The 57,671-nt window shown below is 62.3% G+C and carries 47 protein-coding genes and 2 pseudogenes (2 of these 49 only partly in view); 29 read left to right on the top strand and 20 right to left on the bottom strand.

Annotated elements, in window-relative coordinates:
* Together F6X42_RS08340 and F6X42_RS08335 are read right to left on the bottom strand one after the other, a co-directional pair.
* Positions 1-647, bottom strand: the 5' portion of a protein-coding gene (locus F6X42_RS08340) for a class II aldolase/adducin family protein (RefSeq protein ID WP_187633726.1). 169 nt of this gene lie to the left of the window's left edge; 647 of the gene's 816 nt are visible here — the first part of the coding sequence; the start codon lies at positions 645-647; its stop codon lies off the left edge, out of view.
* Positions 648-665: 18 nt separating this feature from the next.
* The gene (locus tag F6X42_RS08335; protein WP_187633725.1) at positions 666-1,742 is read right to left on the bottom strand and encodes an LLM class flavin-dependent oxidoreductase; all 1,077 of its coding nucleotides are present in this window, start codon (positions 1,740-1,742) and stop codon (positions 666-668) included.
* A 434-nt stretch (positions 1,743-2,176) separates the two neighbouring features.
* On the opposite strand from F6X42_RS08335, the gene F6X42_RS08330 reads away from it, so the two are divergent.
* From F6X42_RS08330 to pstS, 3 genes are all read left to right on the top strand, one after another.
* On the top strand, positions 2,177-3,919 hold the full coding sequence (locus F6X42_RS08330) for a methyl-accepting chemotaxis protein (protein WP_187633724.1): 1,743 nt from the start codon (positions 2,177-2,179) through the stop codon (positions 3,917-3,919).
* Positions 3,920-4,167: 248 nt separating this feature from the next.
* Positions 4,168-6,066, top strand: coding sequence for a thiamine pyrophosphate-binding protein (locus tag F6X42_RS08325; RefSeq protein WP_246530017.1), 1,899 nt, complete (start codon positions 4,168-4,170; stop codon positions 6,064-6,066).
* Between the two features lie 232 nt (positions 6,067-6,298).
* Entirely contained in the window at positions 6,299-7,333 is a 1,035-nt protein-coding gene (gene pstS / locus F6X42_RS08320) for a phosphate ABC transporter substrate-binding protein PstS (protein WP_187633723.1), read from the top strand.
* A 26-nt stretch (positions 7,334-7,359) separates the two neighbouring features.
* Here pstS and F6X42_RS08315 read toward each other — a convergent pair whose 3' ends face one another.
* A complete protein-coding gene (locus F6X42_RS08315; RefSeq protein ID WP_187633722.1) occupies positions 7,360-8,280 on the bottom strand; it encodes a LysR family transcriptional regulator in 921 nt (306 codons plus the stop codon).
* A gap of 130 nt (positions 8,281-8,410) precedes the next feature.
* Between F6X42_RS08315 and F6X42_RS08310 the strand changes: the two genes are divergently transcribed.
* Together F6X42_RS08310 and F6X42_RS08305 are read left to right on the top strand one after the other, a co-directional pair.
* Complete coding sequence (locus tag F6X42_RS08310) at positions 8,411-9,832, top strand: MFS transporter (protein ID WP_187633721.1); 1,422 nt, start codon at positions 8,411-8,413, stop codon at positions 9,830-9,832.
* 396 nt (positions 9,833-10,228) lie between these two features.
* Positions 10,229-12,373 carry a D-(-)-3-hydroxybutyrate oligomer hydrolase gene (locus tag F6X42_RS08305; protein ID WP_187633720.1) on the top strand — a complete coding sequence of 715 codons (2,145 nt, stop codon included), beginning with the start codon at positions 10,229-10,231 and terminating at the stop codon, positions 12,371-12,373.
* 26 nt (positions 12,374-12,399) lie between these two features.
* Here the strand turns inward: F6X42_RS08305 and F6X42_RS08300 are convergent, their stop codons facing one another.
* Positions 12,400-13,128: a FadR/GntR family transcriptional regulator gene (locus F6X42_RS08300; RefSeq protein ID WP_187633719.1), complete on the bottom strand. Its 729-nt coding sequence runs from the start codon at positions 13,126-13,128 to the stop codon at positions 12,400-12,402.
* Between the two features lie 390 nt (positions 13,129-13,518).
* On the opposite strand from F6X42_RS08300, the gene F6X42_RS43900 reads away from it, so the two are divergent.
* The 8 genes from F6X42_RS43900 to F6X42_RS08265 all read left to right on the top strand — a co-directional run bounded on the left by F6X42_RS43900 (position 13,519) and on the right by F6X42_RS08265 (position 23,867).
* Positions 13,519-13,959, top strand: a complete 441-nt coding sequence (locus F6X42_RS43900) for a substrate-binding domain-containing protein (protein WP_246530016.1) — start codon at positions 13,519-13,521, stop codon at positions 13,957-13,959.
* Positions 13,953-14,645, top strand: coding sequence for a substrate-binding domain-containing protein (locus F6X42_RS43895; RefSeq protein ID WP_312892561.1), 693 nt, complete (start codon positions 13,953-13,955; stop codon positions 14,643-14,645). Before F6X42_RS43900 ends, F6X42_RS43895 begins: the two co-directional genes overlap by 7 nt.
* A gap of 36 nt (positions 14,646-14,681) precedes the next feature.
* Complete coding sequence (locus F6X42_RS08290) at positions 14,682-16,256, top strand: sugar ABC transporter ATP-binding protein (RefSeq protein ID WP_187633718.1); 1,575 nt, start codon at positions 14,682-14,684, stop codon at positions 16,254-16,256.
* Positions 16,253-17,233: an ABC transporter permease gene (locus F6X42_RS08285; protein WP_187633717.1), complete on the top strand. Its 981-nt coding sequence runs from the start codon at positions 16,253-16,255 to the stop codon at positions 17,231-17,233. The genes F6X42_RS08290 and F6X42_RS08285 overlap by 4 nt, the downstream gene beginning before the upstream one ends.
* Positions 17,230-18,216 carry an ABC transporter permease gene (locus tag F6X42_RS08280; protein ID WP_187633716.1) on the top strand — a complete coding sequence of 329 codons (987 nt, stop codon included), beginning with the start codon at positions 17,230-17,232 and terminating at the stop codon, positions 18,214-18,216. Before F6X42_RS08285 ends, F6X42_RS08280 begins: the two co-directional genes overlap by 4 nt.
* A 160-nt stretch (positions 18,217-18,376) precedes the next feature.
* On the top strand, positions 18,377-19,171 hold the full coding sequence (locus F6X42_RS08275) for an SDR family NAD(P)-dependent oxidoreductase (RefSeq protein ID WP_187633772.1): 795 nt from the start codon (positions 18,377-18,379) through the stop codon (positions 19,169-19,171).
* A 358-nt stretch (positions 19,172-19,529) separates the two neighbouring features.
* Positions 19,530-22,022 carry a two-partner secretion domain-containing protein gene (locus tag F6X42_RS08270; protein WP_187633715.1) on the top strand — a complete coding sequence of 831 codons (2,493 nt, stop codon included), beginning with the start codon at positions 19,530-19,532 and terminating at the stop codon, positions 22,020-22,022.
* Between the two features lie 615 nt (positions 22,023-22,637).
* On the top strand, positions 22,638-23,867 hold the full coding sequence (locus F6X42_RS08265; RefSeq protein WP_187633714.1) for an aminotransferase class I/II-fold pyridoxal phosphate-dependent enzyme: 1,230 nt from the start codon (positions 22,638-22,640) through the stop codon (positions 23,865-23,867).
* Positions 23,868-24,030: 163 nt separating this feature from the next.
* Here the strand turns inward: F6X42_RS08265 and F6X42_RS08260 are convergent, their stop codons facing one another.
* From F6X42_RS08260 to F6X42_RS08250, 3 genes are read right to left on the bottom strand one after another with little or no spacing between them, the layout of a single operon-like run.
* Positions 24,031-24,630 (bottom strand): NADPH-dependent F420 reductase, encoded by a 600-nt coding sequence (locus F6X42_RS08260; RefSeq protein WP_187633713.1) that lies wholly within the window; start codon positions 24,628-24,630, stop codon positions 24,031-24,033.
* Between the two features lie 28 nt (positions 24,631-24,658).
* A complete protein-coding gene (locus F6X42_RS08255) occupies positions 24,659-25,426 on the bottom strand; it encodes an SDR family NAD(P)-dependent oxidoreductase (protein ID WP_187633712.1) in 768 nt (255 codons plus the stop codon).
* A 13-nt stretch (positions 25,427-25,439) separates the two neighbouring features.
* Positions 25,440-26,174, bottom strand: coding sequence for an SDR family NAD(P)-dependent oxidoreductase (locus tag F6X42_RS08250; protein WP_187633711.1), 735 nt, complete (start codon positions 26,172-26,174; stop codon positions 25,440-25,442).
* Positions 26,175-26,280: 106 nt separating this feature from the next.
* Between F6X42_RS08250 and F6X42_RS08245 the strand changes: the two genes are divergently transcribed.
* Both F6X42_RS08245 and F6X42_RS43890 read left to right on the top strand, forming a co-directional pair.
* Positions 26,281-27,246 (top strand): LysR family transcriptional regulator, encoded by a 966-nt coding sequence (locus F6X42_RS08245; RefSeq protein WP_187633710.1) that lies wholly within the window; start codon positions 26,281-26,283, stop codon positions 27,244-27,246.
* 233 nt (positions 27,247-27,479) lie between these two features.
* Complete coding sequence (locus tag F6X42_RS43890; RefSeq protein ID WP_246530015.1) at positions 27,480-27,863, top strand: hypothetical protein; 384 nt, start codon at positions 27,480-27,482, stop codon at positions 27,861-27,863.
* A gap of 225 nt (positions 27,864-28,088) precedes the next feature.
* Here the strand turns inward: F6X42_RS43890 and F6X42_RS08240 are convergent, their stop codons facing one another.
* The 3 genes from F6X42_RS08240 to F6X42_RS08230 form a co-directional block, all read right to left on the bottom strand.
* Entirely contained in the window at positions 28,089-28,547 is a 459-nt protein-coding gene (locus F6X42_RS08240; protein ID WP_187633709.1) for a hypothetical protein, read from the bottom strand.
* Between the two features lie 144 nt (positions 28,548-28,691).
* Positions 28,692-29,033: a hypothetical protein gene (locus F6X42_RS08235; RefSeq protein ID WP_187633708.1), complete on the bottom strand. Its 342-nt coding sequence runs from the start codon at positions 29,031-29,033 to the stop codon at positions 28,692-28,694.
* 3 nt (positions 29,034-29,036) lie between these two features.
* On the bottom strand, positions 29,037-29,834 hold the full coding sequence (locus F6X42_RS08230) for an alpha/beta hydrolase (RefSeq protein ID WP_187633771.1): 798 nt from the start codon (positions 29,832-29,834) through the stop codon (positions 29,037-29,039).
* Positions 29,835-30,042: 208 nt separating this feature from the next.
* On the opposite strand from F6X42_RS08230, the gene F6X42_RS08225 reads away from it, so the two are divergent.
* The 3 genes from F6X42_RS08225 (at position 30,043) to F6X42_RS08215 (ending at position 32,110) form a co-directional block, all read left to right on the top strand.
* Entirely contained in the window at positions 30,043-30,990 is a 948-nt protein-coding gene (locus F6X42_RS08225) for a pseudouridine-5'-phosphate glycosidase (RefSeq protein WP_187633770.1), read from the top strand.
* 121 nt (positions 30,991-31,111) lie between these two features.
* The gene (locus tag F6X42_RS08220) at positions 31,112-31,498 is read left to right on the top strand and encodes an ester cyclase (RefSeq protein WP_187633707.1); all 387 of its coding nucleotides are present in this window, start codon (positions 31,112-31,114) and stop codon (positions 31,496-31,498) included.
* 72 nt (positions 31,499-31,570) lie between these two features.
* Positions 31,571-32,110 (top strand): hypothetical protein, encoded by a 540-nt coding sequence (locus tag F6X42_RS08215; protein ID WP_246530014.1) that lies wholly within the window; start codon positions 31,571-31,573, stop codon positions 32,108-32,110.
* A 73-nt stretch (positions 32,111-32,183) separates the two neighbouring features.
* Here the strand turns inward: F6X42_RS08215 and F6X42_RS08210 are convergent, their stop codons facing one another.
* A complete protein-coding gene (locus F6X42_RS08210) occupies positions 32,184-33,713 on the bottom strand; it encodes a CYTH and CHAD domain-containing protein (protein ID WP_187633706.1) in 1,530 nt (509 codons plus the stop codon).
* 195 nt (positions 33,714-33,908) lie between these two features.
* Here F6X42_RS08210 and F6X42_RS08205 point away from each other — a divergent pair, with 195 nt between their 5' ends.
* The 7 genes from F6X42_RS08205 (at position 33,909) to F6X42_RS08175 (ending at position 45,153) form a co-directional block, all read left to right on the top strand.
* Complete coding sequence (locus F6X42_RS08205) at positions 33,909-34,466, top strand: TetR/AcrR family transcriptional regulator (protein WP_187633769.1); 558 nt, start codon at positions 33,909-33,911, stop codon at positions 34,464-34,466.
* A gap of 176 nt (positions 34,467-34,642) precedes the next feature.
* Complete coding sequence (locus F6X42_RS08200) at positions 34,643-35,551, top strand: alpha/beta fold hydrolase (protein WP_187633768.1); 909 nt, start codon at positions 34,643-34,645, stop codon at positions 35,549-35,551.
* A 233-nt stretch (positions 35,552-35,784) separates the two neighbouring features.
* Complete coding sequence (gene acnB, locus F6X42_RS08195; RefSeq protein WP_187633705.1) at positions 35,785-38,370, top strand: bifunctional aconitate hydratase 2/2-methylisocitrate dehydratase; 2,586 nt, start codon at positions 35,785-35,787, stop codon at positions 38,368-38,370.
* 940 nt (positions 38,371-39,310) lie between these two features.
* Positions 39,311-42,064: a magnesium-translocating P-type ATPase gene (gene mgtA / locus F6X42_RS08190; protein ID WP_187633704.1), complete on the top strand. Its 2,754-nt coding sequence runs from the start codon at positions 39,311-39,313 to the stop codon at positions 42,062-42,064.
* A gap of 107 nt (positions 42,065-42,171) precedes the next feature.
* Positions 42,172-43,284: a porin gene (locus F6X42_RS08185; RefSeq protein ID WP_187633703.1), complete on the top strand. Its 1,113-nt coding sequence runs from the start codon at positions 42,172-42,174 to the stop codon at positions 43,282-43,284.
* A gap of 235 nt (positions 43,285-43,519) precedes the next feature.
* Positions 43,520-43,888, top strand: a complete 369-nt coding sequence (locus tag F6X42_RS08180) for a YciI family protein (RefSeq protein WP_187633702.1) — start codon at positions 43,520-43,522, stop codon at positions 43,886-43,888.
* Positions 43,885-45,153 carry an RNA polymerase sigma factor gene (locus F6X42_RS08175; RefSeq protein ID WP_187633701.1) on the top strand — a complete coding sequence of 423 codons (1,269 nt, stop codon included), beginning with the start codon at positions 43,885-43,887 and terminating at the stop codon, positions 45,151-45,153. The genes F6X42_RS08180 and F6X42_RS08175 overlap by 4 nt, the downstream gene beginning before the upstream one ends.
* A gap of 97 nt (positions 45,154-45,250) precedes the next feature.
* Here the strand turns inward: F6X42_RS08175 and F6X42_RS08170 are convergent, their stop codons facing one another.
* The gene (locus F6X42_RS08170; protein ID WP_187633700.1) at positions 45,251-45,865 is read right to left on the bottom strand and encodes a TetR/AcrR family transcriptional regulator; all 615 of its coding nucleotides are present in this window, start codon (positions 45,863-45,865) and stop codon (positions 45,251-45,253) included.
* An 83-nt stretch (positions 45,866-45,948) separates the two neighbouring features.
* Here F6X42_RS08170 and F6X42_RS08165 point away from each other — a divergent pair, with 83 nt between their 5' ends.
* Complete coding sequence (locus tag F6X42_RS08165) at positions 45,949-47,079, top strand: MBL fold metallo-hydrolase (RefSeq protein ID WP_187633699.1); 1,131 nt, start codon at positions 45,949-45,951, stop codon at positions 47,077-47,079.
* A gap of 68 nt (positions 47,080-47,147) precedes the next feature.
* Here the strand turns inward: F6X42_RS08165 and F6X42_RS08160 are convergent, their stop codons facing one another.
* A complete protein-coding gene (locus tag F6X42_RS08160) occupies positions 47,148-47,999 on the bottom strand; it encodes a LysR substrate-binding domain-containing protein (RefSeq protein ID WP_187633698.1) in 852 nt (283 codons plus the stop codon).
* Between the two features lie 108 nt (positions 48,000-48,107).
* Between F6X42_RS08160 and F6X42_RS08155 the strand changes: the two genes are divergently transcribed.
* A complete protein-coding gene (locus tag F6X42_RS08155) occupies positions 48,108-48,971 on the top strand; it encodes an alpha/beta fold hydrolase (RefSeq protein WP_187633697.1) in 864 nt (287 codons plus the stop codon).
* A gap of 60 nt (positions 48,972-49,031) precedes the next feature.
* Here F6X42_RS08155 and F6X42_RS08150 read toward each other — a convergent pair whose 3' ends face one another.
* Positions 49,032-49,418 (bottom strand): GntR family transcriptional regulator, encoded by a 387-nt coding sequence (locus F6X42_RS08150; protein ID WP_246530013.1) that lies wholly within the window; start codon positions 49,416-49,418, stop codon positions 49,032-49,034.
* A gap of 109 nt (positions 49,419-49,527) precedes the next feature.
* Here F6X42_RS08150 and F6X42_RS08145 point away from each other — a divergent pair, with 109 nt between their 5' ends.
* Positions 49,528-49,905: a DUF3022 domain-containing protein gene (locus tag F6X42_RS08145; RefSeq protein ID WP_187633696.1), complete on the top strand. Its 378-nt coding sequence runs from the start codon at positions 49,528-49,530 to the stop codon at positions 49,903-49,905.
* A 508-nt stretch (positions 49,906-50,413) separates the two neighbouring features.
* Here F6X42_RS08145 and F6X42_RS08140 read toward each other — a convergent pair.
* The 5 genes and pseudogenes from F6X42_RS08140 to F6X42_RS08120 all read right to left on the bottom strand — a co-directional run.
* Entirely contained in the window at positions 50,414-50,680 is a 267-nt protein-coding gene (locus F6X42_RS08140) for a hypothetical protein (RefSeq protein ID WP_187633695.1), read from the bottom strand.
* Between the two features lie 303 nt (positions 50,681-50,983).
* A complete protein-coding gene (gene phbB / locus F6X42_RS08135) occupies positions 50,984-51,727 on the bottom strand; it encodes an acetoacetyl-CoA reductase (protein WP_187633694.1) in 744 nt (247 codons plus the stop codon).
* Between the two features lie 1,101 nt (positions 51,728-52,828).
* Complete coding sequence (locus F6X42_RS08130; protein WP_187633693.1) at positions 52,829-53,668, bottom strand: phosphatidylinositol-specific phospholipase C; 840 nt, start codon at positions 53,666-53,668, stop codon at positions 52,829-52,831.
* 102 nt (positions 53,669-53,770) lie between these two features.
* Positions 53,771-54,532, bottom strand: a pseudogene (locus F6X42_RS08125) (carbohydrate ABC transporter permease); the annotation flags it as partial.
* Positions 54,525-55,241, bottom strand: a pseudogene (locus tag F6X42_RS08120) (extracellular solute-binding protein); the annotation flags it as partial. The pseudogenes F6X42_RS08125 and F6X42_RS08120, both read right to left, overlap by 8 nt.
* 310 nt (positions 55,242-55,551) lie before the next feature.
* Here F6X42_RS08120 and F6X42_RS08115 point away from each other — a divergent pair.
* Positions 55,552-56,469 carry a class I SAM-dependent methyltransferase gene (locus tag F6X42_RS08115; protein WP_187633692.1) on the top strand — a complete coding sequence of 306 codons (918 nt, stop codon included), beginning with the start codon at positions 55,552-55,554 and terminating at the stop codon, positions 56,467-56,469.
* A gap of 46 nt (positions 56,470-56,515) precedes the next feature.
* On the opposite strand, the gene F6X42_RS08110 is transcribed toward F6X42_RS08115, so the two are convergent.
* Positions 56,516-57,671: the 3' portion of a methyl-accepting chemotaxis protein gene (locus F6X42_RS08110; protein WP_187633691.1), read on the bottom strand. 398 nt of this gene lie beyond the right edge of the window; only the last 1,156 of its 1,554 coding nucleotides appear in the window; its start codon lies off the right edge, out of view; the stop codon is at positions 56,516-56,518.

Raw genomic sequence — 57,671 nt, 5'->3', positions numbered from 1 at the left:
TTATCGAGCGCGATGTACCACCACGCGGCCGCCTCCACGGACGGGCCGGCCGTCAGGATGCCGTGGTTCTTCAGGATCACGGCCTTGTACGAGCCGAGCGCGTGCGCAATGCGCGCGCCTTCGGTGGTGTCGAGCACGACGCCGCGAAAGTCGTCGAACAGCGCATGGTCTTCGTAGAACGCGCAGGCGTCCTGCGTCAATGGATCGAGCGTGCGCCCGAGCGTCGACCATGCCTTGCCGTACAGCGAATGCGTGTGCGCGGCGGCCACCACGTCGGGCCGAGCCTCGTGAATCGCCGCATGGATCGCGAACGCGGCCTGATTCACGGGTCCGTCGCCTATCACGATGTCGCCATCACGGTTGACGAGCAACAGATCCGACACGCGGATGCGGCCGAAATGACGGCCAAGCGGATTGACCCAGAAATGATCGCTCCATTCGGGATCGCGCGCGGTGATGTGGTCCGCCAGACCCTGCGCGAAGCCGTAACGCGCGAACAGGCGGAACGCGCCGGCGAGGCGCTGTTGCCGGTGCAAACGCTCTTGCGCGAGCGAGCGGGGCGGCTCGGCGTCGTCGTCGAACCAGAATTTGCGCAGCGGGGTGGGGCGCAATGCAAGCGAGCGCGTAGCGGCGAGTACGGTGCTCATGATGTCGTCGCGCTCCGGTTATGCGGCGCGACGTGCGCGCGACGTCAGTTCGCGCGTTGCGGGAATCAGCTCGCGGCCGTAGTCGATCGCGTCTTCGAGCGGGTCGAAGCCGCGGATCAGGAACGTCGTGACGCCGAGCGCGTGATATTCGGCGAGTGTTTGCGCGACCTGTGCCGGTGTGCCGACGAGCGCCGTCGAATTCGAACGGCCGCCGATCTCCCTGGCAACCGCGGTCCACAGACGCTCGTCCGCACGCACGCCGTCGCCTGCGGCCGCTAGCAGACGCCGGGCGCCTTCGCTTTGTTGCGGGCCGCCACGCGCGAAGCCTTGCTCGACGCGCAGCCGGCGCGTCTCGTCGAGAATGTGTTCGGCGCGTTCCCACGCGGCTTTTTCCGTCGATGCGAGGATCGGCCGGAACGACACCGAGAAGCGCACGCTGCGACCATGTTTCGCGGCTTCGGCTTGCACGCGCGTGATCTGCTCGTGGACCTGCTGTTTCGATTCGCCCCACAGCGCGTAGACGTCCGCGTGCTTGCCCGCGACCGCGAGCGCGGGTTCCGATGCACCACCGAAATAGATCGGCACGTGTGGCGTCTGTTTCGGCTTGACGTCGGAGAAGGCCCTTTCGAAGCGGTAAAAACGGCCCACGTGATCGAACGGGCGCTGTTCGGTCCAGACCCGGCGCAGGATCTGCAGATACTCGTCGGTGCGCGCGTAGCGCTCGTCATGGCTCAGAAAGTCGCCGTCGCGCCGTTGGTCTTCGTCACTGCCGCCGGAGATGAAGTGCACCGCGAGACGACCGCCGGAGAAATGATCGAGCGTCGCGATCTGCCGCGCCGCCAAAGTCGGCGCGACGAAACCCGGCCGATGCGCGAGCATGAAATGCACGCGCGAGGTCACGCTCGCGGCGTAGGCGATCGTGATGGTCGCGTCGGGACTGGTCGAACTGTGCGGCACGAGGATGCGGTCGAAGCCTGCGTTTTCATGGACCTGCGCGAACCCGCGCACATAGTCGGTATCGATCGCGGGGCCCTGCGGGGCATACGTCTCCGAGACCTTGCGTTGCTGGATCATGCCGATGAATTCGATGCTCACGGTAGCTCCTTGCGGATATTCGTTTCGATGGAGAAATGGCAGCGGGAGCAGACGTGATGCGGTGCACGCCTGCGGGACGAATTCAGGCTAACACCGGGTTATGCAAGGGCTAAATATTATATTGAGCTAAAGATATAGGACGTGCATGTTACGTTTGCGCGCACCTCGCACCAATTGAGTGCGGCCAGCACGCACTATAAAAAATCTTCCGATGACCCCGCAATTCATCTGAAGAAACAGGCCACGTTGCCGATAACCAGTTACGTGCAGTACTGCGTTTAGCGTTGGCAGGGCCGGATGTTGCAAACAGCGTGCTGCTTCGATGCGTCAAACGCTTCAGGAAATGTGGCTTGCGTTGCCGACTGACGGCGGGCGCCACAGCGTTAACGAACCTGCTTATCTGTTCGGTTCTTACATTCTCAACAAAGCGAACTATGAATTTCGGCAATATGAAACTCGGCGCCAAGCTGATCAGTGCTTTCATCCTGGTTTCGATCATCAGCGCAGTTGTCAGCGGGATCGGCCTGCACAACATGGCGGAGATCAGTGCGAACGCGGACAAGACGTATCGACAGGACCTTGTCGGGCTCAACCTGATACAGCAGGCGAACGCCGACGTACTGCGAGTCGGCACCTATCTGCGCAACGCGGTTCTGGCCACGACGGCCGAAAAGCGGGCCGGCTCGCTGGATCAGGCTGACAAGGCGCTTGCCTCGGCACGTGAGCACCTCAATCAGGCGGAGCCGCTCGTCTATACCGACAAAGGCAAGGCTACCTTCTCCGAGCTCGATCAGGGTTGGCAGGACTACATCCAGGCCTTCAATGAAATGAAAGGCAAGATCAATGCGGCGGCGATCGGGGATCGGGACAGTCTGACCGAATACATGCTGGGCGAGTACCACCACAAAGGCTTCAAGACCCTCGTGCTGATGGGCAATCTGGTTGCCCTGAAACAGGGCGACGCGCAACAGACAGCCGAATCGAACGATGCCGTGTACGAGGAAGGTCGAAATCTGATGCTGGTCTTCGTGGCGATGTCCGTGTCGATCGGCGTGGGCATCGGCATAGGGATGATGCGTAGCGTAACGCGGCAACTGGGTACGGAGCCGGCGACCGCTGCTGCTGTGGCCAGAAGCGTGGCGGCCGGCGACCTGAACATCAGTATCGCCCTGCGTCCCGGCGACACGAACAGCCTGATGGCGTCGCTGAAAGCCATGTGCGACGCGCTGGTGCAGGTCGTATCAGAGGTGCGCGAGAACGCCGAAGGTGTCGCGACTGCGAGTGCGCAGATCGCACAAGGCAATCTGGATCTGTCGAGCCGCACGGAGCAACAGGCGGCGTCGCTCGAAGAAACGGCTTCCAGCATGGAAGAGCTGACTGCGGCGGTCCGCCACAACACGGACAATGCAACCCAGGCTGCCACGCTCGCGGGTACCGCCTCGGGCGTCGCGCAACGTGGCGGCGACATCGTCGGGCGCGTGGTCGAGACAATGCGCGACATCTCCACCAGCTCGGCCACGATGTCCGAGATTATCGGCGTCATCGAAGGCATTGCCTTCCAGACCAACATCCTCGCGCTGAACGCAGCGGTCGAAGCGGCCCGCGCGGGAGAACAGGGGCGGGGCTTCGCTGTCGTGGCGGGTGAAGTCCGCACGCTAGCGCAGCGCAGTGCGACTGCCGCGAAGGAAATCAAGGAATTGATCTCGGACTCTGTCAGCCGGGTGGAGACAGGCTCGATGCTCGTCGAAGAAGCGGGCGGTGCGATCAAGGAAATCGTGCAGTCGGTGAAGCGCGTGACCGACATCGTGGGCGAGATCTCGTCGGCATCGAGCGAGCAAAGCACCGGTATCGAACAGGTCAATCAGGCGGTCAACCAGATGGACCAGGTTACGCAGCAAAACGCTGCGCTTGTCGAAGAGGCGTCGGCGGCAGCTCAGACAATGGCCCAGCAAGCGGAAAGCCTGCGCAAGACGGTCGCATTTTTCAAGGTCGATGGCGAGAAGGCTGCTTCATCGCGAGCGACGTCGCAAGCGGCAGTACCGCAACGGACGGCGGCCCTGAAACGCGCCCCGTTCTCTGCTGTAGCACCGGCAAAGGTTGCGAGGAGGCCAGTCCCCACTTCGGAAGGTCCGGTAGTCGTCGCCGCCGCGACTGAGACGGACTGGCAGACATTCTGAACGGTTCCGGGTGCTGGATGACGTCGATTCAAACCGTCGGCGCGTGCCAGCCCCGCAGGAATTGAGCGGGCGAAGATCCGCGATACGCGAGCGCCGGATGGTTATCAATGCGCCGCGGCGACTGCCTCAGGCACGGAGGCTGCGTGGATGATCAACAGTGCAGCCAGGTCGTGTGATGGTGGACGGAGACACCCGGGCCCGCCGGTCAAGCGGGTTCGAGGAAATAGCGTGATGCAGGACTGCACTCGATGTGCAGCGCCTTGAATGTCGTCTCGCCGTCTCCGCGCACTGGCCATCGCCGACCTCGTCTCGCGCCGCTCCGACAGGCAGCGCGCGACGTGCTGATGCGCAGCGGTGAGATTCGATTAACGATATCTCGTGAGATCGTAACCAAAACTATGGGATCAAACGCTCCGCTCAATGTCTCGACAATGGTTGTGAAGTCGTTGGAGTCCGCCGGAATAGACCACGTGTTCCTGGTCCCGGGAAAACTGATCTATCCGCTGCTGGACGCAATCGACAACTCCCCCTCGATTCGCGGAATCGTAGGCGCTCATGAGACTGGCAGTGCTTTCATGGCCGATGGCTATGCCCGCGCCAGCCGGAAATTCGGCGTTTGCGCGGGAATATCCGGCCCAGGCACGATGAATTTCGTTCCCGGCATGGCGGCCGCTCACGCAGACCGGATTCCGATGCTCTATATTGCCGGCGGGATCTCGTCGCACGCGGAAGGCAAAGGGGCGTTCCAGGATGCCACGCCAGGAGGCATTTTTGAAAGCGGCGTGGTCAGAAGTCTGGTGACGGATATCGTCGAGCTCAAGAACAAGGAAAATACCCAGGCCGAGATGCGTCGTGCGACCGAAGGGTTGAACTGGATGCGTCGAGCGCAGTCATTCATCAGTATTCCCGTAGACGTTCAAAAGCAGGATGTCCTGTCTGGTCACGACGTGGCACGGCAACCCTACGCTCACCGCGAATTTAACGCATGCGAAGTACCTGCGAACCGCGCCGCTCTGGATGCGCTGTGCGACCAGTATCTGTTTCAGTCGAAGAGAGTCGCGTTTCTGGTCGGAAGTCGCGGCAATGATGCGGAAACTGCAAAGCTTCTTCTCGAGGTTGCCGAAGGCTTTCACATTCCGGTTGCAACGACACTATCGGGAAAGGGTGCATTTCCCGAGCAACATGCCCTTGCACTAGGCGTGTACGGATTTTCAAGTCATTCGCGCGCTGCGCGGGTGATCAACTCCGACGAACTTGATGCACTAGTCGTGTTCGGTAGCGACCTGAACCAGCGAGACAGCATGAACTGGAGCAGGAGGCTGACAGGGGGGAAGGAACTGTTCATCTTTGATGACAGCTTCGATTCCCCGGCGATGGGGCACATTTCGCGTCAAGGAATCTTCTCCGGAATTTCCGCGAGCTTCCGGTTGCTGGCTCAGAAAGCCGCGGACAACCCTCCCGGGCTGCGGCAAGCACTGCAAAGAAGAAGGGGGTGGATTGCCGAAATCAACGAGACCCCCCTGTACGACCACCAGTTCGAGCAGTCAGGAGCGCGAGTTTCCAGCGGTGATGAAGCGCTATATCCTGGAGACGTAGTCAAGCACTTGTGCCGGATGCTGCCGAAGGACAGCAACGTCGTAGTGGATTCCGGAGCCCACCGCATCTTCATGGCCCATTACTGGCTGTCGTCAGGTAAGGGCAACTACTTTTCGTCGAGCTCGCTCGCCCCGATGGGCTGGGCCATCGCAGCCGGAATCGGCGTCAAGCTTGCGGCCCCCGAACGCCCGTGTGTCGTGGTGACCGGCGATGGCTGCATGATGATGCACGGCATGGAGATTCAGACCGCGGCTCGATACCGAGTCAAGGTGATCTATGTGGTTCTGAACAACGCCGCGCATGGCGCAATTCATATCGACGCTATCAGGAGTGGTTCGATTTCAGAGCAGTTCACCAAATTGCCCTGTCATAGCTGGTCGGCTTTTGCATCATCGATCGGTGTGGCCGCGCGCGCGGTTGAGCGCATCGACGAGCTTGATGACGTGTTGAGCGAAGCTAGTCAATATGACGGCCCCTTTCTGATCGAAGTCATGACGGGAGTGTTTCCCGCGCCGAACCGGTACTATGCGGAAGCCGAAGCCTGTCCGTGAGATACCAACCGTCAACTTGACACAGCCGACCTCAGTGCAGAACTGACGCCGCAATCAGACTGCCTGAGCGTCGCGCCGCAGTTGTCAACGAAATGTCATTCGAACCGCCTAAGTTTAGACGTCCGAGCCGATGGCAAGGCTCGACGGGCCTGCGGTATGCGCAACAGAGGGATCGCGGCCCGTAGCTTGCTACAACAATTGATTTGGTCAGTCAATCTCGTGGAGGCAAACCATGCTGTTCAAACGAGGAATTGCAGTTCTTGCCGTTGCTCTACCCCTCGCGGCCGCGCAGGCGCAAACCGTCGACATCACCGGCGCGGGCAGCACTTTTGCAGCCCCGATCTATAACAAGTGGGCTGACGCCTACCATAAGGCGGGTGGCGGCAAGGTCAACTACCAAGGCATCGGTTCAGCGGGCGGCATCAAGCAGATCATCGCGAAGACCGTCGATTTCGCAGGCTCCGACGCGCCGATGAAGGACGATGAACTGGCGAAGACTGGTCTGTTCCAATTCCCGACCGTGGTCGGCGGCGTGGTTCCGGTCGTGAACCTGCCGGGCTTGAAGCCGGGTCAACTGGTTCTATCGGGTGCCGTGCTCGGCGACATCTATCTGAGCAAGATCAAGAAATGGAATGATCCGGCGATCGCCGCGCTGAATCCGAACATCAAGTTGCCGGATTCGGACATCGCGGTGGTGCGCCGTGCCGACGGTTCGGGCACGAGCTTCATCTGGACCAACTTTCTGTCGAAGGTGAACCCGGAGTGGAAGTCGAAGATCGGTGAAGGCACAAGCGTGAACTGGCCGACCGGTACGGGCGGCAAGGGCAATGACGGCGTTGCCGCGTTCGTGCAACGCCTGCCGGGCGCGATCGGTTACGTCGAGTGGGCGTATGCGAAGCAAAACAACATGATCTACACCAGCCTGAAGAATGCGGCCGGTGCCGTGGTGGTGCCCAATACCGAAACCTTCAAGGCGGCCGCGGCCGGCGCGGACTGGAAGACGTCGTTCTACCAGATTCTGACGAACGAGCCGGGCAAGGATGCATGGCCGGTCGTCGGCGCGACCTTCGTGCTGCTGCATTCGACGCAAGACAAACCAACGCAAGGCGCGGCAACGCTGAAGTTCTTCGACTGGGCATTCAAGAACGGCGGGCAGGCTGCCAGCGATCTCGACTACATCTCGCTGCCGGAGTCGGTCGTGTCGGAAATCCGCACGCAGTGGAAGACGAAGGTCAAGGACGCTTCAGGAAAGCCGGTGTTTGAATGAAGGCCTCGAAAGTCGATCGACTCACGTCAATCGACTTGCGTATCGTCCGCGCCGAAGCGCTCGATCATAAATTCGATAAAGCTCCGAAGCTTCGGCGACGTCTGTCGCTCACGCAGATACAGTAGATTCAGCGGCCGCTCAGGCGCGGCGAACTCCGGCAGCACTTCGATCAGCCGCCTGGATCGCAGATCCGCGCCGACCAGAATCTCGGGCAGCATTGCGATGCCCAGACCGCGCAGCACCGCCCGTCGCAGCGCTTCCGAATTGTCGATCCTCAGCCGGCCATCGACGGGCACGCTCACGCGTCCGTCCGGACCGTGCAGCATCCATTCCGGCTGCGCCGTGTGCCATTCCGAGCGCGGCGGATACGCGTACGTCAGGCACTGGTGGGACAGCAGCGCGTCGGGCGACGACGGCGTGCCGTGCGTTGTCAGATACGCGCGTGACGCGCACAACACGAGACGGTACGGCTTCAGACGCCGCGCGACGAGATCCGGATTGCCCAGTGCGCCGATGCGAACCGCCGCCTCGAAGCCGTCGTCGAGCAGGTCCGACAGCGCGTCGGTGGCGACGATATCGAGCTTCACTTCGGGGTAGCGCTCGCAGTAATCCCCAATCACCGGAATCAGGCATTCGTTGCTGAAGACGACGGGCGCCGTCACACGCAGGCGTCCGCGTGGCGTCGCGAGATGATCGAGCGCGAGCCGTTCGGAATCGTCGACCAGCCCAAGGATCTCGACGCATCTTTCATAGTAGGCCTGACCGAACGCGCTGATTTGCTGCTTGCGTGTCGTGCGATGGATCAGTCGCGCGCCAAGCCGCGTTTCCAGCGCCTGAAGGTGATTGCCGACCATCGTCGGCGACAGGTCGCACGCCACCGCCGCCGCCGTCAGGCTGCCGCTTTCGACTACGCGCACGAACACGGTCATCGCTTTGAGGAGGTCCATTCCTCAATAATAATTGGTTCTGTTGCCATTCGCCGTGCATTTATCAATCTTCGCTGCGGGAATACAGTCCGCGTACACGACGCTTGCGGCCCCTCCCGGTCCGCATCGCCCGACTTCATGCACGGACATCATGCGCAAACAGCTCAGCTTCCCGACCCGATCATCGCGCCTTGCCTTGCTTGCGACGAGCCTCGGTTTCGTCCTCATCTGTCTCGACGTCACGGTGGTGAACGTCGCGCTTGCACGAATGCGCGATAGTCTGAACCTCGATTCGACGGCGCTGGAATGGGTCGTCAACGCCTACACACTGGCGTTCGCCAGTTTCCTGCTGTCCGCTGGCGCGTTGGCCGACCGGTTCGGCGCACGCCGCATCTTTGCCGCCGGGTTTGCGGTGTTCACCTGCGCATCGGTGGGGTGCGGGCTGTCGGCTGGCGCGGCGATGCTGATCGCGGCGCGCGTGTTGCAGGGCATTGGCGCGGCGCTGTGCGTGCCGTCGTCACTGGCGCTGCTCGGTGCGGCGTTTCCGGACCCGCAGGCGCGGGCGAAGGCCGTCAGCATCTGGGCGGGCACGGCGGCGCTCGCGCTGGGTGCGGGTCCGCTCGTCGGTGGTGTGCTCGTCGACCGCTTCGGCTGGCCGGCAATTTTTCTGATCAACGTGCCGATCGGTGTCGCAGGCATCTGGCTGACTGTCGCTCATGCGCCTGACACGAAGGGGCACGCGGCGCGTCGCATCGATCTGGCCGGCCAGACGCTTGCCGTCATTGCGTTGGTCGGGCTGACGTATGCGGTCGTCGAAAGCGGCAGGCTGGGCTGGACCGGCATGACCGTATTGGCGGGACTAGCCGTCGCGATCGTTGCAGGCGGACTGTTCGTCATGGTCGAGGCAAGGCATGCGGAGCCGCTGTTGCCGCTCGCGCTGTTCCGCCATGCGGCGGTGAATGTCAGCGCGCTAACGGGGCTGTCGCTGAATTTCGGCTACTACGGACTGATGTTCGCGATGAGTCTGTTTTTCCAGAGCGCGCGTCACGATACGCCGCTCGAAACCGGCCTCGCGTTCCTGCCTATGACGGCAGTGGTGACCGTCGCGAACGTCGCATCGGGCTCGCTGACGGCGCGTTTCGGTTATCGCCTGCCGATGGTTGTCGGCCAGGCACTGGCCGCGCTCGGCTATCTTTCGCTTGCGTTCGTGCGTGTGGATAGCAGCGCGCTGGCCGTGGCGTTGCCGTTGCTGATGGTCGGCGTCGGCGTGGCGCTCGCGGTGCCATCGATCAACACGGCCGTGCTGACGCACGTGGACCCGTCGTGGATGGGCATTGCATCGGGCGTGTTGAACACCGCTCGTCAGATTGGCGGCGTGCTCGGCGTGGGGTTGTTCGGTGCGCTGGTGCGACCGGAGTTCGACGATCTGGCCGAAGGACTCCATCACGCTGCCATTCTGGCCGCTTTGGTGACGCTTGCAAGTCTCGTAAGCATCGTCCTGGGGCTTAGGACATCCGGATCGATCGTCACGGACGATCGTGCGCGCCGACTATCGAGCTCACCTCGTGAATGACATTGGCGAGCCGCTCGGCTGACGATGTCACCTGCGCGTGACTGAAGCCACCGAACCCCAACACAGGCGTGATGCTGCCTGGCATCGCGGTGATGACGGGCGCCACACGATGGCAAGGCAAACGCGGCATTCAGGACACACAGATGCGCGAAGCGCGGCCGACTTTCTCGCGCTGGTCCGCAAGCCGACATAACCTAGCCCAAAAACTGCACGACACGAACGCGCATGCCCGACAACATGGCCGAGCGCCAGTTTTCCCGGTTATCTCCGGGTGAACTCTGCTGGCATGTCGGCCCCGATTGTCCTAATGTCCACGATGCTGTGATTCATCGAGGCACAGCGATTCTCAAAGTGCGATGTGCATCTCTTATTTGAACAACAAACAAGGAGACACAAATGGCAGACTTCCCGATCGCAAGCCGAATCGGAACGCTACGGCTGCGTACCGCGACAGCATTGGCAATCGCAACGGCATGCGCGACGTTCGTATGCGCCGCGCACGCCACCGATCACGACAGGGACGGCCACGGCGAGTCGAATACGCTGCCATCGTTCGTCGTGGCAAGCAGTCTCTCAACCACCAGCTACGACGGCGTCAGCGACGATCTGCTGACAGCCGGGCTCGGAAAAACCGGACTCGCCAGCCCCACGGGGCCGGCCGTTGCGAACGCCGCCAGCCCAACGGCAGCGGAATTGCGCAGACTTGCAATCTGGTCGAACTACCGCGCGCTCGTCGACATGACCGCGCCCGGCGGCTACGGCCGCTTCTGGGGGCCCAACGTCGATCTGGATGGAAACGACACCCTGGGCGAAGGAAAAATCGCCGGCACCGAATATCTGGCCTACGCCGACGACGGCAGGGGTCGGCAAAATGTCAGCCTTCTCGTTCAGGTGCCGGCAAGCTTCAACCCGGCGAATCCGTGCATCGTCACCGCGACGTCGTCGGGCTCGCGCGGTGTCTACGGCGCAATTTCGGCGGCCGGCGAATGGGGCCTCAAGCGCGGCTGCGCGGTCGCCTATACCGACAAGGGCACCGGCAACGGCGCGCACGAACTGATGAGCGGCCTCGTCACGCTGATCGATGGCCGCCTCGCTGACGCCGCCACCGCCGGGCAAGCCAGTCTCTTCACCGCCAACGTGGCCGCAACCATGCTGACCACGTACAACCAGAAGTTTCCGAACCGCTATGCGTTCAAGCACGCGCATTCACAACAGAATCCGGAACAGGACTGGGGCAAGGACACCCTGGAAGCCATCCAGTTTGCGTACTGGGTGCTGAACCAGCAGTTCACGCCGCGCGTCGACGCGTCGCATCAGCGCGTGCACTACCATCCTGGCAGTATCACCACCATCGCGGCATCCGTGAGTAATGGCGGCGGCGCGTCGCTCGCGGCCGCCGAACAGGACACGAAAGGGTGGATCACGGCGGTGGTGGTCGGCGAGCCGCAGATCAACGTGCGGATGCCAGGCAATGCGCGGGTGATCGAGGGCGGGCAGCGTATCGCCGCGGCCGGCAAACCGCTGGCCGACTACATGACGCTCGCGAATCTGCTCGAACCGTGCGCCGCGCTGGCGGACGCGGCCGCCGGCGCTCCATATCTGACCGCGCTGCCGGTCGCGACGACCAATGCGATCCGCCAGGCCCGCTGCGCGTCGCTAGCGGCGGCCGGATATGTCCATGGCAGCGACACGCAAACGCAGGCCAATGACGCCCTCGCTCGGCTGCATCAGGCCGGCTATGAAGCGGATTCGGACCTGCTGCAAGCACCGATGTGGGATTCGCAAGCGGTGCCGGCGGTCGCCGTCACTTACGCGAACGCGTACACGAGGGCGGGCGTCGTCGACAATCTGTGCGGCTTCAGCTTCGGCACGACGAACCCGGCGACGGGTGCGGCGGGCGTTGCGCCGGCGGTCTCGCCGATGCCGACCATCTTCGGCCTCGGCAACGGGGTGCCGCCAACCAACGGCATCAGCCTTGTCTACAACGTTACGCCGCCGGCAGGCGCGGACCATCGGCTCGCGACACCCGACGCGAGCTTCGCCGGCGCGGCATGCGCGCGTGCGCTGTGGACCGGCAAAAACCCGCGCATGCTGGCGAGCGTCGATGCGATCAGTGTGAATGCGATCCTGCATGGCAAGCCCACGATCATCGTCCAGGGCCGCAGCGATGCATTGGTGCCGATCAATCACGCTTCGCGCGCGTATCTTGCCGCGAATAGCGTGCGGGAAGGCTCGCACAGCCGGTTGTCGCTTTACGAGGTGATGAATGGACAGCATTTCGACGCGTTTCTGGGTTTCCCTGGCTTCGACACCCGCTTCGTGCCGGTCCACTACTACAACCTCCAGGCGCTCAATCTGATGTGGAGCCATCTGAAGAACGGCACGCCGCTGCCGCCGTCGCAGGTGATTCGCACGACACCGCGCGGCGGCAATCCAGGTGCCGCGCCGATGTTGAGCGTGTCGAACCTGCCGCCTATCGTTGCGAACCCTGGCAGCAATGCGATCAGTGCGGAGCACGGGGTCGTCAACGTGCCGCATTGACCAGAGATCAGGACTCGGCGTTCGGGCTAACGCCAGGCCTGCGTGAATTCACCGATTACGCGCGCGAGATGCGCCTGCATCGACGCGCGCGCACTGGCCGCATCGCGCGCCATGATGGCGGAAAAGATGCGCTGATGGTCATCCTGTGAAGCCGCCCGCAACGCGGGCGTATGGAAGTGCTCCTCGATCTTTGTCCACAACGGGTCGGCGCGGGAGTTGTCCCACATCGCGGCCACCACGAGCCGGAGCATTTCGTTTCCCGTCGCCCGTGCAATCGCCAGATGGAACTCGCGGTCGGCCGCCTCGTTCGCGGCCTTGTCGTCGATGTTTTCGCGCATCGCGCGTAATGCGGCGAAGAGTCGGTCGAGGTCCGAATCTTTGCGTTCCGTCGCGGCGAGCGCCGCAATCCCGCTTTCGATCACCGCCCGTGCACGCAGCGTCTCGATCGGACCCAGCCCGCGCGGCAGTATGAACATGGCCGAGCGCGCCTGCGATGCTTCAGCCACATAGATGCCCGAGCCGATACGGACCTCGACCACTCCCTGCACTTCGAGTGCGATGATCGCCTCCCTAACCTGCGTGCGGCTGACGCCAAATCGCTCGGCTAGCGTGCGTTCGGAAGGCAGGCGGGCGCGAGGCCCGATGTCGCCTGCCGCGATCAGGTCGTAGATCCGGTTCGCGAGCCCGACATACGAACGGTCGGCCGTGTCCGCGTCGGCGGCTCGGCCGGTTGACGTGTGCGAAAGATCGGCCATGTGGGACTCTCGAAATGGTCGAAGCCGCCGGGCGACGGCTGAACCTCGTCAAAATGGTACACCAATCGCCGTGCAACGCCGCATCCGTTCACGGCAGCGGAGTCTTTATCCAGCAAGGCTTTCAGCTCGGTCGCCCGGTGCGCCGGGCTCACTGGTAAACCACTATCGCGCGCGGATTGGTATGCCAGTACTGTCAGACGGGAACGCGTATACGCAGTCCTTCTTTTCGCTTCGAGGAGGCGCCGTTGAAAAGGTCCTTCTGCAAGTCCGATCCAGTCCCGCTATAGCAACTCCGCAAAGTTCCGTGCGTCACGCACACCGTGCCGGCCATCCACGACCAGCCATGTGCGCCGGCAGTCGGTACGTCCAATCGAACGAAAAGGAGGCAACATGCTTTCAGGAATCCACGTGCTTCGAGCGGCGGCGAGCGCTGCATTGGCGCTGTGCGCAAGCGCGGCTTTCGCGCAGGTTTCGATCGTTTCCGGGCCGTCCAGCGATCCCACCTGCCTGGTCCCGTGGAGGAGCGACACGAAGTTCATCAAGTATCCGAAGAAGAACGGGCCCTACCGGATCGCGCTCGTGAACGGCTATATCGCGAACACCTGGCGTATCCAGATGATCAAGACGGCCAAGGCCTACACGGCGCAACCGGCCGTCGCCGCCAAGCTCAAGGAATTCAAGGTCGTCTCGACCGGCGAGGACGTTCCGGCGCAGATCTCGGCCGTCAACAACTTCATCGATGCCGGCTATGACGCGGTCATCGTGGACGCGCAGAATCCTCCTCATTCGGCCCAGCGATCCGCCGCGCGAAGAAAGCCGGCGTCGTGCTGATCGCTTTCGACAACACGCTCGACAGCGATGACGCGATCAACGTCAACGTCGACCAGTATGGTCTCGGCGTGCTGTGGGCCAAGTGGCTCGCGGGCCACCTGCCGAGCGGAGGCAAGGTGCTCGAGGTTCGCGGGGTGGCGGGCACGTCGGTCGACACGGACCGGCACAATGGTTTCCTGAAAACGTTGGACGACACCGGCAAGAAGTGGAACGTCGTCCAGGTCTACGGCAAGTGGGACGACGGGGTGGCGCAAAAGGCCGTCGCCGACGCAATTGCCGTGCAGGGTCATTTCGATGGAATTTCGGCGCAAGGCGGCGACACGGGCGTCGTGCGCGCGATGATCGATGCGAAACATCCGTTCGTGCCTTTCGGCGGCGAGACCGAGAACGGTTTTCGCAAGTTCTGCGCGCAGTATGGGAGCGAGGGCCTGAAGTGCACGTCGGCGGGCACCGGTCCCGCGCAGGTGGCCGTGGCGATCAAGACGGCGCTCGCTGCGCTGGACGGCCAGACGATCCCGGTCGCGATCAAACTGCCGCTCGACGTCACCGACGATTCGAAGCTGAAGGCGAACGTCAACTATTTCCCGAACGACTCGGATAACTTCTTCGTCGGCAACTCGTTTCCGACTTGCGGCATCAATTTCTCTGCGCAGGAAATCATGAAGCAGAGCCAGGGCAACCAGTGATCGGATGATGGCCGGCGCTGTGACGGGAGACGAAGCATGCTGCAGGACCCAGAGCAGCCGTTCTTTCAGATGTCTGGCGTGTCGAAAAGCTACGGCGGCGCCGTCGCGCTGGATCAAGCCGAACTCACGGTGCGCAGGGGCCGCATTCACGCGATCCTCGGCGAGAACGGCGCGGGCAAGTCCACGTTGCTGAAGGTGATGTCCGGCGTCGTGCGGGCGGACGAGGGCACGATGCACCTCGATGGCCGGGAGGTCTCGTTCGCGTCACCCGCCGAGGCGAACGCGGCCGGCATCGTCTGCGTATATCAGGAGCTGTCACTGATCCCCGACTTGAGCGTGGCGGACAACATCTTCGCTTCGAACCCGCCGCGACGTTTCGGGATGATCGACCGGCGGGCCCAGCGCCGCCAGGCCGAGGAGGCGCTCGCGCGAGCGGGCGCCGCCGACATCAATCCGCTTGCCAAAGTCCGGGACCTGCCGCTGTCGCGCCAGCAGATGGTCGAGCTCGCGAAGGGGCTGGCACACGCGCCGCGCATTCTGATCCTCGACGAAGCCACGTCGGCGCTGACCGCGGCCGACGTCGCGCGCGTGATCGAGGTGCTCAAGCGCCTGCGCGAAGAGGGGCTCGCGTTGCTGTTTATCTCGCACCGGATGCACGAGGTGAAGGCGCTCGCGGACGAATGCACGGTCTACCGGAACGGTCGCCATGTGATGAGCTTCGAAGCAGGCGCGCGCTCCGACAATGAGGTCGTCGAAATGATGATCGGCCGGAAGTACCAGCATGCGTTTCCTGCCAAACCCGCAGCCAAACCGGCGGACCAGCCCGCGGACGGCCGCACCACCGCTCCGGTTCTCGCCTGTCGTGATCTCGCGTGGAGCGACACGCTGCAGGGCATCAGCTTTTCGTTGAAGCGCGGTGAAATACTCGGGCTGGGCGGCCTCGACGGACAAGGCCAGCGCGAACTGCTGCTCGCGCTGTTCGGCGTGTTGCGCGGTTGCGCGGGCAAGATCGAGATCGACGGCAAAGCCGTGTCGATCGGTAGCCCGACGGCCGCGCGCGCCAACGAAATCGGTATGGCGCTGATACCGGAGGACCGCAAGACCGAAGGCTTGATGCTGCCGATGTCGGTACGCGAGAACCTGTCGTTTGCCGCGCTCGATCGCATGTCCACCGCCGGCGTCATCGATCGCGACCGCCAGCAATCGCTCGTCGACCGGATGATGGAACTGCTTGCGATCAAGTCGTTCAGCGTCGACGCGCCCGTGGGCTCGCTGTCGGGCGGCAACCAGCAGAAGGTGGTCATCGCGAAGTGGCTGATCCGGCAGCCACGGATCCTGCTGCTGAGCGACCCGACGCGCGGTATCGACGTCGGCACCAAGCAGGAGCTTTATCAACTGCTCAGGCGCCTCGCCGATGAAGGCGCCGCGATCCTGTTCTATTCGACCGACTATGACGAGCTGATCGGCTGCTGCGACCGCGTGCTCGTACTGTACGAAGGCAGGATCAAGAAGGAACTCGTCGGCTCGGCGATCACCGAGCAGAACCTGATTGCCAGTGCTCTCGACCTGCCCGTCGGACAGATTTCGCCTTCCACGGGAGTCGCGCTTTGAGCGGGCTGCGTTACTGGTATGTGGAGAATCGCGGAGCGGTGTTCGCGTTCGGCCTGTTCGTGCTGATGTTCGCGATCTATCTGTTCAACTATCCGTCGGCGTTGTCGGCCAACGTGTTTCAGACGGCAGCGAACAAAGCGGTATTGCTCGCGCTCGTCTCGATGGGGCAGGCGCTCGTCGCGCTGACCGCCGGCATCGACCTGTCGATCGGCATGACGCTGGTGCTGACGAATTGCATCGGATCGTGGATCGTCACGGGCGACACGCTGCACAGCGCGCTCGGCATCGCCGGTGTGCTCGCGGCGGGCGCGCTGTGCGGCGCGCTGAACGGCGTGATCATCATTTTCGGCCGGCTGCAGCCGATCGTGACGACGATTGCGACGGGCGCCGTCTACTACGGACTGGCGCTGCTACTGCGCCCTGTGCCCGGCGGATCGATCAACGAGGACCTCGCCGACGCGCTGACCGGCAAGGTCGCCGGCGTCCTGCCTGCGAGCCTGCTGATTCTGCTCGCAGCGATAGTGATCGTCTGGATTCCTTTCAAACGCTCGGCGGTCGGGCGGGCGGCGTACGCGACCGGGTCGTCCGAACCCGCGGCTTTCCTGTCCGGCATGCCGATCCGCCGCGCGAAGTTCGCGAGCTATACGCTGGCCGGCCTGCTCGCGGCAATCGGCGGCCTGTTTCTGACGTTCTTCACGGACACCGGCGATGCGAGCCTCGGCAGCGCGAACTCGTACACGCTGTTTTCGATCGCCGCGGTAGTGATCGGCGGCGTGTCGCTGCTCGGCGGCAAGGGCAGCGCGACCGGCGCGATCTTCGGCGCATTCGCGTTCCGTTCCATCGGCGATCTGTTGTTCGTGTTCAACGTCGATGCGCTGTGGCAGCCGCTATTCCAGGGCGTGATTCTTCTGCTTGCTGTCGCGATCGGCGCGTGCGGCTTGTTCAGGGTGCGCAACCGTCTGGAGTGGTTTCAATGAGCCACGTTTCCGCAACCGGCCGGACCACGTTCGTGTCGAGGCTCACGCGCGGAATCGACAAACCGATCGTGATCGCGTTCGCGTGTATCGTTGCGCTGCTGCTCGTCGGCGGCATGTATTCGCGGAACTTCACGTCGCCGGAATACATCCTGCTGCAACTGAAGGTCGGCGCGTTCCTCGGCATCATTGCGACCGGCCTGATGATGGTGATCCTGCTCGGCCACATCGACCTGTCGCTGCCGTGGACGATCACCGTCGGCGCGATGATGGCGTGCGCGGTCGCGGGGCACGGCGAACTCGGGCGCATCCTCGCGATTCCGGTCGGGATCGGTTGCGGCGTGCTGATCGGCATCGTCAACGGCATCCTCGTCGCGCTGCTGCGCATCCCGTCGATGATCGCGACGCTCGCGACCAATGCGGTCGCGCAGGGCATCATGATCGTCTATACCGGCGGATCGTCGCCGCAGGATTCCGCGCCGCAGGTGATGCGATGGCTGGCGGCGGGCTGGCTCGTACCGGGCGTGCCGAATGCCGTCGCGCTGTGGCTGGTGATCGGCGGTGCCACGGTGTTCCTGCTGTCGCGCACGACCTTCGGCCGCACGCTGTACGCGATCGGCAACACCGAGCGCGCGGCGTATCTTTCCGGGATCGATACGCGGCTCGGCACGGTGACCGCCTTCGCCGTGTGCAGCGCGTTCGCGGCGTTCGGTGGCGTGCTGCTCGCGGGCTATGCGTCGAAGGCGGCACAGTCGATGGGCGATGCTTATCTGTTGCCGGCGATCGCGGCGGTCGTGCTCGGCGGCACGTCGATTCTGGGTGGACGGGGTTCATACCTCGGCACGGTGGCCGGCGCGATCCTCATCACACTGCTGCAATCGATCCTCTCGGTCGCGCAGATGCCGGAGGCGGGGCGTCAGATCATCTACGGCGTGGTGATCGCGGCGATGCTGCTGCTGTATGGGCGTAGCAAGCGGGAGGCGTAGGTCGGGCCGCTGGTCCGCCAAGGCTGCAACTATCCACGTCCCCTCGCTGGGCGTTCCTGTCGCGGTGGCTGCCTGGCGCGAAGCTCGGACGGATCGAGGAAAAAGTTTCCGTTGCCGGCCATGCGCTCGACCATGAAGTCGATGAACGTCTTCACGCGGTATCGGCGCATTGATTGCCGAAGCGGCGCTCGCGGACGGCAACGCCGTCGTGGCCGCCGGACGTCACGTGCCGGCCATCGTCGAGCGTCTTGGCGACTCGGTTGGGTTGCTGCCGGTTGCGCTGGACGTCACCGACGAGGCTCAGGCAAAAGCGGCGGTGCAGTTGGCGGTTGAAAAATTCGGCCGCATCGACGTGCTGGTCAACAACGCTGGCTTTGGTCTGCTGGGTGCGGTGGAAGAGTCTGCCGACAAGGACGTGCGTCGCATGTACGACACAAACGTATTCGGCTTGCTGAACGTCACGCGTGCTGTATTGCCGACGATGTGCGCGAACCGCTCGGGCCACGTGATCAATATTTCATTGATTGGCGGCTATCGGGCCGCGGCGGGATTTGGCGTGTATTCGTCGACGAAGTTCGCCGTCGAAGGCATTACGGAAGCGTTGCATGCGGAGTTGAAACCGCTGGGCGTTCACGCGACAGTGGTCGAGCCGGGGTATTTTCGTACGGACTTTCTGGATGCGTCGTCACTCGTCGTTGCGCCGAACGTGATCGACGATTATGACGAAACCTCGGATGCGGTTCGCCGCAAGGCCGTACAAATGAACCACAAACAGCCTGGCGACCCGAGGAAGCTTGCAGCCGCCATGATCGCGCTGGTCGACGCGTCGAATCCACCGTTGCGCCTTCCGCTCGGCACGGACACACTGGCTGCCATCGCTGCGAAAAACGCTTACGTGACGCAGGAAACGGAAACGTGGAAGGCGCTGTCGATATCGACTGACTTCGCTGCCTGAATGACGAAAGCGGCGGCTCGGCATCGGTTGAGCCGCCGCCCGCCCGACTGGCCGTTGCCGCATCGGTCTCCTATTCGTAAGCTTTCGAGGCACGGCGGCAGAGCTTCGGGAGTGGTCATTGCGTTGGTGTGGAACCGAATGGCGCCTCCGATTTATCTGCCACCTGGTTTTTCTTCACCAAGTCCCCCCACGCAAACGGGTTGGCACAAAAAGCCCCATAAGAAGGCGCCACGCGCTGAGATATCGGCATGCATGCGCGACGCCAACTGCTATTCTTCAGACACGGCGACTCACGCGTCTCCGGTCGGCTCCGCGGGTCGTTGGCGGCCATTCCGCATGCATGCGGAAAGGGGGCTGTATGTCACGTCCAGAACGACCTCGGTCCGTGGGACGCGCACGGAATCGTGAGCAGTCCAACGGACGCATCTGGCTTGCCACTGGCATTTCGCTGACTGGGCTTTGCCTGACACCCGTGGCGTTCGCGGCGGGCAGCCTTCCGCAGGGCGGCCATTACGTCGCTGGCACCGGCACGATAGCGGGCGCGGGCACCAGCCTCGTGATCATGCAACCCGGTTCGACACGCGGTGTGATCGACTGGAACAGCTTCTCGATCGGCAGGAACAATAGCGTGACGTTCAACAACGGCGGAGGTGCGACGCTGAACCGGGTGACGGGTGGCTCGCTCTCAGCGATCCTCGGCGCGCTCACTGCCACGGGCAGCGTGTACTTGATCAATCCGCAAGGCATCGTCGTGGGTCGATCCGGTGTGGTGGCGACGGGCGGACGCTTCGTCGCATCCACGCTGGACACGTGCGACTGCGCGTTCATGAAGGGCGGCGCGCTTACCCTGTCGGGCAACTCGGATGCGGTAGTCGTGAATCTCGGGAAGATCAGCTCCAGTGGCGGCGACGTGTTCCTGCTCGCCCGGACCGTGATCAACGCCGGAACTGTCGATGCGCCTGAAGGCACGGCGGAATTCGCGGCTGGATCGAAGGTGCTGCTGCAGGACTCGTCGAGCGGCCAACAGGTATTCGTTCAGGCGGGCAGCGCGGGCAATGTGATTGATTCGGGTACCACGCGAGCCGCGCAGATCAGCCTGCAAGCCGCAGACGGCAACGTGTACGCGCTCGCGGGCGGCGGCGCGCGCATCCGTGCGACGGGCACGGCGACCCGCGACGGCCACGTGTGGCTCGTGGCGGACCACGGCACGGTGTCGCAACAAGGCGCGATCGTGGCGAAGAACGCTGACGGCCGCGGAGGCACGGTTGATACCGAGGCAGCTCAACTGTCGTTCCAGAGAGGCGCCGCCGTGTACGCCGGTCGATGGAACATCGCGACGCCATCGCTCACCGTGGACGCCTCAGTCGCGCGTGCGCTCGAGCGCAGCCTGAATGCGGGCAGCATGGTCGACCTCACGACCACCGGCGCCAATGGTGCGGCCGGAGACCTGCAGATCGCATCCGATATCGACTGGCACGGTGCGTCGGCGCTGACGCTCGCGGCTTACCATAACGTCGCGCTTTCGTCGGGCACGAAGATCCGCAACACGGGTTCTGGTGACCTCACGCTGCGTGCGGACGCGACGGGCATCGATAACGGCGGCAGCGTGACGAACGCCGGCACGATCGACTGGTCGAAAAGCACCGGGACGGTCGGCGCGCTGTACGACATGAACGGCACCTACGCGCCGGGGACGCTGCTTGCCAACACGGCTTGGACGGCACCGTCCGACAGCGGACTGATCACGCAGATTACCGGCTACCGGCTCGTCAATTCGCTCGCGAATCTGGAAAACATATCGCTCGATCTTGCTGGCAACTATGCGCTCGGCAAGGACATCGACATCAGCACGCCACGATGCTGCGGCACAGGCGTTTATGTGCCGATCGGAACAGGCGCCACGCCGTTCACCGGGCAGTTTGATGGCATGGGCCGCACGATCTCGAATCTGAATGCGTGGCAGAGTGTTCCCGCCACAAGCGATCCGGCGAATCCCGAGGCAGCGAGTGGTCTGTTCGGTGTGATCGGCGCGACGGCCGTCGTTCGCAACGTCAGCGTAAATGGCTTCGTAAGCATCAGCGGCTATGGCTCCTTTGGCATCCTGGCCGGCGTCAACGACGGCCTGATCGTGCATGCCCAGACGAGTGGCAGCCTTTCGCCGTCTGAGGGTTTCGTCTCGGTGGATTCGATAAGCGGCGGCCTGCTGGGGTCGAATTACGGCACGATCACACGCTCGTCCAGCGACGCGGCGATGGTGAGCGAGGGCGCGTTTTTGGGCGGCCTCGTCGGATACAACTCCAGCACCGGCGTGATCCGGCAGTCGTACGAGGCGCAAAGCCCGGACATCCCGCCACCGTTTTCGGGCACCGTGAATGCCGTTGCTCACACTCAAGGCGCCGGCGGTCTGGTAGGCAAAAACGACGGTCTGATCACGCAGTCATATGCCACCGGCTCCGTCACCTTCACGCCCGACTACTGCGGTTTCAACGGTAACTCCTGCGGAGGCGGAAGCGCGGCCCTTGTCCAAAGCAACACCGGCACGATCGAGCAATCCTTCGCGACCGGCACAGTTACCCAGGTCGTCTCGCCCAGTCTCGGGCCGCCGTCGATCGGTCTTGCTCTCAGCAATACCGGCAAGATCGCCAACGACGTCTTCTGGGACACGCAGACAACCGGGGCCACGGTCGGCGTGGGCACGGGTACTCCCGTGCCGAGCGCGAATGGGCTCACCACCGCGCAGATGAGCGTGCCATCGAGCTTCGGCCCGACGTTCGACTTCAGTTCAACCGGCGTCTGGGCACTGCCGGCCGCGGCGACCCATCCGGTCCTGCGTTGGCAACTCGCTCCTTGAGGGCGCCGATTACTTCGACGCGGCTCTCGTTTGCCGTGGTATCGCCAGTGCGCGAAACCGGTTTCCTGAATGGCCAGATCCCGCTTGGCAACGGACGGCTGCAAATCCAAAGTCGGATGTCTCTTTAGGGTCCGCGTGCTGCCGAACGCCGCCGTGCAAGAGCGAAGCATGTATGCCAATCGCATGAGTCGGCACCCGGCCAGGAGGCGACGGTCGACGAAGTGACTGGAATGGCCGAGGTTGCGCACGAAGCGCCCATTCACTTCTCTGGCCTAACCGCCCGCCACGCCAAGCCGCGCCGCTCACTAATGCCAGGATAAATCGCGATCCAGCCGTTTCACATCGCGGGCAACCTCGCTCGTGCGCGAATGGAAAGTGCCCCCTCAAAAAAGCTATCAACCCTCACAGTTGCGGCCTATCCACAAAGCATTTACAAAAACCTGATTGATAGGTACGCTCCACCGTTTCGCGATGGCAACATCATGCGCCGGCGTCGATCCGGCGCAGATCCCGAGTGCCATGGCGACAGACTCCCTTTTCTGAACAGCTCGCAGAATGTGATTTTTCCAGTCATTGGCCAACACGATCTGTCACAGCGCCAAAACGGAAAACATCATGCATGACTTGAGCGAAATCGCGCACTGGCTGGAAAGCCACACGATTCACCACGTCTCTGACGTTCACGCGACACTTCCGGATCCCACCTTCATTTCGAACGGGCGTCAATTCGTTTCGTTCAGTTCGAACAATTACCTGGCGCTGGCGAATCATCCCCGGTTGGTAACTGCCGCCAAGCAGGGGCTGGATCGCTATGGCGTCGGTAACTGCGAGTCGCGGCTTCTGGGCGGCGATCTCGAGGTCTATCGCGAACTCGAGGCACGCCTCGGTGCACTCAAGCACAAAAGCGACGCGGTGCTCTTCGTGACTGGCTATATGACCAATCTCGGCGTGCTGTCGACGCTGGTCAAAGCCGCTACGTTGGCGCGCTTACACGGCTACCGCCCCAGTACTCGCCGCAAATATGCCTACTATTCGGATGAGTTCAATCACATCAGCATTCGGGAAGGCATCCAGATGTCCGGCGCGCTGCGCCACACCTACAGACACCGCGACCTGAATCATCTGGAGTCACTCCTGCAGGCGGGGGACGGCACCACACCAATCATCGTCAGCGACGGCGTGTTCAGCATGGAAGGGACGATTACCCCCCTGCCGGACTTGTTGGCGCTAGCCGAGCGCTATGGCGCCATCCTGTATATCGATGATGCGCATGCGACCGGCGTGCTTGGCGAGCACGGCGGCGGGACCTCGGAACATTTCGGTTGCTACAGCCCTCATATCATCCAGATGGGCACGTTGAGCAAGGCATTTGGCGCCATTGGCGGCTTCGTGGCGGTCGATCGCGAGATGGCTGACGTGATCCGGCTTACCAGTTCCGCCTATGGTTTTACCTGCCCGCCGCCGCCAGACCAGGCTAGCGCGCTACTGGCTGCGCTCGATCTGATGGCCGAAGAGCCGCAACGGCGGCAAAAGCTGTGGGACAACCAGCGGTATTTCATCGAGCGCATACGCTCGCTCGGCTACCAGCTGTTGTCGACCGAGACGGCAATCGTTCCCGTGCTGATCGGCGACACTGAACTGTGCCTACGCTACACCAAGGCTCTGCGTGAAGAAGGCGTCCACGTCGACTCAGTCCAGTTTCCGGCCGTGCCAGTCGGACAAGCACGACTGCGTTTCATGATGAATGCCGCCCATACCAAGGTGCAAATCGATCATGCCATCGCGGTAATGGAAAGCATCGGTGCAGAGACGGTGGCGAGCTTTCTGCCGCGGCGCCTCTCCTAGTGCCCGATATGCGCGTTATTGCGAACCCAGAACTTTCGTGGGATGACGAGGCGCAAAATGTCGGGGGCGACCGGCTTACTACCGGCGTCGCCATCCCTTCAATCAAAGTGTGGCTAGGCTTTGTCCACCAGGCAGGATCGAATTTAAATTTTGCGATCACGATTCATTCGTCGAACTTGACCAAGTCCGTGAAGATCAGGTGACCCCAGTTCTTTCCGCGCGCATGCACAAGCAATCCACCTTCCGAAAGCACGCCAAGTTGGATCGGCGCGAAACCGAGATTTTTCGCAAGCGCACCAATCTCCGCTGCGGCGGCAGCATCGTCGCTCGCCAGGAACACGACTCTCCTGCCACCGTGTACAGCCGGGTCCTGGTCAAGAACGGCAGCAACCAGATGATTGAATCCTTTCACCAGGCGGGCTCCGGTGAATGCCTTCGCGACGAAGGCGGAGGACGGGAGACCGCCCAGTTCCTCAAGCGGGGCCTGCGTGTTCATCGCGTCGATGACGGTCTTTCCCTTCCAGTCGGGCAACGCCTTCGTGACCTCCGGGTGCGACTCGAAACGGACTGCCAGAAAGATGACGTCCGCCTTGACGGCTTCCGCCAGGGTTTTGGGAATGATCGTGGGCCCGATGGCGGCTGCATCGGATGCAAAGCTTGCCGGGTCGCGCGTGGTGGCAACGGATACTTCGAGGCCATTGCGGGCAAACGCCTTGGCCAGCGCGTGGCCAATCTTGCCGAAGCCGATAATTGCGTAGCTCATGAGATTCTCCTTCGGTTTTTCGGCGCGCTCAGAGCTTGTAGCCGCCGCTCGCTTCGATCGTCTGCCCGGTCACCCAGTGGCCTTCATCAGAAGCCAGGAACGCCACGACGGCGGCGATTTCCGATGGCTCACCAAAGCGGCCCAGCGCGATTTCGGCCTCGACTGCTTTCACGAGTTCGGGATTCTCCCGGAAGGCGGCGTTCGCGTCCGTTCGCGTGTAGCCCGGCGCGACGGCGTTCGCGGTAATTCCGCGCGGCCCCAGCTCGGCCGCGAGCGCGTGGGTCAGGTTGTTGATGGCCGCCTTGGCCATCGAGTAGACGGGCGCGGCGGTCACGGGCTTCGTGGCGGCAGCGGACGAAATGTTGATGATGCGTCCGCCATCGGCGAGACGCTCCAGGGCGGCCTGAACGACGAAGAAGGGCGCGCGGGCGTAGACCGCCATCAAGGTGTCCCAACTGTCCGGCGTCGCGTCCTTGAAGCCGACCCAACCGGAGTTGCCGGCGTTGTTGACCAGAATGTCGAGAGCTTTGCTTCCGTTGCGCCGGGTCAAATCGTCGTCGAGCTTCTCGAACAAGGCCGGGATGGTTGCCGGGTCAACGAGATCCGCATGGATCGCGAATGCCGTGCCTCCCGCTGTCTCGATGGCCGCGACCGCCTCGTCCGCGCCGGATTTGCTGGCGTTGTAGGTCAGCGCGACCATCGCGCCATCCATTGCGAGACGTTGGGCGATGGCTCGGCCAATGCCCCGCGATGCGCCGGTAACGAGGGCGGTTTTGCCCTTTAGTGGTTGTGTCATTTGATTTTTCTCCTCAGAGTTGCGCCAGGCCGCCGTCGACGGCGACCTCGCTGGCGGTCATGAAGCTGCTGTCTGACGATGCGAGAAAGGCGGCCACCGCTCCGATCTCCGCCGGATCGGCCATGCGTTGAAGCGGAGTCATCGCGGCAAAGGCCTTCTGGCCCTCCTCGCCCAGTGCCGCCTTCGCCAGTTCGGTCGCCGTCGCTCCGGGCGACAACACATTGACCCGGATGCCGGTACCTTTCAGGTCCTCCGCCCAGGTCCGCGCGAGGTTGCGCACGGCCGCCTTGCTCGCGCTGTAGGCGCTGAATGCCGGGGCACCCGTGGTGCCGGCGCTCGAACCGGTCAAAATGATCGAACCGCCTTCGCCCATCAGCGAAAGCGCCTTCTGGACCGTTAAGATCGTGCCCTTCACATTGGTGTCGAAGGTCTCGTCAATGTGCTCGGCGGTGATCTCGCCAAGCGGAAGCGGACTTCCCGCTCCCGCATTGGCGAAGACGATGTCGAGCGTTCCGCGCTCGGCCTTCACCGCCGCGTAGAGTCGGTCGAGGTCGGTCTGATACGAGACCGAGCCCTTCACCGCGCGGGCATGGGGCCCAAGGTCGGCCACAGCTGCGTCGAGCGCTTCCTGCCGGCGCCCGAAGATGAAGACGAAGGCCCCTTCCTCGATGAAGCGCTTTGCTGCGGCGAGGCCGATGCCGGTGGCGCCACCGGTGATCACGGCGGTCTTTCCATTCAGTCTGTTCATGTCATGCATCCTTGGAAACAAAAGCGACAGCCCCAATTCTGAATCGCTTGATTCATGAAGACAATTGACTGAATATGTATCAATATCATCTAATCTTTAGATACCTATGCTTGACAACGTCACCATCAACCAGCTTCGGACCTTCGTTGCCGTCTGTGATCAGGGAAGCTTTTCGGCGGCAGCCAAGGAGCTGAAGCGTGCGCAGTCGGCGATCAGTCACGCGATCAAGGCGCTTGAAAGCGCCTTTGATGTGGTGCTGTTCGAACGCAATACCCGCAAAGCGACGCTCACCGTCGCGGGCCGCAGCCTCCTGCCTGATGCGCGTGGGGTCATCTCACGCACTGAAGAAATGAAGATGCGCGCGGTCTCGATTGCCGAAGCTGGGGTCCCACAGATCTCGATTGCCGTGGATACCTATTTTCCGCGAGCGCACCTGATTGAATGCCTGCGCGCCGTGCAGGCAAAGTTTCCGACGATTGCAATCAATCTGCGCATGACGACGATGCAGGGTGGCGAGCGCCTGGTTCTCGAAGCCACGTGCGCATTGGCGGTGACGATCATGGACGTGCCTGAGTTGAGCCCAGGTGCCATAGAAAGGCAGCATTTATGTGAAGCGCAAATGGTGACAGTCTGTGCGCCATCGCATCCGCTGGCCGCAGTCGCGGGACCGCTCACGCGGGAAGAATTTAGCCGGCACATCCAGCTCGTGGTAACCGACAATCAGTCCGATGCAGAAAAGACACAGCAGGGGGTCGCCGGTGAGCGCCAGTGGTGGGTGAATGACCTCGGGGCGAAACACGATCTGCTCAGGGGAAGCCTGTGCTGGGGGCACATGCCGCGTCACATGGTTGCGGAAGACCTCGCGAATGGGACACTTGTCGAACTCCAACGGCGCGCGTGGCACATGCGTCCTCTCACATTCATGATCTCGCACCGACGTGGCTACTCCTTTTCCGAATGCGAAATACAACTTGTCAAGCTTCTTGGCGATCCTAAGCGCTGCTCGAAAGATGGCAGGCAGCGCTCAGTCCCACGCGAAGGCAAAAAAAACCGGACGACCGGCTACACGTGAGCGACGGTCAGGGCTCCCGTTGTGGGCGCTGATGGCCGTTGGCTCGACCTGGATCGCCTACTGTGGCGATCAGCGGCGTTCTTTACCTGATTACGGTGACGCTGCGGCCGCGTAACCCGATCTCGCCCGGTCGCGCTTCAGGGTTTTCCTTCGCCTCGGGCACGGCAACAATGCCGATGGTTGGCCCTCGGCGGACATGCTAGGATTTCTTTCAAACAACTCCGGAAACTGCTATGCCGTTCATCTGCGAAAACGTTGAATGTCGCGCCGTGCTGGCTCGCGGGCAGGTCAGATCCAATCACGAGGACGAGGGGTGGTGCTTCTACTGCCCGGACTGCAAAGTCAGGAACGAATTGAAAGATATCGGCGTACCTGGCGGTCCTGTCGAGTTGGTTCAGCCAGAAAGATCCGACCTTCCGCACATGGTAATAGCGACTGCTCGACCATTGGAGGACGGCAGGTACGCAGCGCAATTGCGCGTTCAGAGGGCACTCGGTATGAAAGGAACGTACGCGGTCGAAGAGCACTGGGATCAGCTCGGTGTATTCCTCGACGCGCATGAGGCCTTAGCGCATGCGAAGTCTTTCGCGACAGACCTGCTGGAGCGAAAGGCGTAGTCGCGAGTGGCGCGCTGGATTGCGCCATACCTATCAACGCGCGGATCTTTGCGGCAGGCCCACGATCGTAGATCCGCGCGACAACCTGGTGCTGTACGGCGTGCATGCCGTGCAGAAAGCGATTCAGCTTTCAGTGCGCTCAAGAAGCGGTATAAGCAGATACCGCACCACTCCGAATACTCCACCAAATAGGATGTGACTGGCTTGAATTCAACCAGCCTTAACTCACGATGCACCACTGGCAGCGAGCTTGACAAATAGTCTGGCTGCTTCGTTGCCATGGGACAAAGCGCGCAGTGCAAGGGAGAGCGCTAGCTGTGCGTCGTGGGAGGCCGCGCTACGATCCTGATCGAAGAGCTTGACGGCGTGGCGCATATGCTGCGCCGCCTGCGTGTGAAGCTCCACGGCCGCCGCATGATGTTTTGCCACGTCCGCGGCACTTGCGCCTGAGCCGGTCGATGGAGGCGTTATTGATGGCGTATTGGCGCTGTGCGCGCCAGCGTCGTGTGCCTGATCGATCGCATGCAACGTGTGGCCATGGGCCAGCATCGCCTGATGTGCGGCGTGGACAAAGTCTTGACCGTCATCGAAATGCCGCGACGCCTCGCGGTGATGTCGCGCGGCCTGCTCGTGGTGTGACGCCGCGGCTTCGAGATGACCTTTCTTGCTGTGCTTCGTGTTCATGCCGGCTCCTGTGCAACTTCAGGACTGACTCGGATGGCGACCGATTCGAAGACACAGTGGCGGGTCGCAACAAGATCCTAATCTACACGCCCTTGCGCCTTCTGTGGCATTTGCGTCTCGCGGAGAATCGTCGCGCTGTGGCGATCACCGCGCGGTCAGCATCCGGAGGATTTTCTGCACGATGCGCTCATGCTGCTCCAGCGCCTCATCGAGCGTACGTGCTCCGTAGCTCGTGTTGTCTCGCGCTTCCATTCCGGCGATGCGCGTCACGAACAGCAAAACCTCCCCGGTTTTCGGTTCGGACACACCGCGGAAGCGGGTCGTGACCGTCACGCCGGATTCGTCCAGCAGCGTGCGGCGGAAGATCAGCTCGTTCTCAGTCATCCAGCGCGACCACGCGCCGTGGTCGAACACCTCGACAGGCCTGTTCTTCGCATCGAGGACATAGATGCGTTCCGAGCTGGACGGGACCGGTCGCGTCTTCATATTTCAATGCAAAGGCGTGAGCAGGAAGTCAGTCGCCTGCCGCCACCAGTTTTCGTTGACGTGGCCAATCCAGTCGTTATGGTCAGCCGCCTTCACCACGATCAGTTGTCTCGGTTCGGCCAGCGAGTTGTAGAGCGCTTCGCCGAAGCGCGGGGGGACTATGCTGTCGTGTTCAGCAACCACGACGAGAACCGGGCGGCCGAACGACGCCAGGTGGGTCACGCTGTCGTATCGGTCGCGCAGCAGCCACTTCACGGGCAGCCACGGATAGTGGTAAGCGGCGACGTGCTCGAGCCGATCCCATGGCGTGATCAGCATTAAACCGGCGATCTTGTCGCGTTCACGCGAGCCGGCCGAGGCCACCACGCCGGCCCCGAGCGATTCGCCGATGAGCAGCAGTGGCGCGCCATAGAGGCGATGCGCCAGCGCGATGGTTTGTTGGGCATCGGCGACCAGACTCTCTTCGCCTGGCGCGCCGTCGCGCGGCCCGTAGCCTGGATATTCGGCGAGAATCACGCGCAACCCGAGCCGGGTGAGCACGGCGGCATAGAACGAGCGGTGTCCGGCATGCCCCGCATTGCCATGAAAGACGATGACAGTGGCGCGCGCGGATCCGGCCGGCTCGGCCACGAGGCCCCGGAAAGCCTCAGGTGTCGGCCAGGCGCGAAGTCCGCCGGAAGCGACGTCCTCGATTGCGGCCTTCTCAGGGAAGTAGATAAAACGATCCTGCAAGATGGCGACTCCGGCGAACACGATCAGGCACGCGACGGTGAGACGGAGCATCATCCCGGTGAATTTCATCGCCTTGAGCCCGATCCCTCGATCTTTTCCGTAGCGCACCCAGTTTAGCGCGCATTCGCCACCGCTTATATCCATGCGTGTCGCCAGGGTAGGTCTGGTTCGCCGGGCGCGGTCGTGCGCTGCGGGAGCACGACCCCGCGCTTGCACAACGACCCGCGGAGCAGCCTCGTGCTGCATACTTGTGAATCACACCGCCGAAAGCATCGACATGGTTACCGACCTTGCACACTCCTGGTTGACCTGCAGCGCGCCTGTGGCCGCTGCACAGGCCGCCGGCCGCCCGCTCGTGGCGCTGGAATCGACCATCATCGCCCACGGCATGCCCTACCCGGAGAACGTTCGCACTGCGCGCGAAGTGGAGGCCTTGATCCGTGACCTGGGAGTTGAACCCGCGACTATCGCACTGATCGGTGGGCGAATCCACATCGGTCTTACGGACGACGAGCTGGAACTGCTCGGCCGCTCGGACCAGGTACACAAGGTTAGCCGCCGCGACCTGCCGGCCGTGCTGGCCGGCGGCGGGCTTGGCGCCACGACAGTGGCTGGCACGATGATCTGTGCCGCCCTGGCCGGCATCGAGGTCTTCGTCACCGGAGGCATTGGCGGGGTGCACCGGGGCGCGCAGCAAACCTTTGACATCTCGGCCGACCTGCAGGAGCTGGCGAAGACCTCGGTGGCGGTGGTCTGTGCCGGTGCGAAGTCCATCCTGGACATTGAACTCACATTGGAATACCTGGAAACGCACGGCGTGCCGGTGCTGAGTTGCGAGCAAGACAATTTCGCCGCGTTCTACACGCGCGACAGCGGCTTTCGCGCGGACTTCAGGCTGGACCACGCAGCGGAGCAGGCACGCTTCATTCGCACCAAGTGGGACCTGGGACTCGTGGGCGGTGTGGTGTTGAGCACTCCGGTGCCGGAAGCGGCAGCGATAGCGTTCGAAGAGATCGACGCGCTGACCCAGCAGGCGCTCGCCGAGGCCACGGCGCAAGGCATCACCGGTAAGGCGGTGACACCCTTCCTGCTGGCTCGCATCAAGGCGCTGACCGGTGGACGCAGCCTGGCGACAAACATCGCGCTCGTGAAACACAATGCCGAGGTCGGGGCAAGGCTGGCGCTGGCATTGGCATACGCGGGGCGCGGGGCGGGCGCGGCGTAGCCGCCGGGACGTCCGCTTTGCACCAAGCTTCGCGTCAGCTTCGTCACAGTCCGGGCGACGGCAGGAGGTCCGCTAGATGATTTTCAATCAAGTGACTGTCGGCAGATGAGGGGCGATTGTCATGGGCGAAATCAATCTTTCTCAGGTATATCGGGGCTATATTGCCTGCTTGAACGGGCAGGACTGGTCGAAGCTCGGAGGCTTTGTTCGCGATGACGTGAAATACAACGGCCAACGGATCGGCTTGTCAGGCTATCGCGAGATGCTTGAGAGAGATTTCCGCGAAATCCCGGACCTACGCTTTGAAATTCAACTTCTCGTATGCGAGCCGCCGCGTATTGCGAGCCGATTGCAGTTTGACTGTACGCCTATCGGTATATTTCTCGGGCTGCCCGTAGAGGGGAAACGGGTCACGTTTGCTGAGAACGTCTTCTATGAGTTCCATGGAAACAAGATACATGAAGTCTGGTCGGTGATCGACAAGGCTGCGGTTGAGCGCCAGTTGTAGGGGAGCTATGCTCGAGCGCTGCGGGGCGGCTTCAACGGCGGCTCGATCCTGCGTTCTTCGAGCAGCGCTGCCGTGACCGCGGGCAATACGCTCGGCGGTCTGGTGGGTGCGAATAGCGGCCTCATCAACCAGTCGTTCGCCACGGGTCCTGTCGTATCGCTGAGTTATATCAATCAGGGCGGCGGCGGCCTTGTCGGCTCTAACCCCGGTACGATCAGCCAGTCTTATGCAACTGGCCCGACAACGCTTCAGGGCTATTGCCGAGGCGCTGCCGATACGCCGTGCGGCGGCGCCGGACTCGTCGTCATTAACGACGGAAAGATCAGCCAGTCCTTCGCAACCGGCCTCATGACACAGCCGTCCTACGGGCCGATCGGCATCGCGCGGACCAATACTGGCACGATCGCGAACGATTTGTACTGGGATACCAATACCACGGCCGCCACGATCGGCGTCAAGTACGACACACCGATTCCCACGGCGAACGGGCTGACCCCCGCTCAGATGAGTACGCCGGCATCGTTCGTGTCGTATGACTTCGGTCCGACAGGGGTGTGGGCAATGCCTGCCGGCGCGACGCATCCGGTGCTGCGCTTGCAACTGGCGCAATGACAGACGTGGAGTCAGTCAATAGGGCCGGTTCATGCTGCTCGGCGATCCGACGAAAGGCGGCGGACTGGTCCGGTCAGTGCGGTGACGAAAGGAGTTTGAAGCGCTTCCATAGCTTCTTCAATGTCTGATGGTCGGCAGCGACGCGCGACGCGAGGAAGCCGCGTGCGAACGATGCGCCCGACGCCGCCTCGGGCGACGTTGTCAGCAACGACTTCAGAAGCTGATCGGCGACGACCGCATCGTTGCGCCAGCCAAGATCATCCTGAAGCGCGGTGAGCGCGTCCACATAATTGCGGACGGCCCGCTTCGGGCACAGCGACGCGAAGAACTCGGTGGCGTATCGAACTTTCTTCGCCGCGATGCGGGCGCGGTGACGACGGTGATCGTCGAGATCGGCCAGGCCCTTGCCGCGTTTGATCAGTTTCTTGTGCCGGCGACGCAGCACTTCCGCGGCGAACGGCTTCACCGGGCCGCTGATCGCTGCGCGCTGTTCGTCGGACATGTCATCTCGCCAACCCTTTCGGTCCAACCACAGCGCGAACTGAAGCGCGAGCCGCGTGTAGCGAACCGACTCGACCGCAGCAGCCGCACGCTGCCGGTTGTTGACGGCAATCTGCTCGCACGCCTGCCGGACGGGTTGGATCTCGTTCGCATTGCCGTTCGTGCTGGCACGTTCAAGCGTCGCTCCCGCAAGCACTTCCCAGTCGCGCGCGGCGCCGAGTTCCGAAGCAATCCAGCGCAACTCCTCGTCGAATCCGGAAGAGGCGGGGATGACCTTCGCAAACAGGTCGAGAGCCGAACGCAAGCGGCGAAGCCCCACGCGCATCTGATGGACGCTCGATGGATCGTGGCCCGACACGACGCCCCGTTCATTCGCGTGGACCTGGTCCAGACAGTTGCGCGCAATCGCGCAGAATGCATCCTCGATCGAATCGCGTTTGTCGAGTAGCAGTGGTTGCGCTTTCACGGCCTCGCTGTGCTCGGCCACGAGCAGTGCATACCCGATATCGGCCTTGCTGCGATGATCGAGCCGCAGCGCAACAGTTTCGAGCATTTCCAGCGCGATGCGGTACAGCGCCTCCGGATTGCCCTGTTTTAATTCCAGTTCGACCGCGGCGATCTGCACCGAACCCGACTCCGCCTCGACAGTTCCTTCGTCTAGCGCAAGCTCGAGCTCGTCTCCGGACGGCTGGTGCAGCGGAAACGCCGATCGGTTGATTCGCGTGACGAACACCGGCTTCAGTCGGGCCGCAACGGTTTCGTCGCGAACCAGTTTTCCGCAGTCGCTGTCGTCGGGGATCTGGTCGCACAGCAACTTCAGATCGGGCGTGTCGCTATTCACGGGCATCTCGAACTCGTCCCGGTCGAACAGCCCCGCCTTCGCCGATCCTTCAAGCTTCAGCGTCTGCATTTTCTGCTTGCCGACGGTGCGCACGCGCAGCGAAGCCCCGCACCAGTGAAACGAAAGTTCGGGCGTATCGAAATACGTACTCATCAGCAGGTGAGGAGTTCCAACTTTCCTTCCTGATTGCGCAAGCATCGGCGCGTGACGCAATGTGCCGAGATCTTCTTTCGCAACGCGCAGTTTTAGCTCCCGTTCCATGCCCCCTCCGAAATGAGCACCAGACCGTCAGACTATACCGGATTCGCTGGCCCAGTTCGACCCGAATGCATCGCTGTCATCGGCACATCCGAACATCTTGATTTGGAAATGATCATTTCCTATAATCGCCGCATGACTATCCGCAACCATCGTTCCAGATATCCACGTGCTCCAGGTCGTCCACGCGAATTCGACATGGAAGTAGCCTTGGACGGCGCAATCCGGATTTTTCGCGAGCGCGGTTATCAAGGGGCGTCTCTGGGCGACCTTGGTTCTGCGATGGGGCTCACGGCGGGCAGTATCTATAAGGCATTTGCCGATAAACGAGCGGTATTCCTTGCCGCGCTCGACCGCTACATCCAGCTACGAAATGGACAGTTACAGAGCTTGATCGACGCGGAGCAATCCGGCCGCGACAAGGTGCGGGCCGTTCTGCAGTTTTATGCTGAGTCTGCAATTGGCGGTGAGGGCAAGCGAGGCTGTCTCGTAGTCGGAAGTGCAATCGACCTGCTGGCCTTCGATGATGAGATCGCAGGTCATATCGTCGCGGCTTTGCAGCGAATAGAGCGGCTGTTGTGCCGTTTGATCCGGTTGGGCCAGACGGACGGCTCGATCCCGTCCGCCGTGGATTCGGACGCTACTGGCCGCGCTCTGTTGAGTTTGACGCAAGGTTTCAGGGTCGTCGGCAAAGTCGGTCGATCCCGGGCACACATGATGGCGGCGGCAGATCAGGCCATGCGCCTACTGGACTAACCCACGGCAAGACATAGCATCGCATCGGCTAAACATGCTGTTCGCCATGTTAGGAAACAACTGTTTCCTAATCGACATTCAACGATGAAAAACCGCTCAACGGTGACATCCGCCAATCCAAAGGAGTCTCGTTCGTGAAACCACATCACTCGCCCGCGCCATCAGGGACTTCCACGATGGTCAACGTGTTGCCGGCATCAAGACCCGTTCCCGAGCTAGCAGGATTCGAGCACAGATTCGCGACCGTAAACGGACTTAGACTGCACTACGTCACGGGTGGCAACCCGCAGGGCGACGTGGTTGTCTTGCTCGCGGGATTTCCCGAGAGCTGGTTCGCCTGGCGCAAAGTGATGGGACTGCTTGCAAAGACCTACAGAATCGTCGCACCGGACCTTCCTGGACAAGGTGATTCAGATCGTCCGATGGACGGCTACGACACACAAACCCTTGCGAGCCATGTCCGCGGTTTGCTGCAGCAACTCGGGGTGACCCGGTACTTTCTTGCTGCGCACGATATCGGAGCGTGGGTGGCATTTCCTTACGCCGTGATGTTCGGCGACGAGGTCCGGCGGCTCGCGCTGCTGGATGCGGGGATCCCCGGCGTCACGTTGCCCGATGCCTTGTCGACCGCGCCCGACCGTGCATGGCGCACCTGGCATTTTGCATTTCACGCACTACCGGACTTGCCGGAAGTATTGCTAGCCGGTAAGGAACGTGAATACCTCGAATGGTTTTTGCGGCGAAAGACGGCAAATCCCGATACTTTCACTGATTCTGATATCGATGAATATCTACGCATTCTGCAGAAAGACGGCGGCTTGCGCGCCGGCCTCGCGTACTATCGCGCCGCGCATGTGTCAGCCCGGCAGAACGGAGAATTGAAGGAGCGTGGCATGCTGAAACTGCCGCTGTTGACGCTTGGTTCCGATCAAGGGTCCATCGCCGATATGGCGACCCCTCTGCGCGCCTTTTTCACCGATGTGCAAGGCCGGACCATTAGTCACTGCGGGCACTTCATTCCAGAGGAACAACCGCGCGCGGTCGCTGACGAACTCACAGCGTTCTTTGCGAGCGCACAGGAATGACAGAGGGCGGGCGAATGCCTGCTTTCGCTACTGAGGCGGCATCATAGGCGGAAGGCCGTGTGGGGCGCAGCATGCCGGGTGTGGCTCAGGCGATGCGGCGCACTCTTATATAAGACATAAGACATTTGACCTTGCATGGGTATTGCAATTAAAATCGCGATCGAAGCAGTGCCCGGCACAGCTTGGAGTGCCTTAAAAGCCTTTTCCTGAAACGCACATACCAGCAGGTCCCCATGCTTGAAAACTTTCGCGCTCACGTGGCCGCACGCGCCGCGCTCGGCATTCCTCCTCTGCCGCTGACGGCTCAGCAGACCGCCGAGCTGGTGGAACTCCTGACGAATCCGCCCGCCGGCGAAGAGCAGACCCTGCTCGAACTGATCACCCACCGCGTACCCGCCGGCGTGGACGAAGCCGCCCGCGTGAAGGCAGGCTTCCTCGCCGCCGTGGCCAAAGGCCAGACCGCCTGCGCGCTGATCTCGCGCGCTCGTGCCACCGAACTGCTCGGCACGATGCTGGGCGGCTACAACATCCAGCCGCTGATCGAACTGCTGTCCGACGCCGAAGTGAGCACCGTGGCCGCCGACGCGCTGAAGAAAACCCTGCTGATGTTCGACCAGTTCCACGACGTCAAGGAACTGGCCGACAAGGGCAACGCCAATGCGAAGGCCGTGATGCAAAGCTGGGCCGACGCCGAATGGTTCACCACCCGCCCGGAAGTGCCGCAAAGCCTGACCATCACCGTCTTCAAGGTGACGGGCGAAACCAACACCGACGACCTGTCGCCGGCCCCGGATGCGACCACCCGTCCGGACATCCCGATGCACGCGCTGGCAATGCTGAAGAACGCGCGTCCCGGCATCACGCCGGAAGAAGACGGCAAGCGTGGTCCGGTCAAGTTCATCGAGTCGCTGAAGGAAAAGGGCCACCTGGTCGCATACGTGGGCGACGTGGTCGGCACCGGCTCCTCGCGCAAGTCGGCCACCAACTCGGTGCTGTGGTTCACCGGCGAAGACATCCCCTTCATCCCGAACAAGCGCTTCGGCGGCGTGTGCCTCGGCGGCAAGATCGCCCCGATCTTCTACAACACGATGGAAGACGCCGGCGCTCTGCCGATCGAACTCGACGTGTCGCAGATGGAAATGGGCGATGTCGTCGAACTGCGCCCGTACGAAGGCAAGGCGCTAAAGAACGGCGATGTCATCGCCGAGTTTCAGGTCAAGTCCGACGTGCTGTTCGATGAAGTGCGCGCCGGCGGCCGCATTCCGCTGATCATCGGTCGCGGTCTGACCGCCAAGGCACGTGAAGCGCTGGGCCTGGCCCCGTCGACGCTGTTCCGCCTGCCGCAGCAGCCCGTCAACAGCGGCAAGGGCTTCTCGCTGGCCCAGAAGATGGTCGGCCGCGCCTGCGGTCTGCCGGAAGGCCAGGGCGTCCGTCCGGGCACGTACTGCGAACCGAAGATGACCTCGGTCGGCTCGCAAGACACCACGGGCCCGATGACCCGCGACGAACTCAAGGACCTGGCGTGCCTCGGCTTCTCAGCCGATCTCGTCATGCAGTCGTTCTGCCACACCGCCGCTTATCCGAAGCCGGTGGACGTGAAGACCCACCAGACCCTGCCGAACTTCATCAGCAACCGTGGCGGCATCGCGCTGCGCCCGGGCGACGGCGTGATCCACTCGTGGCTGAACCGCATGCTGCTGCCCGACACCGTGGGCACCGGCGGCGACTCGCACACGCGCTTCCCGATCGGCATCAGCTTCCCGGCCGGTTCGGGCCTGGTCGCCTTCGCGGCCGCCACCGGCACGATGCCGCTGGACATGCCGGAATCGGTGCTGGTCCGCTTCAAGGGCAAGATGCAGCCGGGCGTGACCCTGCGTGACCTGGTCAACGCGATCCCGCTGTACGCGATCAAGCAAGGCACGCTGACGGTTGCCAAGCAAGGCAAGAAGAACATCTTCTCCGGCCGCATTCTCGAAATCGAAGGCCTGCCCGATCTGAAGGTCGAGCAAGCGTTCGAACTGTCGGATGCTTCCGCCGAGCGCTCGGCCGCCGGTTGCTCGGTCCACCTGAACAAGGAACCGATCATCGAATACCTGAACAGCAACGTCACGCTGCTGAAGTGGATGATCGCCCAGGGCTACCAGGACCCGCGCAGCCTGCAGCGCCGCATCAAGGCGATGGAGCAGTGGCTGGCCGATCCGCAACTGCTGTCGCCGGATGCCGACGCCGAGTACGCAGCCGTCATCGAGATCGATCTCGCCGACATCCATGAGCCGATCGTGGCCTGCCCGAATGATCCGGACGATGTGAAGACGCTGTCGGACGTGGCCGGTGCCAAGATCGACGAAGTGTTCATCGGTTCGTGCATGACCAACATCGGTCACTTCCGGGCAGCGTCGAAGCTGCTGGAAGGCAAGCGCGACATCCCGGTCAAGCTGTGGGTGGCCCCGCCGACCAAGATGGATCAGAAGCAGCTGACCGAGGAGGGCCACTACGGCGTGTTCGGCACAGCCGGTGCGCGTACCGAAATGCCGGGCTGCTCGCTGTGCATGGGCAACCAGGCACAGGTGCGCGAAGGCGCGACGGTCATGTCGACGTCGACCCGCAACTTCCCGAACCGCCTCGGCAAGAACACGAACGTGTACCTCGGCTCGGCGGAACTGGCGGCGATCTGCTCGCGTCTGGGCAAGATCCCGACCAAGGAGGAGTACATGGCCGACATGGGCGTGCTCAATGCCGACGGCGACAAGATCTATCAATACATGAACTTCGACCAGATCGAGGACTTCAAGGAAGTCGCCGACACGGTGACGATGTAAGTGTGCTGTGGGGCTACGGCGTGTTGTCTTCGTCGTAGCGCCACGGAATGGCGCCACAGGCTGAAAGCCAGCGGCGCCATTTTTTTATGCATCGCTATGGGAATCAATAGAGATCGCAGATTGGTCGGGACTCTCTCAACATTGTCGGGACAATCCGCTCCTGGCTTTTCCTTCGTCCTGCTTGACATCGTCTTTCACGGTGGTTACGATTCGTCCGCTTTCAATGATTGGGGCTAATGCCTTGGAACCCTGTAGTAGTCGATCTTCGAACAGTTTGACCGCCTGACCGGCAGGACGTCCGCCCCAACAAGCCGCCGTCCCGCCATCAGGCAGGACGGTGCGCGTCGCAGTATTACTCGCAGTACTCCCCTCGCACCGCTCAAATATCGACGCACAAACCGGCGTGATTGCGCTTGTTCGTGCTTCCCGCGTTGCGCGCTTCGATTCGCACGACGGTGTCCGTTCACGTCCGTACGATCCGTTGATCAGTACGGTCCGTGGCTGAATAAACGCACTCGAGCATCTGGCACGAGAAAGGAGCCCCTATGCCCGACAGTGACTCTTGTCCCTTACCTCGATCCAATTTTCCTTCCGCCTGAGCGGAGGCCGCACCGTTTCCCGTCATTCGAGCATCGAGCGTTGACGTCATGGTTCAGGCCTTCGGGCAGGCAAACCTGAACGACGCTCCGGGCCTTAGCCCGGACGGAGGAACATCATGCACTTCGCTCTTCTTGTATCGAACCTGCCTCATATTCAAGAGGCACGCACGTACTATGACTCGCTGCTAACCCTGCATACCGGCGAGCATCAAAACATCACATTGATCGGAAAGTGTTGGGCTGCAGTACGCGCCCGGTTCTGCTGACTCTCTGCATTAAACATCAACTTTTCGAGGCCGCGACAGGGGTCGGCTCGCGCTTGCCCCTGCCCGGAAAATCTCATGAAAAATAAACCCTCACACCGCCACGAATCTCGGCTCAGGCAACGAGGCTTCCTAAGCGCATCATCGTCCAGCGATCGCAACAGGATTTCCGCGCAGATTGCCAGCGAAGCCGGCAACAGTATCGAAGCGACCCTACTGCATACGCAGAGTTCACTTGACGGCCTGGTCGACGCCGATGCCGAACAGCGCCTGCGTAGCTCGGGGCCGAACGAGGTCGCGCACGACAAGCCGCCGCACGCGCTGATCCAGGTGCTGCATGCTTTCTACAACCCCTTTGTGATCGTGCTGCTCGTGCTCACGGGCATCAGCTATTTCACGGACGTCTACTTTGCCGCGCCAGAAGATCGCGACTGGACCGGCGTGAGCATCCTGCTCACGATGGTCACAGTGAGCAGCCTGCTGCGCTTCTTCCAGGAACACCGGTCGAACAAGGCAGCAGAACGGCTCAAGTCGATGGTTCGCGCCACGGCAACCGTCGTGCGCCGTGCCTCGAAGTCCGGGAAATCGCTCAAGCGCGAGATTCCGATGTCCAGTCTCGTGGTTGGCGATATCGTTACCCTGCAAGCGGGCGACATGATTCCCGCCGATATTCGCCTCATCACGTCGCGGGATCTTTTCATCAGCCAGGCCGCGCTCACGGGCGAAGCGCTACCGGTCGAGAAGTACGACACGCTCGGCGCCGTGATGCAGAAGTCGGCTCATGTCGCCAATGCGAGCCCGGCTGACCCGCTCGAACTGGCGAACGTCTGTTTCATGGGCACCAATGTGGTAAGCGGCACGGCAACGGCAGTTGCCGTCGCGACCGGTGCCGATACTTACTTCGGCGCACTCGCGAAGAACGTTACCAGTCGCAAGCGGATCGAAACGAGCTTCGATCGGGGCGTGAACAGTGTTTCGTGGCTACTGATCCGCTTCATGCTTGTCATGGTACCCGTCGTATTCCTGATCAACGGGCTGCTCAAGGGCGACTGGCTTTCCGCCCTGACGTTCGCGCTTGCCGTCGCAGTTGGCCTCACGCCGGAAATGCTGCCCATGATCGTTTCGGCGAATCTTGCGAAAGGCGCTGTGGCTATGGCACGGCGCAAGGTGGTGGTCAAACGCCTGAACTCCGTCCAGAACTTCGGCGCCATGGACGTGTTGTGCACCGACAAGACCGGCACCCTCACGCAGGACCGGATCATCCTCGAACATCACCTGGACATCCAGGGCCGTCGCGACGACCACATCCTCGAACTGGCGTGGCTCAACAGCTTCCATCAGAGCGGGCAGAAGAACCTGATGGACATTGCAATCGTTAGCCATGCGCAGGCGGCCGGCGTGCCACCAACGCAGGCGCACTACGCGAAGGTCGACGAACTGCCGTTCGACTTCGTGCGTCGACGTCTGTCCGTGGTCGTCGAGCGCGCCGACGGCAGCCAGCTGATGGTGTCCAAGGGCGCGGTCGAGGAAATGCTTGCGGTGTGCACGCACGTGCATCAGGGCGATGTCGTTTGCGAGCTCGATGAAGCCGCTCGCAGTGCGATGATTGCCAGATCGCAGGAATACAACGCGGAAGGCTACCGGGTGCTGGTAGTCGCCACGCGCGAAATTGCGCAAGCCGAAGCGAAACCGCAGTACCGGAACGCCGACGAGGAGCGGCTCGTGGTTCGCGGTTTCCTGAGCTTTTTCGACCCACCGAAGGACTCGGCGGCACAAGCGCTACGCGCGCTGAACGAACATGGCGTGACCATCAAGGTGCTCACGGGTGACAACCCGATCGTGACGGCGAAGGTCTGCCGGGACGTCGGCCTCGATCCGGGCATCCCGGTGCTCGGGCGCGACGTCGAGCACATGAACGACGACGAACTCGGCGCGGCGGTCGAGCGCACGACAGTCTTCGCGAAGCTCACGCCATTGCAGAAGGCCCGCGTGGTCAAGGCGCTGCAGGCCAACGACCATACCGTGGGCTTCCTCGGCGACGGCATCAACGACGCGCCCGCGCTGCGCGATGCGGACGTGGGAATTTCGGTCGACACGGGCACCGATATCGCCAAGGAAACCGCCGACATCATCCTGCTCGAAAAGAGCCTGATGGTGCTCGAAGAAGGCGTCGTCAAGGGCCGGGAAACGTTTGGCAATATCCTCAAGTACCTGAACATGACTGCCAGCTCGAACTTCGGCAACGTGTTCTCGTTGCTGGTGGCCAGTGCGTTCCTGCCTTGGGAGCCGATGCTCGCGATGCAGTTATTGGTCCAGAACCTGATCTACGACCTGTCGCAGATGTTCCTGCCCTGGGACAGGATGGACCCCGAGTTTCTCAGAAAGCCCCGTAAGTGGGATGCCGGCAACATCAGACGTTTCATGATCTGGCTCGGGCCGACGTCGTCCGTATTCGACATGACGACCTTTTGGCTGATGTGGACGGTATTCGGCGCCGGCGCGGCTTATCACGCCCATGGCGGCGGCCAGATCATCATGAATTCCGGCTGGTTCATCGAAGGTCTCGTGTCGCAGACGCTGGTCGTGCATATGCTGCGCACGCATCGGATTCCGTTCCTGCAGAGCATGGCTGCACTGCCGGTCACGCTCTCGACGACCGTTGCGATTTTCGTGGGCTGCTGGCTGCCCTTCTCGCCGTTCGCATCGGCGCTGGGCTTCCAGGCGCTGGACCACGGCTACTGGTGGTGGCTCGTCGCGACCATCGCCAGCTACATGCTGCTCACCCAACTCGTCAAGACCGTCTACATCCGGCGCTATGGCCGGTGGTACTGACACGACGATTCCGCTGACATCCATGGGCATGGCCGTCAGCGGCCGATGCCAGCCGGGGCGGCAGTCCGCCGGCCCGTTCCATCCACAACTTTCAGGAAGATAGTTGCATGTCGACAACAAGAAACGCAGTCCCTATCAGATTCTCGGCTGGCGCAGTGGCGCTTGCGGCTTTTATAACTAACGCACACGCCCAGAGCGGCGTGACGTTGTACGGTGAACTCGACACTGGGCTTGCGTGGCTGAACAATGTGGGCGGTCATGCGCAGTACAAGGCAACAAGCGGTCTCATTGACGGCAGCTTCTGGGCACTCCAAGGCAGCGAAGACCTCGGCGGCGGCAGCAAGGCCATTTTTCTGCTCGAACGTGGCTTCTCGACTACGACAGGGGAGGAATTCGATGATCACCCGTCCTACGTCGGGCTGAGCAGTGATGCCTGGGGGACGGTAACGTTCGGCCATCAGTACGATTCGATCCACGACTTCTTCGCGCCCGTGACACTGACGGGCGCAGCGGGCGGCACCGCGTTCGCTCATCCCTTCGACAACGACAACGCCAACAACTCGTACCTCGCACGCAACTCGGTGAAGTACGCGAGCCCGTCATTCGGCGGGTTGACCGTTGGCGGTCTGTACGCACTTTCGAATGCTGCTGGTCAGTTCGCAAACAACCGCGCGTATAGCCTGGGCATCAGCTACCAGAATGGTCCGTTCAACGCCGGGGCGGCCTGGCTGCATGCGAACGGGCGCGGTGCCACCAGCACCGGTGCCTACGATGCGGTGAATTTGCCCGACGGTACCCGCAGCACGTTTGACGCACTCGTGCGGACGCAGAACACTTATGGTGCCGGGGCGAACTATGCGATCGGCGACCTCACGCTGGGAGCGGCGTGGTCACGCTCCACGTTCAGCGGTCTGGTCGATGCGGACACCGGCAACTCTGCTCCTTCGGCCGACTTCAGCAACTACGAGGTCAATGCCCAATATCAGATGATGCCCACGCTCTTGCTTGCCGGCATGTACACCTACACGAAGGGCTCGAACCAGCACTGGCACCAGGCCGGCTTGCAGGCGGCTTACCTGCTCTCGAGGCGTACCGATGCGTACGTCGAGACCGTCTACCAGCGAGCCTCGACGGACGCGCCGGCAGTGATCAACAGTGCGGAACCGTCATCCGGCCGTAACCAGCTGCTGGTTGGCGCGGGAATCCGGCATCGGTTCTGATTGAACTGGCGGCGAACATCGCCTCCCAGGTCGACAAAGCGAGTCAGCCGTCCGACAATGTTTCGCAAAAGGCAGTCGAACGGGCTGCAGTCCAAACGTCTTTTGCAGCGCAGCGTGGGTGCCGGCGCCCGTTCGCGATTTTTTGGCGCCAGCTGTCCATCAGCGTGCGGCCCGCGCGTCATTGTGATGGCGGCCGATGTAATTCATCCGCCTCAACCCCATGACGGAGGCTCATATGGAATACCTGTTGATGATCTACTCGGAAGAAAACGGCTGGAACAAGATGACCGACAGCGAGCGGCAGCAAGGCGTTGCCGCTTATCATGCCTACACCGAATCGTTGAAAAAGGCGGGGGCGCTGGTGGGTGCCAACCGGCTACAGCACTCGAATACGGCCACCACGGTGCGGCTCGTCGACGGCAAGCCGCAGGTGCTTGACGGACCGTATTCCGATTCGAAGGAGCAACTCGCCGGCTACTACCTGATCGATGTGCCCAACCTCGACGCGGCGATGACGTGGGCGTCGCGTTGCCCCGGCGCGGCGCACGGCGTTATGGAAGTGCGCCCGGTCTGGACCGCCCCCTACGAAGCCCCATCTGCATGAGTTCTTCCAGCGGCGCCCGTCGGGACGACGGCGCCGCGCGTTCGATTGCCGAGGCGGTCGCTCGCCGTAGCTACGGTAAGCTCGTCGCGCTGTTGGCGATGCGCACGCGCGACGTCGCCGCGGCCGAGGACGCGCTCGCCGACGCATTCGCGGCGGCGCTCGCGGACTGGCCGGAGCACGGCTGTCCCGCGAGTCCCGAAGCGTGGCTGATGACGGTTGCGCGGCGCCGGGCGATCGATGGCGCGCGTCATCGCCAGGTCGGCGACGACGTAGCGAACCAGCTGATGATTCTCACCGACGAAATGGACGAGTGCGAAGCGGGCGTGTTGCCCGACCGGCGGCTCGCGCTGCTGTTCGCGTGCACGCACCCTGCGCTCGAAGCCGCGATTCGCACCCCGCTGATGCTGCAAGTGGTGTTGGGGCTGGAAGCGAAGACGATCGCGTCCGCGTTCCTGATGTCGCCCGCCGCGATGAGCAAACGCCTCGTGCGGGCCAAGACCAAGATCCGCGAAGCGGGCATTCCGTTCAACGTGCCCGAGCGCGAGGAACTGCCCGGCCGGCTCGACGCGGTGCTCGAGGCGGTCTACGCGGCGTATGCGGAGGGTTGGACGGACCCGCTCGGCGGCGATGCCGAGCGGCGCGACCTCGCCGACGAGGCGCTGTATCTCGCGCAACTGCTCGTCGAGCTGCTACCCGAGGAACCGGAGACGTTGGGTCTGCTCGCACTGATGCTGTTTGCGCAGGCGCGGCGCGATGCGCGACGCGATGCGGCTGGCGACTATGTGCCGCTGTCGGCCCAGGATCCGGCAACATGGAACGCACCGATGCTCGACGCGGCGAACGCACTGCTGCGGCGCGCGAACGCGTTCAACGCAATTGGGCGCTTTCAGCTCGAGGCCGCGCTGCAGTCGGCGCATGTGCATCGCTGCCGGACGCGTCGCCCGAACTGGGACGAGATCGTGCAACTCTACGACGGGCTGCTCGCCATCGCAGCGTCGCCGGTAGTGGCTGTGAACCGCGCGCTCGCCGTGGCGGAACGTGACGGCCCGCAGGCGGCGCTCGACGCGCTTGCGCCCTATGCGGACGACCCGCGGCTGGCCGACTACCAGCCATACTGGGCCGCGCGCGCCAATCTGCTCGCGCGTGCCGGCGCAATGGCGCAAGCACTCAGCGCGTACGATCTGGCGATCGGCCTTGAGCGTGATCCGGCCGTGCGCCGATTCCTGCAGCGTAAGCGAATGGAGCTTGCGCCGGCGAGCGGCTAGCGGCGCGCATTGCGTTCGCCGGATTCGCCAGCTTCGTGACGTCGCCAGCTGCGTGGCCGCGTCGCCATCGATATCTCGCGCCACCCGACTCGAAAATTCACGCATACCGCGCGATAAACATATCCGCCGCCGCTTCCGCGATCCGCTTCTGCTCGCGGGCATCGAGCGGCACTTGCCCCATCGCCACTTGTGGCCAGAAGGCAAAAGCCTTCACGAGCGCCTGCAACTGCAGTGCCGCGAAGACGGGGTCCTCGGTCTTGATGCGGCCGTCCGCGGCGGCCGCCCGGACCCACGCCGTCAGGTCTTCCTCGCGTTCCCCCATGCGAGCGACCATATCGCGCGCGCGGTCCGGCGAATGGATGCCGGCCCCGATCGCCACGCGTGCAAGCGACAAAAAGGACTCGTCGTGAAGCAGCCGCAGCTTGCGCTCCAACAGATCGAGCAACTGCGCCCGCAACGGTTGGTCGGCGCGATAACAGGGCGCATCGCCGTCGTGGCTCGCGTCCCACAACTGATGAAGAATCGCCGCGAAAAGCGCTTCCTTGCTGGGGAAATGGTTATAGACCGTGCGCTTCGAGACGTTCGCGCGCGCGGCGATACGGTCCATGCTGGTTGCGTCGTATCCGGCTGCGAGGAATTCGTCGATCGCGGCGGCGACGATCGCGACGCGCTTACGGTCGGTCAGACGTGGAGGGCGGGCACTGGATTCCATGCAACGATTTTACACTGGCCAGTTTACTTTTCTTGAAAACAAACTACACTGCCGAGTGTACATTTTCTCGGAAGATCAACTTCATGATGTCGCTTCCCGCCCTTGTCCGCCGAATGCTCGGCGTGAGCGCCGCGCAACGCAGCCGCGCGATGTTCAGCCTGTCGCCGCAGCATGACGGCGAACGCTTCCAGAACGTCAAGCCGCGTCCCGCGGAAAGCTTGCGCAAGACGCTCGGCCTCGCGTGGACGGTGCTGTTCAACAAACCGCGCGGCACCGCGCCGACCGACGCATTGCCCGTCGAAACGCTGACGCGCGCGCAACTCGATGCGGCGCCCGACCGCAGCCTGTATCGGCTCGGTCATTCGACGATGCTGTTGAAGTTGCGCGGCAAGTTCTGGCTGACCGATCCCGTGTTCGCCGAGCGGGCGTCTCCATTCCGCAATCTGGGTCCGAAGCGCTTTCATGCGCCGCCGATCTCGCTCGACGATTTGCCACCGCTGCGCGGCGTGATCCTGTCGCACGATCACTATGACCATCTCGATCGCGAGACCGTCCTCATACTGGCGCAGCGTACGGAGGTATTTCTGACGCCACTCGGCGTCGGCGACCGGCTCATCGAATGGGGTATCGACGCGGTGAAGGTGCGGCAGTTCGACTGGTGGCAGGGCACGCAGGTCGACGGCATCGAGTTCACCGCGACGCCCGCGCAGCACTTCTCCGGGCGCAGCCTGTTCGACGGCAACCGCACGTTGTGGGCGTCGTGGGTGATCGTCGATCGCGATTTGCGCGTTTTCTTCAGCGGCGACACTGGCTACTTCGATGGTTTCAGCGTGATCGGCGAGCGCCTCGGACCCTTCGACGTCACGTTGATCGAAACCGGCGCGTACGACGCGATGTGGCCATACGTTCATATGCAGCCCGAAGAAACCGTGCAGGCGCATATTGACCTGCGCGGCCGCTGGCTCGTGCCGATTCATAACGGCACCTTCGACCTCGCGATGCATCGCTGGCAGGAGCCGTTCGAAAGGGTGACAGGGCTGGCGCTTGCGCGCGGCGTCGCGCTGTCGACACCACGCATGGGCGAGCGGCTCGATCTGAGCGCGGTGCATCGCGGCGAACGCTGGTGGCGCGACGTCGCGCAAACCGTTGCCGCGCCGAAAGCGTCGTGGCGGATCTGCGCGTCGCGCGAGGTCGGGGGAGGGGAGTCTTCCTGAGGTCGACAGGGCATCACGTCGACGGCTGGGATGTGGCGTTCTATGCGGACCGCTGCGTTGATCCCGGGTCAATTCTTCAGGTCGGCGAGAATGCGTTCCGCGAGAAAGTCGCATGGAGGCCGTTTAGAAGCGGCACTTCGCGCCAGCACGACTTCGAGCGTGCCGATTTCCGGCAGGCCGTTCGCGGCCCCCAGCAGCGAGAAGTGAGCCGGTACCGCGCATTTGGCCAAAGGGGTCACAGCGAGTCCGGCCTCGGCCATCGTCAGCAGACCGAGCAGACTCGGACTTTCATACGACGTTCGATACGGGATGCGCGCGCGTTCCAGACTCCGTATGGCTTTCTCCCGCGCGACGCTACCGGGCAAAAACACCGCGATGGGCAAGGGCCTTTCGCGCCAGATCTCGGTCGCGCCTGGCGCGGCGGCCCAGACCATCGGCTCGTGACGCAGGAACTCGCCGTGCAACCCTTTCACGCGCGTCGCGCAGACGAGATCGACTGTGCCGTCCTTCAACATGGGCTCGAGAGCAACGCTTGGCAGCCCCACCACCTGAATCTCCACCTTCGGATAGGTCGCCGAAAATTTCTTGAGGATGGGTGGGAACAGTGACGTCGCATAGTCGTCCGGTACGCCGATGACCACGCGTCCGGTCACGTCGGGCCGTACCACCGCTGCCCACGCTTCATCGCGCAGCGCGATCATCCGTCGTGCGTAGGTCAACAGCATTTCGCCGTCCTGCGTCGGCACCACACTGCGGGGCTTGCGAACGAACAGAGCCTTGCCGAGCGCCGTCTCGAGCGTCTTGATCTGCATGCTCACCGCCGATTGCGAGCGATGCACGAGCTGGGCCGCACGGCTGATCGTGCCGGCGTCCGCGACCGCGATGATCATCGACAGCACGTCCAGATCGAGCGCTTTCATTTCCGTTGCCATGATCATTGATATCAGAAAAGTAGATCGATTCCATCAATATTATGCGATTTTCTTTTGCGAGCACACCATCGATAGTGGCGCCAAAGGAGCACTGTGATGAATGCACGTACCAGCCCATCGATTCTGGCCTCGGCCTTTGGCGCGTCTGCGCCATCGTTTGTGACCACCGCATCGAGTCTTGCCATACCGTATGTCGAGCGCGGGCGTGGCGAGCCGATGGTGTTCGTGCACGGTTCGCTTTGTGACTATCGCTATTGGGACGCCCAGATGGCTTCCTTGTCCGGCCAGTTTCGCTGCTTCGCGCCTAGCCTCAGCCATTACTGGCCCGAGGTCGATGCGTTTGGACGCGGCGAGTTCAGCTGGGAGGCGCACGTCGAGGAGATTGCCGGATTCATCACCGCGCTCGACCTCGCTCCCGTTCATCTGGTCGGTCACTCGCGGGGTGGGTGCGTGGCGTTCCATCTGGCGCGCGACTATCCGCGCCTCGTGAAAACGCTGACGCTAGCCGATCCCGGCGGCCCGCTGCAAACCGAATCCAGGGGGCAGCCCGCGTTCATGCCGCCGGCGACCAACGTGTTGCGCGCACGTGTCGCGGAACTGATCGAGCGGGGGGAGTTCGACGCCGGCTTGTCGATGTTCGTGGACTCCGTGAGCATGCCGGGGTTCTGGAACAAAAGCCCGGAGAGCTTTCGTCGCATGGCGCTCGACAACGCGCTCACGCTGCCGAAGCAGTTGCTCGATCCGCTTCCCGCCTATACGCCGGAAGCCGCGCGCGACATCAAGTGTCGTACCTTGTTGATCGATGGCCAGAAAAGTCCGCGCATGTTCCGCAATACGGTGGACAAGCTGGAACAGTGGATCGAGTTTGCCGAACGCGAAACGATCGACGGCGCATCGCATGGGATGAATGTCGCGAGGCCGGATGCATTCAACAGGGCGGTCGCGCGTATCGCGGCGTAGCCCGACTGACATCAGGGAGCTCTGCGGCGGGTACGCTGCCCTGTTCGCGCACCTCATTGCTCAATTCGAGCACGCGCAGGAAGAAGGTGTTATGCGATTCGACTGCAGCACGAACGTGCCGCTGCCAACCGTCTGCCGGATGAGCCCGCGCTCTTTCAAATCGGCGAGTACTCGCCGGAGGGCGCCGCGCGAAGCGCCGAATTCCTCGCTCAGATCGGGTTCGGGCGGCAGGCGCAAGCCTTCGAGGAAGCGTCCGCTGCGAATCGCTTGCTCCAGATAGCTGGCGAGTTCCCGTGCTCCTTTCGCCCTGACTGTCAGCCTTGTATCGACGTCGCTCATACCCAGTCCTGCTGTGCGGCAAAACAGAACCAATTGTTTCTTGTTTTTTGATCGGCGGCATCGGTACAAATTGCCTGGGCGAACGGCAGGCTTCGCGTGCATCGACATGCTACGTCTGTTCGATGAGGCAGCCATCGACAGCCGGACACGGTTCTTGCTCGCGTATCCATCAATTCGGCTTGACCCGTATCGGCCTCGACCCCAAGGAGGACCTTCAATGAAAGACATCGATCTGAACCAGCGCATCGAAGAAATCGAACTGGCTTTATCGACGCTATTCGAATCGCCGAAAGCGCCCGCGATCAGCGTCTATGACGACGGCCGGACATTCTTCATTCAGGCATCCTGGGTGACCGAGTCACATGGCGACACGACGCTGGATGCGCGATGCGTGCTGACGCTCCACTTCTCGGAGTCGCAGATTCAGCGTTACGCGCAGATGGACACGGCACAACGCATCGTCGTGCGCGAACGCCTTTGCCAAATGGTCCGGGATCGACTTGCGCCGGGAGGCATTGCGCTGCCATTGCAGGGGGACCGCGCCGAAGATCTGCATGTGGAGGATCGGCTGCTGGATGTCGACGATCCGCTCTGACTCATCGCGGACGGCGTTCGTCCGCGACTTGCTCGCGAATATCCTCAATGGGGCGAGATCGAAACCGTGACTAGCATGATTCTTCACTCGGGACCGGAGGAGGGAGCGACTCGAGCAGCTTCGCCAGCCTCGCCTGCTGCTGCGGAGTCAGTCCCTGTGTAGCGCTCACCTGCTGCACGCGCGCGCGCCAGTAGGTCCGGCTGAACAATGAACCCGCACCATCGGAGGACAGGATCCGTTCAAGATGGGAAATCGCATCTCCGGCGGTCAGGGGTGTATAAGGGCTCTCCATGTCCTGGGGCCCTTTCTTGATTGTTGTTTTCATCCACTTCTCTCAGGTGGTGACCGGTTAGGTCCGGTCGTGTACGTTCGACTTCAGTTGGCCAGTCTGTGCCAAACAACCAATGCAAGGCGCGTTCGCCCGCCAGCTAGCTGGCGGGCGATCAAGCGTGACGCGGGCCGGCCGACGTAGCGACGCGACCCATCGCAAGCGGCACGGCCCCGGTGTTTAGCAAAGCTCCGCGGCGGCCACCCACGACATCGTCTCGAACTGACTGAGAACGGTGGACAGCGATCCGGAGAACCTGTCGGCAAACGCTATCGTCATGTCTTCGACATCACGTTTGCGGCTGGACGTGAACCGGACGTGCTCGATGGCATCGGCGACTGGCATCAACACCTGCCAGACCGCGGCAACCCGCATGTCGCCGCGCCTCGTACGAACCGTGATCTGATGGCCTGTGGCCTTTAATTGTCCGGGATTTTCCGGTGTCATTCTGCAGCCCTCTCGATGTATCTGATTTGTTATTGGCACGGACGATGCACTCACATCCGCCCGCGCGGTCGATGCCACCACTCGTGATGATCCAGATGTCGTAGCAGTCTTGCCCGTCTGCGCTCACGGCGATAGTGATCAATCACCATAAGCATTGCGATGCTGAGGGCCGAGCCCCCAATGATCAGGCCCATCCAGGTTTCACTCATGACACGTTCCTCTCTCATGGAAGCACAGGGGTGTTGCGTGAATGGTTCGCGCTGGCTCGTCCGATTCCGGAGCGTGCCCGCGCGGTGCGTCGCGTTACTGCATATGCTGGCCACCGTTGATCGCGATATTGGAGCCGGTCACGAAGCCGGCATCCTCCGAGCACAGATAGAGCACGAGCGCCGCGACTTCCTCGGGCTTGCCCAGACGTCCCATCGGAATATGCGGCAGGACCTTCGTATCGAGGATCTCCTGCGGAATCGCGGTGACCATCTTCGTGGCCAGGTAGCCCGGCGAAATCGTGTTGACCGTGACCCCTTTGCGCGCCACTTCCAGCGCTAGCGACTTGGTAAAGCCGTGCATGCCAGCCTTGGCCGCGGCGTAGTTGGTCTGGCCGACCGAGCCTTTGGAGCCGTTGACGGACGAAATATTGACGATGCGCCCCCAGCCTCGTGCGACCATCTCTTCGCACAGCGGTTTCGTCATGTTGAAGACCGAATCCAGATTAGTGCGGATGACCGCGTCCCAGTTGACCTTGTCCATCTTCCGGAGTGTCATGTCCTGGGTGATGCCCGCGTTGTTGATCAGGATGTCAACGGGGCCGACTTCGGCCCGAATCGTGGCCGCGCAACGCTGGCATGAGTCGTAGTCGGCCACGTCGACCGGGTAAGCGCGAAAGCGCCGGCCCTGAGTTTCCATGTCTGCCAACCATTTGTCCGCGCCGGTGTTGTTCGGCGAGTGCGTGACTACCACCGCGTATCCGGCGTCGTGCAGTTTCGTACTGATCGCTTCTCCAAGGCCGCCCATGCCACCCGTTACTACTACGATTCGCTTCGTCATCCTTGCCATCCGTGATCGTAATGTCTGCGAGGATCATGAATATCCAATGGCCGTCTCGCATAACCCGCCATTGCTTTGCCACAACATGTTGCCGCCTCCAGCGTGATGGGAGGAACGGCTTCAGCATTGATCGAACTGCGCGGGTTTTTATGGCTTGTTGTATTGCGCGAATGGAGCCGGGTGCGTCAGCGAGCAGAGATATGCCGCGCCGGCGCACTGCTCAAAGTTCCGGATGCCCCGAATGATGCTTCCGGCCAGGAGGTCAGGCCGGCGAGTTTCTGTGCCCTTCAAACGCTTCGCTGGCGATCCCAAACGAAAATCGACCCATTCGTTCGGCAGAATTTCAGCAAATCTTGGACGAAAGGCGTTCCATTGCTTCTCCTGGCGAAGGTCGTCATTAGTAAGACTAACTAAGCGCGCCAAACACAGTTTGGCCGGTGTTGCGCTGTGGTATTCAATGTTTCAACTCCTTACCTGTCATGAAATGACATGACGACAGGTTTTAGAGGGTTCATTCTAACTTCAAAATGTTAAATTTTCGAGACGGGACCCTAGGTAAATACCCTGGTTAAAAACTCCCTTGAGGAGGGAGTTGTCGCGCTAACGCGACGTTTGAATGCCCGCATGAAGGAAGCGGACGGCCCGCATAAGATGGCTGCGCTGTCCGGTTACTTCCCGGGGCACCCAATCTGTCATGGCGATGGCCCAATGACGTGACAGTACAGCGCATGCATCATTGCACTTTATGCAAGAGCTGACAATTCGGCCGACCCCTGCCTTCGGCATGCATGGTGAATGCGTGTCAACCGCGGTGAGAGCGCGCAAGCGTAAGATGGAAACGATCGATCGATGAGTTTCAAGGAGGCGCGATGAAGGCGGTGTGCCCGCTGCACGGGCCAACGACCATCGTCGGCACGAACGCGTACGGGTTTCCGGTGTATGCGTGTTGCCGCGACGACGTTCCTTATGTGGCGCCCCCGGACGCCTGTACGCGTGAACCTGCGCGGCGCGGGCAGGAATCGAGGCCGCAACCGCGGCAACCTCCGGCAAACAAGGAACCACGCTGATGTTTGCGGGCAATGTCATTCCCGCAACGAAGGGTTATCGGCTCCAGTTGCGGTCGATCAACGCGTGGACGAGACGCCAGCCGTTCCAGTCGCAAAAGTCGAGCATAAGGGTGCCGCATGGCTCCAACCGAGCCGCGAGACGCTCGGCAAGCTGCTCGTGAATACCGCGATGCTGCGTATCGCCAAACGCCACGACTGCCGGCGGTGCCGCCATCCCCGTGCCGCTGCAAAAGTTGATGACCCAGCGCACGTCGCACAAACCGGGGGCGAGTTCCAGCAGCGAATCGATCGCGCGCCATTTGTAAGCGATCGATGCCGGCACCGGCACGCGAAACTCGTCCTGGATGGTGAACGGCGCCGGCACATCGTCGATATCAAACGTCGCGTTGTCGGGCCAGTCCGTCAGGTCGATGCCAAGCGGCTGCTCGCTCGTGAAGCGCCGCAGTAGCACGATGCCCCCGCGTACCGCCTCCAGCTGCGGCAGTTCAGAAGCAAGGTGCCAGCGCACATCCGCGTGTCGTTGCACATACCACTCGAAGGTCGCGCTGAACGTGCGGGCGCAGTCATGCGCGGGCCATTCGTCCTTGACGGACATGACGATGCATTCGCCGGGGTGACGCGCGAGAAACTGGGCGCATGTCCGCACCACATCGTCGAAAGTCAGACCCAGCGGGATGCCGCCGTGATGAATCGCAAAGCGATCGCGCTGATGGCGGCAGCGGATGTCGAGGACCCGCACGCCATGGTGCAACTGATCGTCGAGCGTGGCCCGTTGCGTGCGCGCGAGCCGGTCATCGACCGAATAGGCGCAGGTGTCGTGGCTGCCCGGCAACGTCAGTGCGGACAGCGATCGGCTGCCATCGATGGCTGACATCCAGTCAGCCGGTGAAGCTGTGCGATTGGTCAGGGCAGGGTGCAAGAAAATCTCTGGATAGGCAAAGCGTCTGCTGCAACGGCGGCATGGAATTGGAGTCCGCTACTTCAATCCGCCCGAGAAGCCCTGCAGCAAATAGCGCTGCACATAACCCGCGAGCAGAAGCGTCGGCACCGACGAGATCACCCCTGCGCTCATCAGTTCACCCCAGTCGATGCCGTTCTCGGTGACGTAACCCGCCATTGCGAGCGGCAGCGTGAAATGACTCGGCGACGAGACGAACAGCAGCGCCAGCAGAAACTCGTTCCATGCAATGATGAACACGAAGATGGCGGTGGCGACGAGGCCCGGCGCGCACAGCGGCATCACGATGAAGACGATGCGCTGCGCGAGATTGGCGCCATCGAGCGCCGCCGCCTCTTCGAATTCGATCGGCACGTCGCGCACGAACGGCAGCAACATCCAGATCGCCATCGGCAACGCATACAGCTGGTACGCGAGTACGAGGCCGAACAGCGAATCGAGCAGATGTAGCCACTTGGCCAGTGAAAACAGCGGTACGGCCACCGTAATCGGCGGCATCAACTTCAGTGCCAGCACGAGCATCAGGAACATCAGATCGAGTCGCGCCGGAAACGCAAGTCGCGCGAGGGCATAGGCGGCTGGAAAAGCCAGCGCGAGCGCGAGCAACGTCGCGCCCAGCGCGACCCACACCGAGTTCAGCACCGACTGCGCCATGCCGCTTTCCCACACCGCCGCGAAATGCTCGACCGTCGGCGCGGAAGGCCACAACGCAAGCGGATGAGCGAGGCGTTCCAGCGTCGGCGTGAAGGCCGCGCCAACCATCCATACGCACGGCAGCACCGTCGACGTCCTTCGGTGCCCACTTCTTCAGGGCGAGGAGCATCTTCAGCGCGGCGAGCGCTTGTGGCGAATCGATCGTGGCCTTGCCGTTCGTGTCGACGACTTCTCCGCCATAGGCCCAAAGGATCGGCAGAAAACCGGTGACGACGGGGTTGCCCTTCACACCGCGAAACACGACAGCCGAAACGTCCTTGTCGGCGGTACCGATGGTCTGGGCGATCTTCAGCACGTCGTCCCAGCTGCGCGGCGGCTGCAGGCCGCGACTCGCCAGCAGATCCTTGCGATAGGCGAACATCTCGACGTTGCCGACGACCGGCATCGCGTACAAGGTGCCCGTCGACGCGCGTCCGAGGGAGACCGTGGAAGTCACCATGTCGGCATCCGCGAGCGTGGCGGGCAGCGGCTGAAGCCATCCGTTGGCGATGAATTCGGGGGACCAGGTGTCGTCCATCCTCACCAGGTCATAGGCGCGCGTGTTTTCGCGCAACGAGAGCTTCAGCTTCTGATAGAGATCGTTGTTCGGCAGCTTCAGCAACTCGATATCGACGCCCGGGTGCTGTTTCTTGTAGCCGTCCACCGCCTGCGCGAGTCCGCGGCCGTAGATGTCGTCGCGGCCCGCGATCACGAGATCCGCGGCATGCGCGCCAGGCGCGGCGATGAACACGCAATCCGCGCGGAAGCAAGCGAACAGGGTAGTCCGCTGGATCATTGAAGCCATGGCTCTTGAATTCCTCTTGGGGGGAAAGGCGTATGCGTACGATGAGTCCAGAGCAACCCACCCCGCTTTATTTTCATCGCGCGTGGCGTCGCGAAAAATAGATGCCAGATTGCGGCAGCGGGATTTCAGCAACCTATCATGACGTACATGTGTCAGCAAGCAGCGTTGCCGCGTAATGTTCGAACCCGCACGCGGGCGTCATGCGCTTACCTGGACGTTCCGAATTCCATTCGTTAAGGACGTCTTCAGGTTCTGAAGCTATCATCCGCCGTATTTTTCACGATTGCCCGGAAACGCTATTTTGACGCCACCCACGAACGACGTAACTCACGACAACTGGTCGAAATGGATTCTGAGCCTGCGCCATGGCGACGATCGCGCGCATGAGGACAGCGTCCGCGTTGAGATCACCAGATACGCGGACCGCGTGCTGGATTTCGTTCGCCTTCGTTCCGGCATGACCTTGGCGGACATCGGGACGGGCGATGGTCTCGTGGGATTCCGGGCGATCGAACGAGCCGGCGCCTCGATCCGGGTGGTGATGACGGATATTTCCGCGCCGTTGCTCCGGCACACCCAACAGACCGCCGGCACCCTGGGTGTGAGCGGGCAGTGTACGTACATACACGGCTCCGCTGAGAACCTTGCGGGTATTGCCGACGAAGCCGTCGATGCAGCCACGATGCGCGCGGTTCTGGCGTATGTGGAAGACAAGCCCGCGGCCATGCGCGAGCTTTACCGCATACTCAAACCAGGTGGCCGCTTCGCCATCGCAGAGCCCATCCTGCGTGACGAAGCACTCGAGGTTTGCATGCTCAAGCGGTTGGTCGATACTCGCGCGATCCAGACCGATGACCCATTCTTTCCTCTGCTGCTCCGATGCCGCGCGGCCCAGTTTCCTGACACCGAGGAAAAGGCGCGCACGCTGCCCATCACGAACTATGGTGAGCGCGACCTTGTCCGATTCGCCATCGATGCGGGATTCACCGACATTCATCTGGAATTGCACATCGATGTGCGAACCGAGGACTGTCTGCGTTGGGAAACGTTTGTTCGTACTTCGCCTCACCCATTGGCGCCGACCCTGGAAGAGATCTTCGACAAGCAATTCACGCGCGACGAGCGAGAGTACCTCGAAGGTCGAATGCGGGCGATTTTCGAAAGCGGGAAGCAGCTCGGCGCGGCGCGCATCGCATACCTGACGGCGAAAAAGCCGTAGCTGGGCGGCGCGGGCGACAGACTTCTTTCCGCTTTGCACGCCGACTCTAACGGTCGGACATCGACGCAAAGCGGAATCGGCCAGCCGCCTTCGTCAACAGACCCGTCTGCTCGGTTAGCGACGCGGCCGCGGCGGCTGCCTGCTCCACGAGTGCGGCATTTTGCTGAGACATCTGGTCCATCTGCGTAATCGCGCGATTGACTTCCTCGATGCCATCGCTCTGTTCGGCCGAAGCCGTCGCGATGTCGCTCATGATCGACGTGACGCGGCTGACGGCCGTCTGTACTTCGCCCATGGCCTCACCGGCGCGACCGACCAGCCGCGAACCGTCGGCGACTCGCGCCGTCGACGCGTCGATCAGTTCCTTGATTTCTTTTGCCGCTGTCGCTGAGCGCTGGGCGAGATTGCGTACTTCGCCAGCCACCACGGCAAAACCACGCCCTTGCTCTCCGGCGCGAGCGGCTTCGACAGCAGCATTCAAGGCCAGGATGTTGGTCTGAAACGCGATGCCTTCGATTACGCCAATGATCTCGCCCATCCTCTTCGCGCCGTCCTGAATGTCGCTCATCGCGGCGATGACCTGACGCACCACCTGCGCGCCCGCGCCGGCCGTCGCATTCGTCGCGTCGGCCAGTTCGCGCGCTTCACGCGCGTGCGCCGCGTTCTCCGTGACAGCATTGGTGAGCTGTTCCATGCTCGCGGCTGTTTCCTCGATCGACGCGGCCTGCGTCTCGGTGCGCGACGACAGGTCCGCGTTGCCAGCCGAGATCTGCTGGGTCGCGGACGCGATCGATTCGCTGCCGCGTGCGATCTGTTCGATCATCGTGCCGATGTCCTTCTGCATCTGCCCGACGCTTGTGACGAGGCGACCCATTTCATCGGCACTGTCGAAGCGCAGTTCCTGCGACATGTCACCCTGAGCGAGTCGCTCGACATGGCGCACCGTCATGTCGATCGGGCGCGAGATTGCGCGAAGCAGCGTGAAGCCGCATGTGACGCAGGTTAGAAGACCGACGGCGATCGCGATTCCGGTAATGGTCGCAAGCATGTCGTACCGGTCCTGTGCCGCCGTGTAACGCGCGTTGCCCTGCTCGTTGCGAAACTTGTCCAGATTCGCGGATTTCTGCGTGAGAGCCGCCGACAGCGGTGGCATCACGACCATCGCATCGTGATCGGCGGCTTCATGATCGCCACGGCTCATC

It is taken from the genome of Paraburkholderia podalyriae (assembly GCF_014397785.1).
Classification (GTDB): domain Bacteria; phylum Pseudomonadota; class Gammaproteobacteria; order Burkholderiales; family Burkholderiaceae; genus Paraburkholderia; species Paraburkholderia podalyriae.
The sequence above is the reverse complement of the archived record's forward strand: the minus strand, read 5'-3'. Positions and strand labels throughout refer to the sequence as shown.

Bases quoted from the DNA above. Each gene is read 5' to 3' on its own strand.
- F6X42_RS08330 (WP_187633724.1), top strand. From the start codon at position 2,177: ATGAATTTCGGCAATATGAAACTCGGCGCCAAGCTGATCAGTGCTTTC.
- F6X42_RS08325 (WP_246530017.1), top strand. From the start codon at position 4,168: ATGTGCAGCGCCTTGAATGTCGTCTCGCCGTCTCCGCGCACTGGCCAT.
- pstS (WP_187633723.1), top strand. From the start codon at position 6,299: ATGCTGTTCAAACGAGGAATTGCAGTTCTTGCCGTTGCTCTACCCCTC.
- F6X42_RS08315 (WP_187633722.1), bottom strand. From the start codon at position 8,280: ATGGACCTCCTCAAAGCGATGACCGTGTTCGTGCGCGTAGTCGAAAGC.
- F6X42_RS08310 (WP_187633721.1), top strand. From the start codon at position 8,411: ATGCGCAAACAGCTCAGCTTCCCGACCCGATCATCGCGCCTTGCCTTG.
- F6X42_RS08305 (WP_187633720.1), top strand. From the start codon at position 10,229: ATGGCAGACTTCCCGATCGCAAGCCGAATCGGAACGCTACGGCTGCGT.
- F6X42_RS08300 (WP_187633719.1), bottom strand. From the start codon at position 13,128: ATGGCCGATCTTTCGCACACGTCAACCGGCCGAGCCGCCGACGCGGAC.
- F6X42_RS43900 (WP_246530016.1), top strand. From the start codon at position 13,519: ATGCTTTCAGGAATCCACGTGCTTCGAGCGGCGGCGAGCGCTGCATTG.
- F6X42_RS08290 (WP_187633718.1), top strand. From the start codon at position 14,682: ATGCTGCAGGACCCAGAGCAGCCGTTCTTTCAGATGTCTGGCGTGTCG.
- F6X42_RS08280 (WP_187633716.1), top strand. From the start codon at position 17,230: ATGAGCCACGTTTCCGCAACCGGCCGGACCACGTTCGTGTCGAGGCTC.
- F6X42_RS08270 (WP_187633715.1), top strand. From the start codon at position 19,530: ATGTCACGTCCAGAACGACCTCGGTCCGTGGGACGCGCACGGAATCGT.
- F6X42_RS08265 (WP_187633714.1), top strand. From the start codon at position 22,638: ATGCATGACTTGAGCGAAATCGCGCACTGGCTGGAAAGCCACACGATT.
- F6X42_RS08260 (WP_187633713.1), bottom strand. From the start codon at position 24,630: ATGAGCTACGCAATTATCGGCTTCGGCAAGATTGGCCACGCGCTGGCC.
- F6X42_RS08255 (WP_187633712.1), bottom strand. From the start codon at position 25,426: ATGACACAACCACTAAAGGGCAAAACCGCCCTCGTTACCGGCGCATCG.
- F6X42_RS08250 (WP_187633711.1), bottom strand. From the start codon at position 26,174: ATGAACAGACTGAATGGAAAGACCGCCGTGATCACCGGTGGCGCCACC.
- F6X42_RS08245 (WP_187633710.1), top strand. From the start codon at position 26,281: ATGCTTGACAACGTCACCATCAACCAGCTTCGGACCTTCGTTGCCGTC.
- F6X42_RS43890 (WP_246530015.1), top strand. From the start codon at position 27,480: ATGCCGTTCATCTGCGAAAACGTTGAATGTCGCGCCGTGCTGGCTCGC.
- F6X42_RS08240 (WP_187633709.1), bottom strand. From the start codon at position 28,547: ATGAACACGAAGCACAGCAAGAAAGGTCATCTCGAAGCCGCGGCGTCA.
- F6X42_RS08235 (WP_187633708.1), bottom strand. From the start codon at position 29,033: ATGAAGACGCGACCGGTCCCGTCCAGCTCGGAACGCATCTATGTCCTC.
- F6X42_RS08230 (WP_187633771.1), bottom strand. From the start codon at position 29,834: ATGAAATTCACCGGGATGATGCTCCGTCTCACCGTCGCGTGCCTGATC.
- F6X42_RS08225 (WP_187633770.1), top strand. From the start codon at position 30,043: ATGGTTACCGACCTTGCACACTCCTGGTTGACCTGCAGCGCGCCTGTG.
- F6X42_RS08220 (WP_187633707.1), top strand. From the start codon at position 31,112: ATGGGCGAAATCAATCTTTCTCAGGTATATCGGGGCTATATTGCCTGC.
- F6X42_RS08210 (WP_187633706.1), bottom strand. From the start codon at position 33,713: ATGGAACGGGAGCTAAAACTGCGCGTTGCGAAAGAAGATCTCGGCACA.
- F6X42_RS08205 (WP_187633769.1), top strand. From the start codon at position 33,909: ATGGAAGTAGCCTTGGACGGCGCAATCCGGATTTTTCGCGAGCGCGGT.
- F6X42_RS08200 (WP_187633768.1), top strand. From the start codon at position 34,643: ATGGTCAACGTGTTGCCGGCATCAAGACCCGTTCCCGAGCTAGCAGGA.
- acnB (WP_187633705.1), top strand. From the start codon at position 35,785: ATGCTTGAAAACTTTCGCGCTCACGTGGCCGCACGCGCCGCGCTCGGC.
- mgtA (WP_187633704.1), top strand. From the start codon at position 39,311: ATGAAAAATAAACCCTCACACCGCCACGAATCTCGGCTCAGGCAACGA.
- F6X42_RS08185 (WP_187633703.1), top strand. From the start codon at position 42,172: ATGTCGACAACAAGAAACGCAGTCCCTATCAGATTCTCGGCTGGCGCA.
- F6X42_RS08180 (WP_187633702.1), top strand. From the start codon at position 43,520: ATGGAATACCTGTTGATGATCTACTCGGAAGAAAACGGCTGGAACAAG.
- F6X42_RS08175 (WP_187633701.1), top strand. From the start codon at position 43,885: ATGAGTTCTTCCAGCGGCGCCCGTCGGGACGACGGCGCCGCGCGTTCG.
- F6X42_RS08170 (WP_187633700.1), bottom strand. From the start codon at position 45,865: ATGGAATCCAGTGCCCGCCCTCCACGTCTGACCGACCGTAAGCGCGTC.
- F6X42_RS08165 (WP_187633699.1), top strand. From the start codon at position 45,949: ATGATGTCGCTTCCCGCCCTTGTCCGCCGAATGCTCGGCGTGAGCGCC.
- F6X42_RS08160 (WP_187633698.1), bottom strand. From the start codon at position 47,999: ATGAAAGCGCTCGATCTGGACGTGCTGTCGATGATCATCGCGGTCGCG.
- F6X42_RS08155 (WP_187633697.1), top strand. From the start codon at position 48,108: ATGAATGCACGTACCAGCCCATCGATTCTGGCCTCGGCCTTTGGCGCG.
- F6X42_RS08150 (WP_246530013.1), bottom strand. From the start codon at position 49,418: ATGTCGATGCACGCGAAGCCTGCCGTTCGCCCAGGCAATTTGTACCGA.
- F6X42_RS08145 (WP_187633696.1), top strand. From the start codon at position 49,528: ATGAAAGACATCGATCTGAACCAGCGCATCGAAGAAATCGAACTGGCT.
- F6X42_RS08140 (WP_187633695.1), bottom strand. From the start codon at position 50,680: ATGACACCGGAAAATCCCGGACAATTAAAGGCCACAGGCCATCAGATC.
- phbB (WP_187633694.1), bottom strand. From the start codon at position 51,727: ATGACGAAGCGAATCGTAGTAGTAACGGGTGGCATGGGCGGCCTTGGA.
- F6X42_RS08130 (WP_187633693.1), bottom strand. From the start codon at position 53,668: ATGTCAGCCATCGATGGCAGCCGATCGCTGTCCGCACTGACGTTGCCG.